The organism is Streptomyces sp. NPDC058289 (genome assembly GCF_042880975.1).
GTDB classification, from domain to species: Bacteria; Actinomycetota; Actinomycetes; order Streptomycetales; family Streptomycetaceae; genus Streptomyces; species Streptomyces stoeckheimensis.
Window position 1 is genome coordinate 56696 of record NZ_JBHVYI010000022.1, and the last position, 48607, is coordinate 105302.

38 protein-coding genes and 2 pseudogenes (1 of these 40 only partly in view) are annotated in these 48607 nt (G+C 71.8%); 19 read left to right on the forward strand and 21 right to left on the reverse strand.

The window, feature by feature from the left end; genetic code table 11:
• Together ACFVX6_RS14020 and ACFVX6_RS14025 are read right to left on the reverse strand one after the other, a co-directional pair.
• Positions 1 to 149, reverse strand: partial view of an SRPBCC family protein gene (locus ACFVX6_RS14020; protein WP_389691099.1) — the start only. The gene continues 352 nt to the left of window position 1, outside the view; 149 of the gene's 501 nt are visible here — the first part of the coding sequence; the start codon lies at positions 147 to 149; the stop codon falls past the left edge of the window.
• A 141-nt stretch (positions 150 to 290) separates the two neighbouring features.
• On the reverse strand, positions 291 to 584 hold the full coding sequence (locus ACFVX6_RS14025) for a hypothetical protein (protein ID WP_389691101.1): 294 nt from the start codon (positions 582 to 584) through the stop codon (positions 291 to 293).
• 7 nt (positions 585 to 591) lie between these two features.
• On the opposite strand from ACFVX6_RS14025, the gene ACFVX6_RS14030 reads away from it, so the two are divergent.
• From ACFVX6_RS14030 to ACFVX6_RS14045, 4 genes are all read left to right on the forward strand, one after another.
• Complete coding sequence (locus tag ACFVX6_RS14030) at positions 592 to 909, forward strand: winged helix-turn-helix transcriptional regulator (RefSeq protein WP_389691170.1); 318 nt, start codon at positions 592 to 594, stop codon at positions 907 to 909.
• Between the two features lie 149 nt (positions 910 to 1058).
• The gene (locus ACFVX6_RS14035) at positions 1059 to 3275 is read left to right on the forward strand and encodes an MMPL family transporter (protein ID WP_389691103.1); all 2217 of its coding nucleotides are present in this window, start codon (positions 1059 to 1061) and stop codon (positions 3273 to 3275) included.
• Between the two features lie 125 nt (positions 3276 to 3400).
• Positions 3401 to 8197 (forward strand): aminotransferase class I/II-fold pyridoxal phosphate-dependent enzyme, encoded by a 4797-nt coding sequence (locus ACFVX6_RS14040; protein WP_389691105.1) that lies wholly within the window; start codon positions 3401 to 3403, stop codon positions 8195 to 8197.
• Positions 8194 to 8901: a 4'-phosphopantetheinyl transferase family protein gene (locus tag ACFVX6_RS14045; RefSeq protein WP_389691107.1), complete on the forward strand. Its 708-nt coding sequence runs from the start codon at positions 8194 to 8196 to the stop codon at positions 8899 to 8901. The genes ACFVX6_RS14040 and ACFVX6_RS14045 overlap by 4 nt, the downstream gene beginning before the upstream one ends.
• Here the strand turns inward: ACFVX6_RS14045 and ACFVX6_RS14050 are convergent.
• Positions 8878 to 9054, reverse strand: coding sequence for an ArsR family transcriptional regulator (locus ACFVX6_RS14050; RefSeq protein ID WP_389691172.1), 177 nt, complete (start codon positions 9052 to 9054; stop codon positions 8878 to 8880). The two genes, ACFVX6_RS14045 and ACFVX6_RS14050, sit on opposite strands and share 24 nt — an antisense overlap.
• Before the next feature lie 22 nt (positions 9055 to 9076).
• Here ACFVX6_RS14050 and ACFVX6_RS14055 point away from each other — a divergent pair, with 22 nt between their 5' ends.
• Together ACFVX6_RS14055 and ACFVX6_RS14060 are read left to right on the forward strand one after the other, a co-directional pair.
• Positions 9077 to 9907 (forward strand): alpha/beta fold hydrolase, encoded by an 831-nt coding sequence (locus tag ACFVX6_RS14055; protein ID WP_389691109.1) that lies wholly within the window; start codon positions 9077 to 9079, stop codon positions 9905 to 9907.
• Between the two features lie 88 nt (positions 9908 to 9995).
• Positions 9996 to 10346: pseudogene (locus tag ACFVX6_RS14060) on the forward strand (zinc ribbon domain-containing protein); the annotation flags it as partial.
• A gap of 15 nt (positions 10347 to 10361) precedes the next feature.
• On the opposite strand, the gene ACFVX6_RS14065 reads toward ACFVX6_RS14060, so the two are convergent.
• Entirely contained in the window at positions 10362 to 10664 is a 303-nt protein-coding gene (locus ACFVX6_RS14065) for a hypothetical protein (RefSeq protein WP_389691111.1), read from the reverse strand.
• 283 nt (positions 10665 to 10947) lie between these two features.
• Between ACFVX6_RS14065 and ACFVX6_RS14070 the strand changes: the two genes are divergently transcribed.
• From ACFVX6_RS14070 to ACFVX6_RS14080, 3 genes are read left to right on the forward strand one after another with little or no spacing between them, the layout of a single operon-like run.
• Positions 10948 to 11139, forward strand: a complete 192-nt coding sequence (locus ACFVX6_RS14070; protein WP_389691113.1) for a winged helix-turn-helix domain-containing protein — start codon at positions 10948 to 10950, stop codon at positions 11137 to 11139.
• On the forward strand, positions 11130 to 11573 hold the full coding sequence (locus tag ACFVX6_RS14075) for a hypothetical protein (RefSeq protein ID WP_389691115.1): 444 nt from the start codon (positions 11130 to 11132) through the stop codon (positions 11571 to 11573). Before ACFVX6_RS14070 ends, ACFVX6_RS14075 begins: the two co-directional genes overlap by 10 nt.
• Positions 11570 to 12583, forward strand: coding sequence for an ATP-binding protein (locus tag ACFVX6_RS14080; RefSeq protein ID WP_389691117.1), 1014 nt, complete (start codon positions 11570 to 11572; stop codon positions 12581 to 12583). The genes ACFVX6_RS14075 and ACFVX6_RS14080 overlap by 4 nt, the downstream gene beginning before the upstream one ends.
• A gap of 16 nt (positions 12584 to 12599) precedes the next feature.
• Here ACFVX6_RS14080 and ACFVX6_RS14085 read toward each other — a convergent pair whose 3' ends face one another.
• Positions 12600 to 14936, reverse strand: coding sequence for a helix-turn-helix domain-containing protein (locus ACFVX6_RS14085; protein ID WP_389691119.1), 2337 nt, complete (start codon positions 14934 to 14936; stop codon positions 12600 to 12602).
• Between the two features lie 230 nt (positions 14937 to 15166).
• The gene (locus ACFVX6_RS14090) at positions 15167 to 16615 is read right to left on the reverse strand and encodes a hypothetical protein (RefSeq protein WP_389691121.1); all 1449 of its coding nucleotides are present in this window, start codon (positions 16613 to 16615) and stop codon (positions 15167 to 15169) included.
• A 651-nt stretch (positions 16616 to 17266) separates the two neighbouring features.
• On the opposite strand from ACFVX6_RS14090, the gene ACFVX6_RS14095 reads away from it, so the two are divergent.
• Positions 17267 to 18052, forward strand: coding sequence for a hypothetical protein (locus ACFVX6_RS14095; protein WP_389691123.1), 786 nt, complete (start codon positions 17267 to 17269; stop codon positions 18050 to 18052).
• A gap of 4 nt (positions 18053 to 18056) precedes the next feature.
• Here ACFVX6_RS14095 and ACFVX6_RS14100 read toward each other — a convergent pair whose 3' ends face one another.
• Together ACFVX6_RS14100 and ACFVX6_RS14105 are read right to left on the reverse strand one after the other, a co-directional pair.
• Positions 18057 to 19049 (reverse strand): ArsR/SmtB family transcription factor, encoded by a 993-nt coding sequence (locus ACFVX6_RS14100; protein WP_389691125.1) that lies wholly within the window; start codon positions 19047 to 19049, stop codon positions 18057 to 18059.
• A gap of 142 nt (positions 19050 to 19191) precedes the next feature.
• Positions 19192 to 23118 (reverse strand): DNA-binding protein, encoded by a 3927-nt coding sequence (locus tag ACFVX6_RS14105; RefSeq protein WP_389691127.1) that lies wholly within the window; start codon positions 23116 to 23118, stop codon positions 19192 to 19194.
• A 350-nt stretch (positions 23119 to 23468) separates the two neighbouring features.
• On the opposite strand from ACFVX6_RS14105, the gene ACFVX6_RS14110 reads away from it, so the two are divergent.
• The 5 genes from ACFVX6_RS14110 to ACFVX6_RS14130 all read left to right on the forward strand — a co-directional run bounded on the left by ACFVX6_RS14110 (position 23469) and on the right by ACFVX6_RS14130 (position 31030).
• Positions 23469 to 26840: a S8 family serine peptidase gene (locus tag ACFVX6_RS14110; RefSeq protein WP_389691128.1), complete on the forward strand. Its 3372-nt coding sequence runs from the start codon at positions 23469 to 23471 to the stop codon at positions 26838 to 26840.
• A 237-nt stretch (positions 26841 to 27077) separates the two neighbouring features.
• Positions 27078 to 27599, forward strand: a complete 522-nt coding sequence (locus tag ACFVX6_RS14115) for a hypothetical protein (protein WP_389691130.1) — start codon at positions 27078 to 27080, stop codon at positions 27597 to 27599.
• A 119-nt stretch (positions 27600 to 27718) separates the two neighbouring features.
• Positions 27719 to 28813, forward strand: coding sequence for a sensor histidine kinase (locus ACFVX6_RS14120; protein WP_389691132.1), 1095 nt, complete (start codon positions 27719 to 27721; stop codon positions 28811 to 28813).
• The gene (locus ACFVX6_RS14125; protein ID WP_389691134.1) at positions 28810 to 29484 is read left to right on the forward strand and encodes a response regulator; all 675 of its coding nucleotides are present in this window, start codon (positions 28810 to 28812) and stop codon (positions 29482 to 29484) included. The genes ACFVX6_RS14120 and ACFVX6_RS14125 overlap by 4 nt, the downstream gene beginning before the upstream one ends.
• A gap of 184 nt (positions 29485 to 29668) precedes the next feature.
• The gene (locus ACFVX6_RS14130) at positions 29669 to 31030 is read left to right on the forward strand and encodes a lipase family protein (RefSeq protein ID WP_389691136.1); all 1362 of its coding nucleotides are present in this window, start codon (positions 29669 to 29671) and stop codon (positions 31028 to 31030) included.
• A gap of 56 nt (positions 31031 to 31086) precedes the next feature.
• Here ACFVX6_RS14130 and ACFVX6_RS14135 read toward each other — a convergent pair whose 3' ends face one another.
• Entirely contained in the window at positions 31087 to 31560 is a 474-nt protein-coding gene (locus ACFVX6_RS14135; RefSeq protein WP_389691138.1) for a hypothetical protein, read from the reverse strand.
• Between ACFVX6_RS14135 and ACFVX6_RS14140 the strand changes: the two genes are divergently transcribed.
• Together ACFVX6_RS14140 and ACFVX6_RS14145 are read left to right on the forward strand one after the other, a co-directional pair.
• A complete protein-coding gene (locus tag ACFVX6_RS14140) occupies positions 31544 to 32311 on the forward strand; it encodes a transposase (RefSeq protein ID WP_389691140.1) in 768 nt (255 codons plus the stop codon). The two genes, ACFVX6_RS14135 and ACFVX6_RS14140, sit on opposite strands and share 17 nt — an antisense overlap.
• Before the next feature lie 332 nt (positions 32312 to 32643).
• Complete coding sequence (locus ACFVX6_RS14145) at positions 32644 to 34986, forward strand: collagenase (protein WP_389691142.1); 2343 nt, start codon at positions 32644 to 32646, stop codon at positions 34984 to 34986.
• 68 nt (positions 34987 to 35054) lie between these two features.
• Here the strand turns inward: ACFVX6_RS14145 and ACFVX6_RS14150 are convergent, their stop codons facing one another.
• From ACFVX6_RS14150 to ACFVX6_RS14200, 11 genes and pseudogenes are all read right to left on the reverse strand, one after another.
• On the reverse strand, positions 35055 to 35507 hold the full coding sequence (locus tag ACFVX6_RS14150) for a hypothetical protein (protein ID WP_389691144.1): 453 nt from the start codon (positions 35505 to 35507) through the stop codon (positions 35055 to 35057).
• Between the two features lie 219 nt (positions 35508 to 35726).
• Complete coding sequence (locus ACFVX6_RS14155; protein WP_389691146.1) at positions 35727 to 35942, reverse strand: DUF6243 family protein; 216 nt, start codon at positions 35940 to 35942, stop codon at positions 35727 to 35729.
• A 212-nt stretch (positions 35943 to 36154) separates the two neighbouring features.
• Positions 36155 to 37066: an SDR family oxidoreductase gene (locus ACFVX6_RS14160; RefSeq protein ID WP_389691148.1), complete on the reverse strand. Its 912-nt coding sequence runs from the start codon at positions 37064 to 37066 to the stop codon at positions 36155 to 36157.
• On the reverse strand, positions 37063 to 37686 hold the full coding sequence (locus tag ACFVX6_RS14165) for a TetR/AcrR family transcriptional regulator (protein WP_389691150.1): 624 nt from the start codon (positions 37684 to 37686) through the stop codon (positions 37063 to 37065). Before ACFVX6_RS14165 ends, ACFVX6_RS14160 begins: the two co-directional genes overlap by 4 nt.
• A gap of 114 nt (positions 37687 to 37800) precedes the next feature.
• The gene (locus ACFVX6_RS14170; RefSeq protein ID WP_389691152.1) at positions 37801 to 38241 is read right to left on the reverse strand and encodes a hypothetical protein; all 441 of its coding nucleotides are present in this window, start codon (positions 38239 to 38241) and stop codon (positions 37801 to 37803) included.
• A 79-nt stretch (positions 38242 to 38320) separates the two neighbouring features.
• Complete coding sequence (locus tag ACFVX6_RS14175; protein WP_389691154.1) at positions 38321 to 39196, reverse strand: oxygenase MpaB family protein; 876 nt, start codon at positions 39194 to 39196, stop codon at positions 38321 to 38323.
• Between the two features lie 103 nt (positions 39197 to 39299).
• Positions 39300 to 41408, reverse strand: coding sequence for an MMPL family transporter (locus ACFVX6_RS14180; protein WP_389691156.1), 2109 nt, complete (start codon positions 41406 to 41408; stop codon positions 39300 to 39302).
• Positions 41409 to 41577: 169 nt separating this feature from the next.
• Positions 41578 to 42075 (reverse strand): MarR family winged helix-turn-helix transcriptional regulator, encoded by a 498-nt coding sequence (locus tag ACFVX6_RS14185; RefSeq protein WP_389691174.1) that lies wholly within the window; start codon positions 42073 to 42075, stop codon positions 41578 to 41580.
• Positions 42076 to 42198: 123 nt separating this feature from the next.
• Positions 42199 to 42537, reverse strand: a pseudogene (locus ACFVX6_RS14190) (class I SAM-dependent methyltransferase); the annotation flags it as partial.
• A gap of 88 nt (positions 42538 to 42625) precedes the next feature.
• A complete protein-coding gene (locus ACFVX6_RS14195) occupies positions 42626 to 45283 on the reverse strand; it encodes a DUF6493 family protein (RefSeq protein WP_389691158.1) in 2658 nt (885 codons plus the stop codon).
• Entirely contained in the window at positions 45280 to 46713 is a 1434-nt protein-coding gene (locus ACFVX6_RS14200; RefSeq protein ID WP_389691160.1) for an SWIM zinc finger family protein, read from the reverse strand. The genes ACFVX6_RS14195 and ACFVX6_RS14200 overlap by 4 nt, the downstream gene beginning before the upstream one ends.
• On the opposite strand from ACFVX6_RS14200, the gene ACFVX6_RS14205 reads away from it, so the two are divergent.
• Entirely contained in the window at positions 46712 to 46864 is a 153-nt protein-coding gene (locus tag ACFVX6_RS14205) for a hypothetical protein (RefSeq protein ID WP_389691162.1), read from the forward strand. The genes ACFVX6_RS14200 and ACFVX6_RS14205 overlap by 2 nt on opposite strands.
• Positions 46865 to 46870: 6 nt before the next feature.
• Here ACFVX6_RS14205 and ACFVX6_RS14210 read toward each other — a convergent pair whose 3' ends face one another.
• Positions 46871 to 47332 (reverse strand): hypothetical protein, encoded by a 462-nt coding sequence (locus tag ACFVX6_RS14210; RefSeq protein WP_389691164.1) that lies wholly within the window; start codon positions 47330 to 47332, stop codon positions 46871 to 46873.
• A 274-nt stretch (positions 47333 to 47606) separates the two neighbouring features.
• On the opposite strand from ACFVX6_RS14210, the gene ACFVX6_RS14215 reads away from it, so the two are divergent.
• On the forward strand, positions 47607 to 48329 hold the full coding sequence (locus ACFVX6_RS14215; RefSeq protein ID WP_389691166.1) for an alpha/beta hydrolase: 723 nt from the start codon (positions 47607 to 47609) through the stop codon (positions 48327 to 48329).
• Positions 48330 to 48607 lie beyond the last annotated feature (278 nt).

Consider the following 48607-nt stretch of genomic DNA (forward strand, 5'->3'; position numbering starts at 1 on the left):
CTCGGTTCCCGGGCACCCCCGTGCACGGTGGCGCCGAGGTTCTCCGGGCTCCAGTCACCCATCAGGGCAGGATCGGACACGCGCCGGTAGACCTCTGCGGCACGGACATTGACGACGATGCTGTCGGACACCGTCAACGTACGAGGCATGGTTCTCCCTTCAACCTTCAAGAGGTCAGACGCTACCGCCCCGGCTCACCCCGTGGCTACCCTTCGGTAACTTCAAGGCGGGGCGGCGACCCTTCGGGCGCGTGCGGGTCCCGTCCTCCACCGACGGACGGGACCCGCTCCTCAGGCGTCGCCGACCGTCGCGGCCTCGGCGCGAACGGTCTCCGTGGCGGCGGCCGGTCGCGGCTTGCGGACGAGCGGGATCGTCGCGCACGCGGCGAGCAGGGACGCCGCGGCGACCGCGCACCAACCGTGCCGGAGGATGCCGGCCGCGAACAGGACGGTCCCCGCCATCGCGATGCGGCCCGCACCGAATCTGGCGACGACGGCGGGCCCGACCCGCAACGCGACCGGCGGCACCAGCAAGGGTCCCGGTGCGATGGCGAGGCCGGTGCGCAGCGCCGAGTAGCCCCACACGCCCTGGCTGGAAGAGGCGGGCGTGGTCGAGCGCCGCGCCTACAGCGAGCGCCCCTTGCGCTTCGAATACCACCTGACGGAGGCCGGCCGCGATCTCGCACCGGTGATGCGCGCGCTTCTGGCCTGGGGCGATCGCTGGGCGGTCGACACTCCCCCGGTCGCCTTCCGGCATCGCGGCGGGACCGGATCCGAGCACGACACCGAGCACGACCTCGATCTGACGTCGACGTGCCGGACCTGCGGCGAGGAGGTCGGGGCGGGAGGTCTCACGATCGACGTGCGAGCGCCCGGATGGGATCGGTCCGGGCCGATCGAACGCTCCTGAACTCAGCAGCGATCAGGTGACGACGCAAAGATGACTCCTGTCAAGTAACGAACAGCCGGGGCTACGGCCCCGTCCCCGACCGGGGCACGGTGGAAATCCACCGTCCTGCACCAGCGCAGGACGAACCTCCACCCGGATCGGAGACCCCGATGTCCCGTCGCGCAGGCGTCTTCGTGACCCGCCGTCCCGGGCTCGTGCTCTTCGCCGCCCTCGTGTTCCTCGCGCTGTCCGTCGTGTTCGGTGCGGAGGCCACCGGCCGGCTGAAGACGCAGGGGTACGACGATCCCCGGTCCCAGTCCAGCCGCGCCGCCCGCGTGGCCGCCGAGCGCCTGGGGGCCTCCCCCAACCTGGTCGTCGTCGCACAGGCCCGCGACGGTTCCGTCGACAGCCCGGCGGCCCGCAGCGAGGGCGAGGACCTGACCCGCCGGCTCGCCGCCCAGCCGCACGTGAGCGCCGTGACCTCGTACTGGACCGGCGGCGCGGCGGAGCTGCGCAGCCGGGTCGGCGACGCGGCCATGCTGGTCGCGCACGTTGCCGGGGAGGGCGAACAGCTCGGTGCGCGGGTCGCGCGACTGAGCGAGGAGCTGACCGCCTCCGGCGCCGACGGCGCTCCCGACGGGGCCCTAACCGTGCACGTGGGAGGGCCGGCGCTCACCGACGTCGAGCTCCAGGACATCGCGGAGTCCGACCTCAAGCGGGCCGAGGCCGTCGTGCTGCCGGGCACCCTGATCCTGCTGGTCCTGGCGTTCGGCAGCGTCGTGGCCGCCGCGCTGCCGCTGCTGATAGGAGTCCTCGCCATCGCCGGGACCCTGCTGGTCCTGAGCGTCCTCGGCTCCGTCACCGACGTGTCCGTGTTCGCGCTGAACCTCACCACGGCGCTCGGCCTGGGGCTGGGCATCGACTACGGGCTGCTGATCGTCTCGCGGTTCCGCGAGGAGCTCGCCGCCGGCTACCTGCCACGGACGGCCGCCATCCGGACCGTGCGCACCGCCGGCCACACGATCGCCTTCAGTGCCGCGACGGTCTCCGCCGCGCTCGCGACGCTGCTGGTGTTCCCGCCGTACTTCCTGCGTTCCTTCGCCTACGCGGGCATCGCCGTGGTGGCCATCGCCGCCGTGAGCGCCGTGACCGTCCTGCCCGCCCTGCTCGCACTGCTCGGCAAGCGCGTGAACGCCTGGCCCGTGCCGTGGCGCCGCCGGGCCCGCACGGGCTCCGGATCGCGCTTCTGGGAGGGGCTGGCGCGGATCGTCGTACGCCGCCCGCTGCTCGCGGCACTGCCGGTGATCGGCCTGCTCGTGGTCCTCGCCGCGCCGTTCGCGCACGCCGGTTTCGCCACCCCCGACGACCGGGCACTGCCGACGAGCGCGGCCAGCCGGCAGACCGGTGACCTGGTGCGCGACGCGTTCGACATGAAGGGCGCCGACGCGCTCACCGTCTCCGTCACGGGCACGGCGCCGCAGTCGGCGCAGGAGGACTACGTCCGCAGGCTGTCCGCGCTCCCCCAGGTCGCCCAGGTTTCCCCGGTCGCCGGGCCCGAGGGCGACGGTCCGGTCCAGCTCTCCGTGGTGCCGCGGGTCGACCCCCGCTCGCGGGCGGCCCAGCAGCTCGTGCACGACGTCCGCGAGACCCCCGCCCCGGCGGGCACCGAGGTCCTGGTCGGCGGACCGACCGCGGTCCTGGTCGACGCCAAGGACACGGTGGGCGACCGGATTCCGCTGGCGCTCGCCCTGATCACCGTCACCACGTTCCTGCTGCTCTTCGGCTTCACGCGCAGCCTGCTCCTGCCGCTCAAGGCCATCGCGCTGAACGCCCTGAGCCTGACGGCCGTCCTGGGAGCGATGGTGTGGATCTTCCAGACGGGCCATCTGAGCGGCCTGCTCGGTTTCACGCCCGGACCGCTCAGCACGACCATGCCGGTGCTGCTGTTCTGCATCCTCTTCGGTCTCTCGGTGGACTACGAGGTGTTCGTCCTGGCCCGGATCAAGGAGGCGCGCGACGGCGGGGAGAACAACACCGACTCGATCGTCACGGGCATCGCCCGGACGGGAGGCATCGTCACCACGGCCGGCGCCCTGCTCGCGTTCACCCTCCTGAGCTTCGGTACCTCCCAGGTCTCCCTCCTGCAGTTCTTCGGCATCGGCGCGGGTCTGGGCGTCCTCCTCGACGCCACGCTCGTGCGCGGCGTCCTCGTACCGGCGCTCATGCGCCTGGCGGGCAGCCTGAACTGGTGGGCACCGAAGGCGTTGAGGCCCAAGGTGCCGCAGCCGGCGACCCGGCCGCCACCCGCCCCCGCGAGGCGGTGCGCTCCGGGCCGTTGCTCCCCGAACCGCACCGTCGTCCGTACCCACGCCCACGCGCGCCGCTGACCACCAGGCGCTCCCCCTCTCCCATCCGATCCGGCCCCCGCTCCATCCCGACCCTCCAGCCCGACCCTCCAGCCCCTCCCAGCCCCGGCCGCCGTTCGTCCAGGGCGCTACGACAAGGAAGACCCATGACTGACATCGCCATCGTCGGACTCGGCTGCCGCTTTCCGGGCGCCCCCGACATCCGCACCTACTGGAAGCTCCTGATGGGCGCGGAGCGTCAGTTCTCCGCCGTCCCGCGGGAACGCTGGAACCACGGAACCTTCCACGAGCCGGGCAATCGTTCGGCACCCAACGCCTCGTACACCGACCAGGTCGCCTTCCTGGAGGACCTGGACCGCTTCGACGCGGCGCACTACGGCGTACCGCCCGCTCGAGCCCGGGCCATGGACCCGCAGCACCGGCTGATGCTCGACGTCACGCGCGAGGCGCTCGCCGACGCGGGTATGGGCCGCGGCGACTTCGACAGGGAGAACACCGGGGTGTTCTTCGGACTGTCGGTGTCCGACTACAAGGACCTCATGGCGGCCCCCCTCCGGGCCATCACCCTGGCCGAGGACGCGCACGCGGCGGACGACGGCGCCGAGGCCGCAGACGCCGCAGACGCCGCCGACGCCGCCGACGCCGCCAAGGAGCGGGCGCGGAAGCTCGGCACCATCGACGCCTTCACCCTGCCCGGGAGCCTCCTCAACATGGCGGCCGGAACCGTGAGCCGCCACTTCGACCTCGGCGGTCCCAGCTTCGCCGTCGACGCCGCCTGCTCCGGCTCGCTGGTCGCCCTCGACCAGGCGATCGCCCAGGTGCGATCCGGCAGCTGCCGGATCGCCCTCGTCGGCGGCGTGTACCTCAACCTCACCCCCGACAGCCTGGTCGGCTTCTCCAGACTCCGCGCCCTGTCCGCCGCCGGGGTGTGCCGCCCGTTCGACGCGGAGGCCGACGGGTTCGTCCTCGGCGAAGGGGCCGGTGTCGTCGTCATACGGCCGCTGGCCGACGCACTGGCCGAAGGCGACCGCGTCTACGCGGTGATCAAGGGCATCGGCTCGGCCAACGACGGCGCGTCCCCCGGACCGCTGGTCCCCACCTCCGAAGGCCAGCTGCGCGCCATGCGCCGGGCCTACGCGGACGCCGGGGTGGCGCCCTCCTCCGTGGGCTTCCTGGAGGCCCACGGCACCGGCACCGCAGCCGGTGACCGCGCCGAGGCCGAGGCCCTGCGCCGACTGCGCACCGAGTACCCCGACGACGACCCCGCCCTGTGCTACCTCGGCGCGGGCAAGGCCCTGATCGGACACTCGCTGTCCGCGGCGGGCATCGCGGGACTGATCAAGACGGCCCTCGTCGTCCACCACCGGACGATCGTGCCGCAGCCGCAGACCACCCCCCACCCGGACCTGGCCATCTCCGCCGCCGGCCTGCGCTTCGCCGCCGCCGCACTGCCCTTTCCGGACACCGACACACCGCGACGAGCCGCCGTCAGCTCGTTCGGCTTCGGCGGCACGAACGTCCACGTGGTACTGGAGGAGCGGCAGCCCGACACGGCCCCCGGTCACCTCCCGGACCGCACCGAAGGCTCCGGACCCCACCTCGTCCTCCTCTCGGCCGGCAACGCCGAACTGCTGGACCGGCACATCGGCGACGTACTCGACGCACTCGACACGGCGGACCGTGCCCCGCTGGCCGCTGTGGCCCACACCCTCGGCTCCCGGGAACCGCTGACGGCCCGGCTCGCGATCGTGGCCGCCGACACGGACGCGTTCGTCGAGCGGCTGCGCCACGCCCGTGAGCAGCTCTTGGCCGGCGCCCGCGGCGACCTCGGCGAGGGCGCCTTCGCCGCCGACGCCCCGCTGCCCGCCGCACAACGCCGCGTGGCCTTCCTCTTCCCCGGTCAGGGCAGTCAGCAGCCAGGCATGATGCGGGACCTCTACGCTCGGTTCCCCGCCTACCGCTCGGCCGTCTGCGTACTCAGCGCCGTGGCCCGGACCGACCTCGGCTTCGACCTGGCCGACCTGCTCTACGGCGATGAGGCCCGGTCCCACGGCGACACCGAGGAGCTCAGGAAGCGGCTCGCCGCCACCGAGGTGTGCCAGCCCCTGCTCGGTACCGTCCAGATCGCCGCCACCCGCCTCCTCGCCGACTGCGGCATCCGTCCCGACCTCGCTCTCGGGCACAGTGCCGGGGAGTTCGCCGCGGCCGCGGCCGCCGGAGCGCTCACCCACGTGGACACGATCCGGCTGCTGGTCCACCGGGGTGCGACCCTCCGGCAGGCCGAGTCCCGCTTCCCGGGCGGGATGCTCGCCGTGCAGACCGACGAGGAGACCTGCCGCCGGCTCACGAACGGGATCGACGGCGTCTGGCTCGCCTGCTTCAACCAGCCGCGACAGATCGTGGTCAGCGGTACGCCGCACGGGATCGCCGCCCTGCGCGAGGCCTGCGCGGAAGCCGGGGTCGTCACGGCGACGCTCGACGTGTCCAACGCCTTCCACTCGCCGCACCTGACCGCCGTCGAGGACACCATCCGCTCGGGCCTCACCGCCCGCCCGATCACCAGCCCCGACCTGCCGTTCGTCTCGTCCGTGAACGCCGAGGTCTGCACCGACCCCGAACGGCTGCGCGAGCTGTGGATCCGTCACGCGTCCGCGCCGGTCCTCTTCGGCGACGCGGTCCGCACCGCCTACGACCAGGGGGCCCGCATCTTCCTCCAGGTGACGGGCGGCAGCTCGCTCCTCACCTCGGTCCGCCGCAACCTCACCGACCCCGGCGACGTCCATGTGGTCCCCGTCGCGGGGGTGGCCGACGGCGGGCGCACCTTCGCCCTGGCCCTCGCCCGGCTCGCGGTCCTGGGCGTCCCGGTCGACCCGCGCGCCCTGATCGCCGAGGAGGACCGCCGCCTGCTGGACCTGCCCGTGGCCGGGCTCGCCACCCAGTCCTACTGGGTGCCGGCCAGGCGCGCCGCGAAGCAGGACCCCGCCGCCGCCGCCTCCCTCCCGCCGCAGCCCCTGCGGTCCGTCGAGCCCGTGGAACCCGTACAGCTTGAGGAGACCTCGATGAACGCCCCGACGTACGACCCGGCGAACACCCCGATGGACGAACTGCTCCGGCTGGTCCAGCAGCAGGCGGAGCTGCTCGCCCGTCTCATGGGGACGCTCCCCGCGCCGGTGCCCACCGCCCCGGCCGTACCCGCGGCCGCGGCCCCCGAGGAGTCCGAGGCCCCCGCCGCCGCCCCCGCCGACACGCCCGCCCCGCGCGCGGCGGCCGCCGAGGTCACCGACGAGATCACCGGCGAGGTCACCGAAGCCGTACTCGCGCAGGTGGCCCGGATCAGCGCCTTCCCGGTGGAGCAGCTGAGCAACGACCAGCTGCTGATCGACGACCTCGGATTCGACTCGCTGATGCTGACCGACCTGTTCACCTCCCTCTCCCGGCAGTGGCCGCAGTGGACCTTCGACGAGCGGGCCGCCGACCGGCCGACCGTCGCCCGGCTCGCCGCGCTGATCACGAGCGCCTGCCCGGACGCCACGGCGGCAACGGCCGTCCCCGGGCAGCGCATCGGACACGGTGACGGGAACCCGCCGGCGACGTCCGCCGACCTGACGCCGGTCGCGGTGGCTCCCGACCCGCCCGCGGCAGCGGACTCCCCCCGCCTGGGCGTGGTCCCGACGCCCCCGGACCAGCCGACGGACGACCCGGCCGCGCCGGAGGAGCACACGCGGATCGATCGCTTCCCGGAGGTCGCCGCCCACGGTGAGCGGATCGGTATGCTCGCCGGGCTGGGACTCGCCAATCCGTACTTCCTGGTCCACGAAGGCGGTATGACGGACACGACGGTCGTCGACGGCCGGGAACTCGTCTCCTTCTCCAGCTACAACTACCTGGGCATGGCGACCGACCCGAAGGTGAAGGCGGCCGCCAAGGAGGCGGTCGAGCGCTACGGCACGTCGGTGTCCGCCAGCCGGCTGCTGTCCGGCAGCCGTCCGCTCCACCTGGAACTCGAAACGGAACTCGCCGACCGGCTCGGATGCGAATCAGCGCTCACCTTGGCCAACGGACACGCCACCAACGTCACCGTGATCGGGCACCTCGTCGGCCCCGGGGACCTCGTCCTCCACGACTCCCTTGCCCACGACAGCATCCTGCAGGGCTGCAAGCTCTCCGGCGCGACCCGGCGGCCGTTCCCCCACAACGACGCGGCCGCACTCGACGCCGTGCTCGGCCAGGTCCGCGACCAGTACCGGCGGGTGCTCATCGTCATCGAGGGCGTCTACAGCATGGACGGCGACATCGCCGACCTGCCCGCGCTCGTCGAGGTCAAGCGGCGCCACGGCGCGCTGCTGATGATCGACGAGGCCCACAGCATCGGCACGATCGGCACGACGGGCATGGGCATCGGCGAGTACCACGACATCGAGCGCTCGGCCGTCGATCTGTGGTCGGGCACGCTGTCCAAGGCACTGGCCAGCTGCGGCGGCTACGTCGCCGGGAGCCGCGCGGTCGTCGAGTACCTCCGCTACACCGTGCCGGGCTTCGTCTACAGCGCCGGCATGACCCCGGCCGACACCGCCGCCTCGCTGGCGGCCCTGCGCCTCCTGCGCACCGAGCCGCAGCGCGTCACGCGTCTCGCGTACAACGCCTCGCTGTTCGTCCGGCTGGCGCGCGAGGCGGGGATCGACGTCGGGGACAGTCACGACACGCCGGTCGTCCCCTGCATCGTCGGGGACTCGCTGAAGACCCTCAAGCTCGCGGAGGCCCTCTTCCGGCAGGGCATCAGTGTCAACCCCATCCTCTACCCGGCCGTACCGGAGGAAATGGCCCGGCTGCGCTTCTTCGTCACCTGTGACCACACGCCCGACCAGATCCGGCAGGCCGTGACCGCGCTGGAGCGCGAACTGCGGCAGCTGGATGCGGACACGGCCGCCCCCGCCGCCGCGTGAGCCCCGTAGCCGTGCACACCGTCTTCCCGCCGATCGTGCCGGGCCAGGTCCACCGGTGGGGCGGGGCCGGGGTCCTCGTGTCCCGGCGCCCCGGCCTCCACCGGGCTGTGCCCCTCGCGCCCCTCTCACCGGCCGAGCGGCAGGTGGTCCGGGCCTTGCCGGGCTGGCGGCAGGCAGAGTGGGCGGCGGGACGGCTGCTCGCCAAGCGCCTGGTCGGCGAGTTCCTCGCCACCCCGGCGGCCGACGTGGAGATCCTTCCGCGCAACGACGGCAGCCCCCACGTCCTCGTCGGCGGCAGCCCGGTGCCCGCCTTGCACGTCTCCATCAGCCACACCGCCCACCACGTCGCCGCGGCCCTCGCACCGCAACCGGTCGGAGTGGACCTGTGCGAGACCGCCTCGGCCGACGCGGTACGGCGGGTCGCGGACCACGTGCTCTCCCCCGGGGAACTCGCCCTCGTCGGTACGGACCGGCCCGACGCGCTGGCCGGCGCCTGGGCGCTGAAGGAGGCTGCGGTCAAGGCCGACCGGACCGGGATCTTCGGGACCGCCGCGCGGGGCATCGCGATCCTGGGCCTACGGCCACCCGTCCTGGATGGACGGCGCCGCGCAATGGCGTGGCAGGCGGGAGACGCGGTGCTCGCCCTCGTCCTCGCGGCCCCGGCCGGGTCACGGGCAGGCTCACCGGCCGCGGCACCGGCGTGACGGCACTGCGGCCAGGCCGCGGTCCCGTAGACAAGTGAGCTGGTTCGACAGGCGCGTTCGGGAGATGCCGAGTGCAGCGGCGAGGTCGCAGGGGTGGGCATTCACGAGATCATGGACTCTTGTCTCCGGAGCGGGCATCCTTCCCTGACCCATCAGCACGGATCAGGGGGCGCGCGTGGAGTCGGTGGTCGTGGGCGGGGTGCGGATCGCGTACGAGCGAACCGGGCGGGGCCGTCCGGTGGTGCTGGCAGGCGGTACGGGGATGCCGCCGGTGGCATGGGAGCTGTGCGGGGTCCGCGAAGACCTGGTGCGGGCGGGCTTCGAGGTGATCACCTATGCCGCGCGCGGTGTCGCCCCTTCCGACGCCCCCGCGGCGGTGTGGTCGATGGCGGACCTGGCCGGAGACCTGGCAGGGCTGATGGACGCCCTCGGCCTGACCGGCGCCGCGGTGGTCGGGTACTCGTTGGGGAGCTTCACCGTCGAGCTGCTGGCCCGCACCCGGCCCGACCTGGTGGCCTCCGCGGTGCTCATGGCGGGCGCCGGACCGGTCACCGGGGTCCTCGACGCGATGCTGGACGCGGAGGCCGAGTTGATCGCTGCGACCGGTCGGCTGCCCGCCGCGTTCACACGCCTGCAGACCCTGCTCTCCAGCCTGCCGCCGGCAGTCCTGCGCGATGACGAGGAGCAGACCCGCACCTGGCTGGAGCTCCTCGGAGCCCAGGAAGACCTCTGGACCTCGTCCGACGGGGAGGTGGGCCAGGCCACCGCAGCCGAAGCGTGGCTACGCGACCCGCACCGCATGGCCGCGCTCGCCGACCTCACCATCCCCGTGCTGGTCCTGGGCTTCGAGCACGACCTCTACTTCCCGCCGCACGCATCCAAGGTCGCCGCCGACGCCCTGCCGCGAGGCGAGTTCACGGTCATCGCCGGCGCTGCGCACGGAGGGCTCCTCACCCACCCGAAGGAGACCGGCGCCGCACTCCGTGCGTTCCTGACCCGCCAGTGACCCGGCCCCCACCCGGGCCGGCGGCGACGCCTCGAGAACGCGTCGGCATCGGCACGGTCCAGGGGCTCATGCAGCGACGTCGGTTCCCGTCCACGACGCCGGATGGTCGGCGTTCCTGACGATGCCGGAATGCAAGGCCGCCCGGTATGGGCGCGGCTTCCACCTCATCGGACGCTTCGAGCCGGCCTCACAGGTCTGCTCACAGTGCGGCGTCAAGGACGGGCCCGAGCCCCTGCACATCCGCGAGTGGGCGTGCTCGGCGTGCGGGGCCGTCCTCGACCGGGACATCAACGCGGCGGTCAACATCGCCAAGGCTGCCGGACCGGCAGTGCCAGCCTGTCGAGCGCGGGTAAGACCGGGGCCTGCCCCGGCACAGCGCGAAGAAGCAGGAACCCGCCGAGACGGTCAGCCGACCGTCGTAGGAATCCCCTCCTTTTAGCGAGGGAAGCGGAAGTCAATCGATGAACAGGCTCATGCCGGGGGCGGGGCGGACGAGTTCACCCGGCAGGACGGCGCCCGTCACGTGCCCGTCGCAGTGGGGTCCCGACCACACGAAGGCGGTCTCGTCCGTGAAGTTTGCGACCTCCGAGGGCGCGAAGTCGCCCAACGGGTAGCAGCCGGACGGGTCATGCACCGGCGCCCGATCGATGAACAGCACCCCGTCCGCCGCCTGTGCCGTACCCGGCGCCGCCAGCGCCAGGGTCAGCGCCGCCGCGCACGCCCCCAGTACCCGCGCCACGCGTCGTGTCTCGCGCATCCCGGTCCACCTGCCTCTTTCGTTTTGCCCCAACCATTTCTGTCACCGAGGGTAGTGCATCCGATACTTGCTGTGAGGCAACGTGTGGAGGGGGTTGCGGCAGTACGCCTACGTCCTCATCGGGCGTTCACCTGCTCTGTGAGCTCGCCCTCGCGCAGGTCGAGGATTCGATCGGACTGCGCAGCCAGTTGCTGGGAGTGGGTGACCACGACCACGCACTTGCTCTCCTCGTGGGCGAGGCTTCGGAAACATCACCCTCGACGAGACGCATAACGAAGTGTCCGTGGACGGAATCCCGCTGGGACTCTCCCCGAAAGAGACCGCGGTCCTGCGCCTGCTGATGCGGGCCGGCGGAGCACCGGTGGCCCACGACGACATCGTCCGCGCCGTCTGGGACGAACACCTCGACACGCGCACCAGCCTCGTCCTGCACCACCATCAGCCGCCTGCGCGGCGAACTGGGCTGTGCGACTGAACTTCCGGGCACTGCCGAACCCTCGGGCCCTGCTGAGCAGGCTGCCCTTCCGCGTCCGCCTGGCCATGGCCTTCTCCGGGCGCTTCCTCCTCAGCGGCATCCTCCTCCTCGCCTTCGTCGTGCTGCTCGCACGCTACGGAACGGCTCAGCAGGTCCAGGGAATCTCGGTCACTTACGGGGACATGCCGAGTGGCCAGGCAACCCCCAGGGGCCCCGTGGAGCCCGTACACCCCACCCGGCCGGACGGCAGGCCCGAGCCTCCGAGCGATGTCGCCATGCTCCAGAAGATCGGCCGACCCGTGCAGGCCGTCCAGGACACCGCGCTGCGCCAAATGGTCCTCTGGTCCGCCGTCGACCTCCTCGTCATGGCCGTAATCGCCGGGCACTCGGCCGGTGGCCGGCCGGACGGGCACTGCGTCCCGTCGTCTCCGTGACCGAAGCCGCCCGCCGCATCAGCGAACAGAACCTGCACCAGCGCCTCGCACTCACCGGCCCCGACGACGAGCTCCACCGCCTCGCCGACCCCCTGCCCGGCGGCCTCACCGACGTCCGCGAGGACCTGTTCACGGCCAACCGGGAAGCGGAACAGCTCATCAACGCGCTCCTGCTACTCGCCCGCAGCGACCGCGGACTGGAGGAGACCGAGGCCGTGGACCTCACGGTCACCGCCCGGCTCGTGATCGCCGAGTTCGCCCCACTCGCAGCCGAGGCCGGCCTGCGCATCGACACCGGCGCCGGCACGCCCCTGGTGGTTCCCGGTGACCCCGTCCTGCTGCGGAACCTGCTGGCGAACCTGATCAGCAACGCAGTCCGGTACAACCACCCCGGCGGCCACGTCCTCGTACGAATCGGCGCCTCCACCATGACGGTGACCAACACCGGCTCCCGCATCCCCGACCACCGATCCTCTACAGATGTAGAGTACGACCCCATCAGGCCCTCTACATATGTAGAGGGTGATCCGGCACGTCCTCAAGGAGTCACGATGAGCGCGACCGCCCCCTCAGTCCTCAGACAGAAGCCCGAGCCGCTGCGACCCTTCACAGTGGGGGTCGGCGGCTTCTTGCTCCTGGGTACGGGACACCTCGCCCTTGCCGCTGCGGCGGCGTGGGGCAATCCGACCCCGCAGGAAGAAGCCTCGTCGGCGGCCATGCGGGCAACGAGCATGACGCTGCTGGGTCTGGAACGCACCACGCTCCAAGTCGTCCATGGCATGAGTTCCGTCATGGGCCTCTTCGTCATCACCTGCGCGCTCCTCGCCCTGTTCGCCGCCCGACACTCCCCGGCATTGGTCGAACGGCGCACCGCCTTCGGGTGGACGCTCCTCGCCGCCTCACTCGTCGGCCTGGCGATATCCGCCCTCTTCCTGCCCCCGCCGCCGATCATCGTCCTCACCGTCACCAGCTACGCCTTCGCCCTGTCCCTGCGCCGGGCAGCGCCCTGAGGGTCCGTTTGCCTCCTCAGCCGGTCCGGTCGGGTGCACCGTCGGAGGGCAGATGGAGGTGGTGGAGGTGGTCGGCGGCTTCGGATTTGCGGGGGTTGTTCAGCCGGACGAGCGCTTCGTGAGCGGCGGTCAGGACCGTGTGGGCTTCGTGGTGCCGGTTGAGATGGAGCAGGACGATGCCGAGGTCGAGGCGGGCCGGTTCGCTCCAGGCGGGCATCTGTGCCGCCTGGAAGTGGGTGAGGGCGTACCGCAGGAGGTGCTCTGCTTCGTTCCAGCGGTTGAGGGCGGCCAGGTCGTTGCCGATGTGCTGGCGGGTCACGGCGAGGTAGAGGCCGATCAGCTCCCGGGGCTTCCCCGGGACGCCGGTGTTGCAGATGGCTTCGCTGCGTCGGTGGATGGCCAGGGCTTCCTGGGCACGGCCGGTCTCTCGCAGTTGCTGGCCAAGGGAGTTGAGGGCGGTGAGTTCGGCGAGGCGGCTCTCCGGGGCGGTCTGCTTGCCGAGGTGGTCGGCGGCTTCCTGGAGCCAGATGATGGATTCGTCGGTTCGCCCGAGCCGGTGGAGTGCGCCGGCGGCGTAGCCCAGGGCCCAACCGATCTGGAGCTGGTCGCCGCTTTCGCGCGCTGCGGCCAGGGCGGCCTGTGCGGTGGTCAGGGCGGCGGTGTGGTCGTAGAGACACATGTTGTAGGCCCAGGCGAGGTAGTTGAGGTGAACGGCCTCGTCGCGTTTGCTGCCCAGGGCGCGGGCAGAGTCGACGGCCCACTGGAAGACCTGTGCCCATGCTTCCCAGTGCGGGGTGCGGTCGGAGAACCAGTGCATCGCCTCGGCGGTATCGATGACTTGTCGGTGCAGCCCCCGGGCTTGGGCGCGGCCCAGGGCGGCGAGCCACTGCGCCTTCTCGGCCTCCAGCCAGACCCGTGCCTGTTCGTGGTCGGCGGGTGCGGTGGCGGGATCGGGATCGGGGGCGGGGCTGGTGTCCGGGTGGGGTGCGGTGTCGAAGAGTTGGGCTGCGGCGGTCGCGCGGTGCAGGGTCCAGAGGTCGGCCCGGTTTTGGGCGCCGGCGGTGTGCGCGGGCTCGTCCTCTTCTGCCAGTTGTTCGGCGGCGAAGAGGTGGAGGAGGTCGTGGAAGCGGTAGCGGTCGGCGGTGGGGTGGGGTTGGAGCAGTCCGGCGTCGGTGAGGTCCTGTGCGCATCTGGCGGCTTGACGTAGGGGCAGCCCTGCCAGAAGGGCGGCGCTCTGGGGGCTGAAGTCGGGGCCGTCTGCGAGCGAGGCGCGACGGAAGACCGTGCGGGTGGGTGGGGGCAGTTGCCGGTAGGACAGGGTGAAGGCGGCTCGGACTTGTAGTGAGCCGGCTTGCAGGGTGTCCAGGCGTGTCGTGCTTTCGGCGAGCCTGGTTGCGAGTTTGGCGAGGTGTTCGCCCGGCCGGGCGGCGAGGCGCTGTGCGGCGATGCGTACGGCCAGGGGGAGGTGTCCGCACAGGTCGGCGAGGTCGCGGGCGGCCTGGCTCTCGCGGTTTACCCGTTCGGGTCCGATGACGCGGGTGAGGAGTTCGACGGCTTCCTCGCGGCGCAGCAGTGTGAGCTCGGGGCGGTGGACCGCTTCGAGCCCGGCCAGGGTGTTGCGGCTGGTGACGAGGGTGAGGGAGGGGCTGCGGCCGGGCAGCAGGGGGCGGACTTGGTTCTCGTCGGCGGCGTTGTCCAGAAGGAGGAGGATCCGGCGGTCGCGCAGCAAGGAGCGAAGGAGGCCGCTGCGGTCCTCGGTGGTGGTGGGGACGGCGTTGTCGGCGGTGCCGAGGGCGCGCAGGAGCCGGGCGAGTGCTTCGCGGGGCGGGGTGGGGCGGGGGTCCATGCCGCGCAGGTCGATGGCGTACTGGCCGTGCGGGAAGTGGGGAGTGAGGGTGTGCGCGGCGTGGACGGCGAAGGCGGTCTTGCCCAGGCCGGGCTGTCCGCTGACCACGGCCACGGGTGGGTGAGCGGGGTCGAGGTGTTCGGCCAGGGCGCGGAGCCGGTTCAGGGCAGGGCCGCGGGCGGTGAAGTCGCCCAGATCGCGTGGTAGCTGGAGCGGGTGGTGCGGGACGGGGCGTGCCTCCGGCCGGGTGGCGATCCCCGCTCCGCGGTGGGGGCGGGGGCGGCCGAGGCCGGCGGCGCGTTCCAGTTCGGCGGCGGCCGCACCGTCCAGGCGCAGGGCGGTGGCGAGGGCCTGTACGGTGCGGCGCTGCGGCCCCCGGGAGCGTCCTCGTTCCAGGTCCGATAGGGCCCGCACGCTCAACCCGGCGGCCTGAGCCAGTGCCTCCTGGCTGAGCCCTGCACCCGTTCGCAGGGCGTGCAGGCGCGCGGCGAACCCCCCGTTGTTCATGACTCGAATCCCCTGGTCAGCGTGGTCCCCCCGAGTCGGCGGGTCCTACCGGCAGAAGTATGCCAAGACGCCACTTCCACTTCTGCCGGTGGAAGTGAGCGGACCGTCCCCCGTCCGGGCGGGCCGGTCGGCCGCGCAGAAAGCACGACCGGCCCGGCCGATTGCTCGGCCGGGCCGCTTCGGGCGCCGGTATCGCGGACGTGACAGGTGCCCGGATCAGGTTCGGGGGGTCATCCGCGGCTCGGGCAGACGTCCTGCGTGACCTTGCCGGCCTTGCCGCCGATCGTCGCCGGGTCCAGGGTCAGGCACTTGCCGGTCCACCGGTTGATGAAGTAGAAGGCGCGCCTGCCGCCGTACTGCTCCGCCGGCATGACCTCCCAGAGCTGGTTGTCCGAGGCCCACCGGCTCTCGCACGGCCACCAGAACAACTGCATGCCGTTGCCGGGCGGCACGCCGAGGTTCCACGGGACGGTGAGGCAGTTGCCGTTGCCCGCCTTGATCCAGTAGTAGTTCTTGCTGTCATAGGGCGGCAGGGGAACCGTCCACTGCTGGCTGCTGGGCGCCGGGCTCGCGCAGGCCCGCTGCGTCATCACGCCGCCCGTCCCGTCGGGGAAGTTCTCACCGCGCACCATGCAGCGGTTCGGGGCGGTGGTCTCGTAGGTCTGCCCGATGAACTGCCTGTTCGAGGTGACGGTCCACAGCGCCGGGTGCGGCGCGAAGATGTGGGCGTTGCGGTTGAGTTCGTTGACCACGGACATCGGGGTGACGCCGCTGGTGTCGCTCTGCTCGTAGAAGTTCACCGCGACGTAGTTGGGGTTGTGGCCCGCGGCGGGACGGCAGTCCTTGTCGATGCGGTTCTTCAGGGCCGAGCCGTTGTCTCCCGGCGCCTTGGCCTCGGGGTTCAGCACGCTCGAGTCGAACTGGTTCATGGTGAACAGCGGCGTCAGGGCCGTGCCCGGCATGGGGTTCTGCCCCACCGGGTTGCTGTTGCGCGATGCGCAGCCGCTGGGCCGGCCGTCGTAGTCGTAGAGCGTCTCCACCGTACGGTTCCAGGTGTACATGAGGCGCCCGTATTCCTTGCTCCCGTCACTGGACTTGACCGGGACGTCCTCTCCCCACCTGTCCTGGAACACCACCAGGCGGCGGTTGTCGGAGACCATGTCGCGCAGCCGCGGCCAGTTCCGGTTGTCGATGTCGTACTGGTTGGGCGAGAACAGCAGGTTCTTCGCGTTCTCGGATTCCAGCACGTCCGTGACCGCCTGGGTGAGGGACGCGCGGCTGGCGTAGTTCTCCAGGAAGACCGTGACCACTTCGTCCGGGTGGGCCTTGAGGAAGTCCACCACCCTGCCGAGCCCGCTGCGAAAGGTCTCGTGGCAGGAGAACGTGGAGTGGCACAGCATCAAGTCGACGTTGCCCTCCTGGTCGTAGGCGATGTCGTACGTGTCGAGCATCAGCCCGCGCACGCCGTCGTCCAGCTGCCGGGAGATGTTGCGGGACTGGTTCCGCGGCGGCACGATCCCCGAGTCCGCGTAGGAGTTGTGGGTGGTCAGCGACGACCACTGGTCGAGGCGGGCGTCTCCGTACTTGCTCCCGGACGCCGCTACGGCGGCCGTGGGGGTGGGCAGCGTTGCGGCTAGGAAGAGCAGCGCCAGGACGGGTAGGGCCAGCCTTCGCAGCACGCGGAAGCCTCTTGCAAGCATGTCGTTCCCCAGGGTCAAGACGGTCGTCGGAACCGGAGCGGGCGTGCGGTACCGGTTGCCGGACGGCGGTGTGGGCGGCCCCGGGGCACCGTGATGCCCGGCGGCCCGGCTCCGCCGTCCGTTCCACGTCGAGCCAACACGGTGGACCGGGGGCCGGACCATGCGGTTCCACCGGCAGAAGTGGTCCCCGCCTACTTCTGCCGGGCGGGTCCCGGCCCGGGCCGTCGGTACGACCTGCCCCGCCCGTCAGGCCCGTAGACCGCCACCATGAGCCCCTGCACCGCGGCGCGAGGGGCTGCTGCGACTGACGGGCCGAGCGTGTCAAGTCCCGATTTTCCGTGCCGTGACCGCAGACCTTGCCCGGGGAGCGTGCTACCGCACGCCCTGCGTGGAGCTGGACTGCCTGCGCTGACAGGTAACACGACCCACTGGTAACCCTCCGCGTCTGCGAGGTCACCCCGGCGCTTCCGCGAACGTACGAGGCACGCAAATACGTACTGATGCACGGGCCCGCTCCCCTACGGTGTGGGTTGCGCAGCTGACGCGCCGCTCCGTTTTGGGGTGGAGGGCTCGGAGTGCTGCCGCTTTTCCGCTGACCTTTTCCTGTGGGGGAACTTCACCATGCGCGCCATGCACGTCCGCCGTACCGTTTTGACCGCCTCAGCCCTGTCCCTGGCCCTGTTCGTCTCCGCCTGCGGCGGCTCCGGCAGCGCCGAGGAGAAGGGCGGGGCGAAGGCCGATGCGCAGCCTTCGGCCTCGGCTTCCGCACCGACTCAGGCGGCCCCCGCCGCCAAGGGGAAGACGGATGCGGAGCTCGCGGGCATGATCCTGCTTCAGGCAGACCTGCCCGACCATCTCTTCAAGCCCGTCTCCGAGGAGGACGTGAAGGCCGGCGAGGGAGCCGTCAGTGACGTCCCCGAGTGTCTTCCGGTGCTGCGGGCGATGGCCACCGCGCCGATCGGCAGCCCGACGGGAGCGGCACGGACCGCGGTGGCCGCCAAGCCGAAACCGGTGGACAAGGACGCGAGCGACGAGGACAAGGAACTCGCCGCCCGCAACGCCCTCGGCACGACCGCGACCGTGGTCAGCCTGTACTCGTACGACGGCAAGGGCGCCGAGCAAGCCTTCCGCTCCCTCGTCGACGCCGGCCTGCCCTGTGAGCAGGGATTCACGCCGACCGTGGCCGGCGAGGAACTCGGGAACACCACGGTACGGCCGTTCACCAAGGTGGAAGTCGGTGATGAAACCCTGACCTACACCCTCGCCATGGCGGACGAAGAGATCGGACGCATCTCGACGGAACTCGTCGTCGTACGCAAAGCGAACACCCTCGCCGTCTTCCACGCACAGAGCATGAGCGGCACCGCGGACCACCCCAAGAACGTGGTCGAAGCCCAAGCCAAAAAGCTCGGCTGACGGCTCATCCGTGGCTTCCCAGGAGTTCGGCGCCCAGCGGGGTGACGGTGTGCACCACGGATTTGCCGCGTCGGCTCGTCGTGATCAGATTGGCGTTCCGCAGCACCGTCGCGTGCTCGCTTGCCGCTGCGATCGACACGTTAAGGCGCCGCGCCAGCTCGGTGGTGCTGCATCCTTCGGTGGCCACTTGCAGTGCGGCGGCCCGAGTGCGCCCCAGCAGTGCGCCCAGTGACTGGTCAGCGGCCTGCGCCGCAGACCACAACGCGGCGCCCACCTCTGCGTCACCGATGGTGGGAATGGCGAGGGTGGGCGCCGAGGTGTCGTCCTGCGAGTCCCACAACAGTGCCGGGTCACGCCACAGGAAGACCGTCGGCGCGATGACGAGACCGCGCCCCTTGAGGTGGACGTCGACGTGCCGGTGGTAGCGCACCTCCAGTACGGGCGACCGCCACCGCACCAGCGGGACGCACATCCCCTCCAGCAGGCGTTCGATCCCGCCGTCGAGCAGCATCCGTGCAAAGGTCGCCCGTACGCCCTCCACATGGGATCTCGCCCCGTTCCAATAGGGGGCGACGATCGCCTCGTTGCAAGCGGCGAGCCCTGCGGCGAAGTCCCTGCGGGCTTCGAGGTCGCCGGCCGCCAGCTCCCGAGCCCACGACAACTGCGAAGGGTCGAAGGCGATGTGCTCGAGCTCGGTCTGCAAACTGGCGGGCGATGCCCGCATCAGGTTGTCGATTCCCTCCTCGACGGACAGCGTGTCACCCATCAGCACCGTCAGGTCGATGTCCGGGCCGTCCACCGCCAGCAGGCTCGTGAACGGACGGGTCTGCGCACCCAGCCGCCCGCGGACCGCCGCCTGCCAGGGGCGGAAGGGCAGGGCCGCGGCGGCACAGTCGCGCAGCAGCCTCAGGCTGTACATCGTTTCCGCGGCCGCCCCGATCGTCGCGGCCACGCGGGTCCGAGCCAGATCCTCGGCGGTGAAATGAATGCGCAGCACCGAGCATCCCCCATCGCCGTACGCTCTGGCTCCACTTGATCGCCCACCGCAGTCTGTGCCCTGGCTGCGGCTCCGTCCAGAACGTGTTTCAGCCAAGACCCACGGTTCCGGGTTCGTGGGTCCGCGGGATGAACGCGATCGGTCAGCAGGTCTTTCGGTACGGGAGATCCGGGAGGTAGGTGTGCCAGTCGGACCGGGAGAGTTCGGCTCCCGCGCGGGTGCACACGGACTCCGCTACGCGGTCCGGGGCCACCTGGTGGGTGCGAACGGTGCTGTGTTCGCCTGCGCTGTGCAGGGTTTGGCCGTCGGGTGAGAAGGTGACGGCGACGATTCCGTCGCCGGGGGTCGGCAGCGGTGGTCCCAGGGGTTGGCCCGAGTTCACGTCCCAGAGCCGGAGCGTGCCGGAGGCACCCGCCACGGCCAGGGTTCGGCCGTCGGGGGAGAAGGCCAAGGCCGTTGCGGACTTTGCGGAGTCGAGGCCGATCTCGTCGAACCCGGCCGGGAGGGTGGCCAGTCGTCGCTCGGCCTCGCCGTCCCACAGGGTGACCCCGCCCGTCGTGTCACCGACCGCCAGGCGCGTGCCGTCGGGGCTGTAGGTCATCACCCCGCCCCGTTCCATGGTGAGGCCCCCTACGGTGCGTCGGCCGGTGGTGATGTCGAAGGTGTTCGAGGAGGTCGCGAGCAGTCGGCCGTCGGGGCGGACCGCGACCGGGGCGGCTCGGTCGCTCCCCCGGCTCACCACGGAGGACATCCGGTCCTTCGTGAGGTCCTGAGCCCGGGTCCGGCGTCCGCTCGCCACGTCCCGGACGTCCAGGGTGTCAACGCCCGCGCGCGTCGTGAGCAGGGACCGGCCGTCGGGGGAGACGGCCATTCCCGTGATGGGCATCCGGGCGGCGGACGACGGTTTCGGGTCTGCGGGGAGCGGGCGGGCCTTGTTCGCCGACACGTCCCACAGGCTCGGTTCCTGGGCGGTCTCCCGCTGCCCGTCCCCGGCGTCGGAGCCCGCGGCGGGATCGGTTCGGGCATGGGCGAGGGTTCGTCCGTCGGGGGTGAGCGCGAGGAGACCACGGCAGTCGTGTTCCGGGGGCGTTGCGCCGGATCCCGGTGCGGCTTTCGGGCAGTCGGCCGGTGGGGTACGGGCGGTGCGCCGGCCGTCGGCGACGGCGTAGGCCTCGAACCAGGTGCTCGAGCCCTGCCTGCGGTCCACCGCGACGGTCGTGGCGTCCGCGCTGAAGGTGCCCGTCGAGGCCGGGTCCGGGTTCCAGTCCGGTGTCGTGGCCGGTCCGTAGGAGATCGTGCGCACCACGGTGTCCCCGAGTCGGCGTTCGGTCAGGTACCTGATGACGCCGTCCTTCGGGTCGATCCGGAGCTGGGAGGCGGACCCGTTGGCGAGGGAGTAGCGGAAGACCGGTCGTTCGGGCGTGGCGAGGCGCCACATCAGGATCTCCCTGCCGTCGACGGCAGCGGCGAACCGACCGTCGGGGCTGGTGGTCGCCTCGGTCAGTCCGTGGTGGTCGATCCGGGCCGGTTCCCGGCCCGTGATGGGGTCCCACAGGCTCAGGCCGCCCGGTGCTCGGGTCATGAGGACGGCGCCGTCGCCGGTGAAACCGAAGGAGTCGACGGCGCACCCGCCGGGTCGGGTGGCGGGCAGCTCTGTGCCGCGGGTCACGTCCCACACCCTCATGGGCACGTCGGACCGTTCGAAGGGGCTCGCCGCATCCCCTCCCCGGGCGCACAGGGCCAGGTGGCGTCCGTCCGGGCTCAATGCCCACATCGGATGCCGCCCGGTCGGCACCTCCAGCAGGGTGCGGCCGCTGCCTGCGTCCCGGAGCGAAAGCCGGCCGACGGCACCGTCCATGTCCTGGTTGGCGACGACCTGTTCGGCGGCCGTCCAGGCAACCGAAGCGCCCACCGGCCGGGGTACGGCGTCGAGCGGCGTCCCGGACGCCAGGTCCAGTCGACGCGCCCCGCTCCCGGAACCGGGTTCCTTCTCCTCCCGGGACCCCTGCACCAGGGCGGTGCGGCCGTCCGGGGAGATCCCGCGGAACAGAGTGCCCTGGTCGAGGGTCGTCTCCGGGCCGACCGCCGTCCTCTTCGTGACGTCCCAGGCGCGTACGGAGTCCACGTCGACGGTGACCGCGATCCGGCCGTCCGCGCTCAGCCGGACCGGGAGCGCGGGGTAGGAGTGCCAGGGGCCCGCCTCGTCCGGTACGTCGTAGGCGTCGGACTCGGCCTGGACGGACGCCGCCAGCAGCGCCGACCGGGTCTCGGCGGTCTCGGCGACCCGCCAGGCGGCCACGCTCAGCCGCATCGCCAACGCGGGGTCGGAGCTCCGTAGGCCCTGGGCCACGGCTGCCAGCTGACCGGCGGCCAGTTCCGCCCCCTTGGCCTTCCGGATCTCGGCGGCGACCCGCTGCCGGACGTTGTCGCGGCCCTGCTGCCAGGCGGTCGTGCTCGCCACCGTGAGGAGGACGAGGAGGAGGGCGACGACGGAGGTGACGCCGCGACGTATTCGACGCGTGCGGGCGCGGAACGCGAGACCGGCACGCAGGAACTCCCGCTCCGCCGGGATCAGCTCGGCGGAGCGGCCCGCGACCTCGGCGAACGTGGCCTCGGCTTCGGCCAGTTCGCCTCCGCGCAGGAGCGCCCCGGTGTCGCGTCGGCGGGTCAGCCAGTTCTGGGTGGCCTGGGTCAACCGGCGGTGGCGTCGCAGCCGTTCGCGGTCGGTGTCGATCCAGCCGCGCAGCCGCGGCCAGGCGGTGATCAGGGCCTCGTGCGCCAGGTCCACGACGTCCCGGTCCAGCGTGACGAGCCGGGCCCGGGCCAGCCGGTCGAGCACGGCGCCCGCCTCGGCGGCGTCCGGCGAGTCCGGGGGCACGAGGGTGTCGCGGGGTACGGGCCGCCGGGTGTCGGGGGCTCCGTCGCCGGGGGTGATCAAGTTCAGCAGGAGGCGACGCGCGACGGGGGCGCGGTCGGGCCCGAGTGCCGCGTACACCTCCTCGGCGGTCTGGGCCAGGGCTCCGCGCAGACCACCGGCCGCCTCGTGTCCGGCCAGGGTCAGCGTGCGCCCGCGGCGGCGCCGCCAGGTCTCCAACAGGGCGTGGGAGAGCAGCGGCAGGCTGCCGGGTTCGCGGGTGACCTCTTCCACGAGCCGGGCCGTGAGGGCGCGTTCGACGGTGAGGCCGGCCGCCGCCGCGGGGCGCACGATCGCGCCGCGCATCTCCTCGGCGGTCAGCGGGCCCACGGGGAGGGTCGCGGCTCGGGCGGCCTCGGCCAGGGCGGGGTGGGCCAGGCAGTTCGCGTAGAAGTCGGCGCGCACGGCGAGCACCACGCGGATCCGGCTTCCGGGGTGGCGGGCGGCGAGGAGGGCCGCGAGGAACTCCCGTCGTTCGTCGGGGTCAGTGCAGAGGGTGAAGACCTCCTCGAACTGGTCCACGATCAGCCAGGTCTCGCCGTCTCCGGCGGCGGGGGTGAGAACCGGCGCGTGGGTCCGCATCGGGTGTTCGCCGGGGGTGAGGACGCGCAGGGCCGCGGCGGGCGGCAGCGGCGGTGCGGAGCGGCGCAGTCGCGGGATGAGACCGGCCCGCAGCAGGGAGGACTTGCCGCTGCCGGAGGGGCCGAGGACGACGGCGAAGCGGTGTTCGGCGACCAGGGCCGTCAGTTGGTCGGTCAGTTGTTCGCGGCCGAAGAACACCGACTCGTCCTCGGGTTCGAAGCGTGTCAGGCCCCGGTAGGGCGGGGTGCCTCCGCTGTCGGCGGCGTCGAGCTCGAGGGAGGCCAGCGCTTCGGTCGCGGCTTCGGCTTCGGCCTCGCGCCACCGTCGTTCCCATTCCGTCCGGGCGCCGCCGCAGACCTCGGCGTAGGCCAGCGTCACGGGCAGGCTCGGGAGCCGGTTCCCGGCGGCGGCCTGGGAGAGCGCCGTCACCGAATAGCCGGCCCGCGCGGCCAGTTCCCTGTAGGGGACGGAGCCGGCCGCACGGCGCAGTGCGCGGAGCTCACCGGCGAACCGGGCGGTTGGACCGGCCTGTGGATCGAGCGCCTTCTCCGGCCTTCCCGCACCAGTTCCCACGCCGCTCCCCTCCCCCGGGATCAAGATCGTTCCCACCGTAGGCGGGGGCACCAGCAGCCACAAGAGCCTCTTCGGCCACGGAAAACAATTGTTCAGCCGCCCGGATCGAGGCTGCTGAACAATCCGCGAGCCGGTGGACTGCTGCCGTACCCCGGTCGCCGCACGGCCCGGACGGCTCGCTCTCCCCACCCCCGCCTCTCCCCCTAGGGGTCGGTGGGACACGGGCCGACCGGGCCGCGGCGACCGGCGTCACCACACCGCCACGCACACACCGCGTACGCCACGTGCGCCACACGACGGGGCGCGCGCCACGGCTCCGGCCGCCGTGCGCGCCTTCCACAGGAGCAGAGTTGTTCACACGGACCCACAGGCCTCGACAAGCCGCGGGGGCCCTCGCCCTCGCCACCGCGGTCGTCGCCCTCAGCACGGGGCTGACCGGCCCCGCGGGGGCGGCACCCGCCGCCTCCCCCACCAGGAGCACCACGGGCACCCCCGTGACCGTCACGCTGATCACCGGCGACCGCGTCACCGTGAACGGCAGCGGCGCGGTCGTGCGCTTCGAGCCCGGCCAGGGCCGCGAGCGCGTACCGGTCGAGATCGAACGCGCCGACGGCCACACCCTGGTCCTGCCCGCCGACGCCCGGGCCCTGCTGGCCGCCGGCAAGCTGGACCGGCGCCTCTTCGACGTCACCACGCTCGCCGACCCGACCCTGCGCGCACTGCACCGCGGCGGACTCGGCCTGATCGTCCAGTACGAGGGCTCCGCCGGGGCGGCGCGCGCCGAGCTGCGGTCCGCCGCCGGCAGCGGGGCGGGGCGCGCCCTTCAAACGGTCAACGCCGAAGCCGTCAAGGCATCGCCCGCTGACGCCACGAAGGTCTGGGAGGCTCTGACGGAGCCCACTGCGCGCGGCCTCCGCGCCACCGGCGCCGGGATCGACAAGGTCTGGCTGGACGGCGTGCGCAAGGCGAGCCTGGACAAGAGCACGAAGCAGATCGGCGCCGACCGGGCCTGGCAGGCCGGGTTCGACGGCACGGGCGTGAAGATCGCCGTCCTGGACACCGGTGTCGACAAGACCCACGAGGACCTGAAGAGCCAGGTCGTCGCGGAGAAGAACTTCTCCGACTCCCCCGACACCACCGACCGCGTCGGCCACGGCACCCACGTGGCCTCCATCGCGGCCGGAACCGGTGCCGCGTCCGGCGGGGCACTGAAGGGTGTCGCGCCCGGTGCCAAGGTGATCAGCGGCAAGGTCCTCGACGACCGGGGCTACGGCTCCGATTCCGCGGTCATCGCGGGCATGGAGTGGGCCGTCGCCGAAGGCGCAGCCGTCGTCAACCTCAGCCTCGGAAGCCGCGACTTCCCGGGCGTGGACCCGGTCGAGGCCACCGTCGACCGGCTGTCGGCGGAGAAGGGCGTCCTGTTCGCCATCGCCGCGGGCAACGACGGTGCCGGCGAGTCCACGGTCGGCTCGCCCGGCAGCGCCGACGCCGCCCTGACCGTCGGCGCCGTCGACTCCAAGGACGTCCTGGCGGACTTCTCCAGCCGGGGCCCGCGCGTCGGCGACGGCGCGGTCAAGCCCGACCTCACCGCGCCCGGCGTGGGCATCACCGCCGCGGCGGCCCCGGGGAGCAAGCTCGACACCGACCCCGGGGCCCAGCACCCCGCCCCGGGCTACCTGCAGCTCAACGGCACCTCCATGGCCACCCCTCACGTGGCCGGAGCCGCAGCGCTGCTGAAGCAGAAGAACCCCGGCTGGACCGGGACCGAGCTCAAGGGCGCGCTGACCGCGTCCACGAAGGACGGCGCGGTCGGCGTCCAGCAGCAGGGCACCGGCCGCGTCCAAGTGGACAAGGCCCTCGCCCAGACGGTGATCACCGAGCAGCCGTCGGTGTCCCTCGGCACGGCCCAGTGGCCGCACACCGACGATGCGCCGCTCACCAAGAAGATCGCCTACCGCAATCTCGGCACCACCGACATCACCCTCGACCTCACGGTGACCGGCACCGATGCCCGGGGCAAGGCCGCCCCCGCCGGGTTCTTCGCGCTCGGAGCCGACAAGGTGACCGTGCCCGCAGGGGGCCGGGCCGAGGTCGACCTGGCCGCCGACACCCGGCTCGGCGATGTCGACGGCGCGTTCTCCGCCTACGTCACCGCCACCGGCGGCGGCCAGTCGGTGCGTACGGGCGCGGCGGCCGTCCGTGAGGCCGAGGCGTACGACGTCACCATCACGACCGTCGACCGCGACGGCGGCCCTGCCCGCGAGTTCTCCCACTCCCTGTTCGGAATCGGCGGCGCCGCCGACGGCATATGGACGGGCGTCAGCAACGAGTCCGGCACCGGCACCCTGCGTCTGCCCAAGGGCACCTACGCCCTCCACGGCGCCGTGTACCAGGACGGCGCGGACCTCACCAAGGGCGTCGACTGGCTGGTCCAGCCGCGGCTGGAGGTCTCCGGGACCACCACCGTCACGGTCGACGCGCGCACCGCGAAGCCGGTGGACATCACCGTGCCCGGTCTGGCCACGGCCGACTTCGCCCTGCCGTACTACCAGCAGGCGGTCGGCGAAGGCCACCTCGGCAACGGCTGGGTCCTCCCCAAGGGGTACACCGGGTTCCGCTCCGCCCACATGGGGCCGGCGGTGACCGACGGCTCGCTCACGCAGAGCTGGCTGGCGACCTTCCTCAAGGACCCGGCCACCCAGTACTCCGTTGCCCTCGGCGGCGTGACGAACCGTCTCGCCACCGGGTACACGCGGCACGTGAAGGCGACCCAGCTGGCGAAGCTCTCCGTGGACATGGGCGCGCCCGCCCCCGGCAAGTCCGGCTACGCCTACGCCGCCCCCACCCTGCCCGGCATGGCTCAGGGTGACTTCTACGGAGCCGTCCAACCCGCCCCCGGCACCCGTACGCTCCTGCTCTCCGCCCTCGACGGCGCGACCTGGCGGAGCGGGTTCTGGCAGCTCGGCGCCCCCGACCAGGACGGCAACCAGCGCATCGAGGCGGACCAGGCCTCCCTGGAGCCGAAGCGCTACCCGGCGGGCTCGTCCCACCGCGAGACCTTCAACACCGGAGTCTTCTCACCGCTCCTGGGCAAGGGCCTGGGCGTGTCCCGCACCGCGCCCGACCCGGAGACGGGCCTGCAGACCATCACCGCCTCGGTGCCCCTCTTCGCCGACGGCGCGGGACACACAGGCTCCTCGTCCCTCACCAAGACCGCCACCACCCTGTACCGCAACGGGATCAAGGTCGCCGAGAACGAGGACCCGCTGAGCGGTTGGGAGCCGTTCACGGTCGACGGCGCCGACGCCGAGTACCGACTGACCACCTCCGTCGAGCGGTCCCCGGACATCTCCTCCGTCTCCACCCGCATCGACACGAGCTTCACCTTCCGCTCGCGCCAGGTCGCCGCCCAGACCTCGCTCCCGGTCTCCACGGTGCGCTTCCAGCCCTCGCTGGACACGGCCTCCCGCGCCCCGGCGGGCAAGGTCACCCGGATCCCCGTGACCGTGCAGGGCTCGGCTTCCGGGAAGAACCTCAAGTCGCTGACGATCTCCGTGAGCGAAGACGGCGGGACGACCTGGAAGCCGGTCACGGTCACCGACGGCGCGTTCTCCGTCCGGAACCCCGCAAAGGACCGGGGGATCTCCTTCCGGGCCCAGGTCACCGACAAGCAGGGCAACGTCTCCGAGGTCACGATCATCAACGCCTACCTGGGCAAGTGATCTCGCTTCCTTGAGCCGACGGCGGGAGGGGAGGCCGACCCTCGACCTCCCCCGAACCGCCCCGCCCCGCCCCGCCCCGCCGCGAAACACGGCGGGGCGGGGCGGTGGCGCTGCCGGATCACGGCTGCCTTATGCCCGCTGCCGGCCGCCGGTGGAGATGAGGAGAGCCCGAACTCCACCCCCTTTTCCACCCCTGGGTCCAGGTGTCACGGGCCGCCCGATAGCAGCCTTGAGGGCATGACAACGACCGAGTGGATCACCGACATCGCCCTCATCCTGATCGTCTTCCGGCAGCTTCGGGAAGGACGGCTCGACCTCAAGTCCTTCCTGCTCCCGCTGGGGATCGTGGCCTTCGTGGCCTGGTCCTACCTGGACACCATCCCCACCGCGGGCAATGACCTGGCGCTGATCGCGGTCCTGGTGGGCGCGGGCGCCGCGCTCGGCATCGCGGGCGGCGTCTACACCCGGATCCGGACCGTCGACGGACACGTCCTGATCAAGGCCGGAGTGGTGTCGGCGGTCCTGTGGGTCGTGGGCATGGGGGCGCGGATGGGCTTCCAGCTGTGGGTCGAGCACGGCGGCGGCGCCGATGTGGCCCGGTTCAGCGTCACCCACCAGATCACCGGCGACAAGGCCTGGGTGGCGGCGTTCGTCCTCATGGCCCTCACCGAGGTGGTCACACGGCTGGCGACGATCTTCATCCGGAGCCGCACCCACACGGTGGCCCGCCCCGTGCCGGTGCTCGACCGTACGGCCTGACCGTGCAGTATGTTCTGCGCATGCCCCCGCACGAGAGCCCTCCGCCCCCCGGGACGGCAGCCTCCCCGGAGGCCGGACCGGGTCCGGTTCCGGGACAGGATCCGCGGGCCCTGTGGGCAATGAACCTGGCGGTCGTCGTCGTCGGAGTCGTGACGATCCGGCCCATGGGCTTCAGCGGCCAGGGCTTGGCCGTCCTCGTCCTCTTCGTGCTCAACACGGCAGCGCTGCTGGCCCGGGGCCTGCCCGAGAACGCCGTGACCCAGCGGTTCGCGCCCGCCTGGCTGGCTGCCGGCGTCCTCGCGGCGGCCGCTCTGATCGGTGTCAGCAGCAGTGGAACGGGTTACCTCTTCGCCTTCTTCCTCACCGGTCACATCGGCCACCGGCTGGAGCCCCGGTGGGCCCTGGCCCTCGCAGGACTCTGCAGCGCGCTCTGCGCCGGCGTCCTGTACCTCCACCTCGGGCCGGGAGACCAGCAGCTGCCCTGGGCACTCGGCCTCGCCACCGGCGCACCCGTCCTGGTCGGCATCCTCAACCGCAGCCGGCGCCAGGCCGTACGGGCGGCGATCGCAGCGTCCGAGTCGGCCGAACGCGCCGCCCGGGCCGAGGCCCGGACGGCCGTGCTGAGCGAACGCGGCCGGATCGCGCGGGACGTGCACGACGTACTGGCGCACTCGCTGGCCGGGATCAACATGCAGCTGGAACTGACCGACGCGCTGATCGACACCGGCGACCTCGAGAAGGTCCGGGAGGCCAACTCCAAGGCCCACGCCCTGGTCAAGGAGAGCCTGAAGCAGGCGCAGTGGACCGTGCACGCGCTGCGCGAAGACGCCCTGCCGCTCGTGGAGAGCCTGGCCGCGATGGTCGAATCCTCCGGTCACCACGACGCCCTCACCGTCATCGGTGCGGCCCGCGAGCTCCCGGCCCGAGTGACCCAGAACCTGCTGCGGATCGCCCAGGAGGCGCTGACCAACGCCGCCCGGCACGCGCCCGGAGGAGACGTCGGCGTGGAGCTGACGTTCGCAGCGGTGTCGACGACGCTGAAGATCCGCAACCGCCCCGGCACCCGCGAGGTGCACGCGGGGCCCGGCAGCGGCATGGGGCTGATCGGAATGCGCGAACGCGTCGCGCTCCTGAACGGAACCGTCACGGCGGGACCGGTCACCGAAGGGCCGGACCGGGGCGGCTGGCACGTGGAGGCAGTGATTCCGGGATGAGCGAACCGACCGAGGAGCAGCAGAAGTTGAGGGTGGTCGTCGCCGACGACCAGGCCGCCGTCCGGGAGCCGCTCGCCGCGGTGCTCGGCCTGTCCGGGGACATCGACGTCGTCGCAGCCGCCGCGGACGGAACCGAGGTGCTGACGGCGGTCGCCGCCGGACCCGTGGACGTCGTCCTGATGGACCTGAGGATGCCGGTCATGGACGGGATCGAAACGACCCGCCGCCTGACCGAACAGTACCCGCAGGTGGCCGTGGTCGTGCTCACGACGTTCGCCGACGACGACTCGATCCTTGGCGCACTGGGCGCGGGAGCCCGCGGGTACCTGACCAAGAACGCGGGACGCCAGGACATCACCCGGGCCATTCGGGCCGCTGCCGCCGGTCAGTCCGTGCTCGACCGCGAAGTGCAGGACCGGCTGCTCGCCACCGCCAGGGCCACGACCGCGAAGACCTCCGGGCCGGGACCCGCCCTGCCCGAGGACCTCACCCCCCGCGAGCGCGAGGTGCTCGCGCTGATCGGCCAGGGCCTGCCCAACCGGGGGATCGCCGAGAGGCTCTTCATCAGCGAGGCCACCGTCAAGACCCACATCAACAACCTGTTCGCCAAGGCGGGCATCCGCGACCGGGCTGCCGCCGTCCGGCGCGCCATCGAGGCGGGTCTGGCCTGACGCCGTCGCGTCCCTCCTTCCCGCGACGTCGTCGGGCGGCATGCCGGTGGAAGCGCGCTCGAAGCCCGCTGGAAGGCGTGCCGCAACCCTGTTCACACCCCTTACCTACTGGTAACTTGCGGCGCGGTTACCACTGGTAACGCATTTCTCCCCCTGTGATCCACCAAGCGAATCCGAGGGACTCATGCACCGCATCGCCATGGGGAAGCTGGCAACCGCACTGGCCACCGCGCTGACCGTCACCGCCGTCACGGCCTCCACGGCCTCCACGGCCGAGGCCGCCCCCGCCGCCCCGCCGACAGCAGCGGCCTCGGCGGCGGACGACTCGTTCTACACCTACGACGGCAGCACGCCCTTGTCCTCGTACGCACCCGGCACCGTGCTCAAGACGCGGACGCTGCAGTACCACGTCGTCGGCATCCCGACGCCGGTCAAGGCGATCCAGCTGCTCTTCCGCACCGTGGACGCCCAGGGTCGCCCGTCCGCCGGGGTGACCTCGGTCGTGCGCAGCCTCACCGGGGACGGCGGCAGAGCCGTGTCGTACCAGTCGTTCTACGATTCCCTCAACCCCGCGGACTCACCGTCCCGGGCCATCGCGGGCGACGTCTCGCTCGGGGGCCTGATCGCGAACGGCGAGTCCCTCCTCCTGGTGCCCCTGCTGCTGTCGGGCTACAGCGTCATCATCCCGGACACCGAGGGACAGACCGCCGACTTCGCGGCCGGCCCGGAATACGGAACCACCACCCTGGACTCGATCCGGGCCGCGAGCCAGTCCCCGGAGACCGGCCTGAACTCCGGCACCCGGATCGGCCTGGCCGGCTATTCGGGCGGAGCCATCGCCACCCACTGGGCGGCCGCTCTGGCGCCGGGCTACGCGCCGGACGTCGACAAGAGGCTCGTGGGCTACGCCGAGGGCGGGCTGCTCGTCGCCCCCGCGCACAACCTCAAGTACGTCAGCGGCAGCTCCGTCTGGGCCGGCGTCGCACCCATGGCCGTCCTCGGGGCCGCGCGCTCGTACGACATCGACTTCGCGCCCTACCTGAACAGCTACGGCCAGCAGGTGTTCAAGGAGCTCGAACGCGGGTCGATCATCAACGCCCTCGGCCAGTACCCGGGACTGACCTGGAAGAAGATGGTGAAGCCGCAGTACGCGAACCCGAACTCGGTGCCCGCCTTCGTCGAGGCGGTGAACAAGCTCAACCTCGGCTCGGCCCCCACCCCCAACGCCCCCGGGTTCATCGTGCAGGGCGGCGGAGGCGTCCTGGAGGGCACCTTCAGCAACCTCCCGGGCATCGGAAGGGGTGACGGGGTCATGGTCGCAGGAGACGTGCGCGCGCTGGCCCGGCAGTACTGCGACAAGGGCAACACCTCCCTCAAGTACCAGCAGTACGACCTGCTCAGCCACGTCGGCGCCGCCGTGCCGTGGGCACCTTCCGCTCTGGGCTGGCTGAACGACAGGTTCGCGGGCAAGACGGCCCCGTCCGACTGCGGCCGGATCCCTGCGGGTAACTCGCTCGCGCCCGAGGTGCCCACAACGGCGTCCTAAGGGCTGTCCCGTAACCGCGGGCGAGCACGGCAGTGGGCGTCCTGGGCCACTGCGCATCAGAGGAAGTGGAGCTCGACGTCTTTCTCGATACAGAGCCGGAGGACGACGGTCAGCCGTCGGGCGTCATCAATGTGCTGCTGAAGGAGCGGGCCGCCGACCTCTTCCTGCCATTGGCTGATGATCGTCTCCAGGCGGGGCAGGATGGCGGCGCACTGGGTGGCTGAGAGGGCACCTGCGCCGTCGTCCGGGTGATCAAGGAGCGGCTCCAAGGTGGTGGAGACGTCGCTCCAGGGGCGCTTTCCGCCGAAGCCCCTCATCGCCGAAAGGGGGAACCCCTCCGCCTGCGCCAGCCGTCGCCGGAAGGCGGCGAAGCCGGTGTACGACCAGGCGACGTCTGGACTGCTGGTGTCTCCGTCTCCCGGAAAAAGGATCAGTCCCACCCCGTCCTCCTCACTCATCGAGTCCACAGGATCGGCCAGAAGGATCGATGCCGGCAACTGAGATGATCTCAACGTGGCTGGTGTGATCACGGCGTCGGAGCCGTCTTGGATAGCCCCGTTCACCGGGCTGAGCCCGCGCCAGTTCAGGAAGCTGGTGACCGTGCTGCGGCGCGAGGGTGCGGACGCGGTCCGCAGGGGCCGGCCGTGGAGCCTGCCGCTGGAGGACCGGGCCCTGCTGGTCGCGGCGTACTGGCGCACGAACTTGACGATGCGCCAACTCGGCCCGCTGTTCGGGGTGTCCAAGTCGGCGGCGGACCGCATCATCGACCACCTCGGGCCGATGCTCGCCCTCCAGCCCCGCAAACGGTTCGCCAAAGACACCGTGCTGATCGTTGACGGCACCCTGGTGCCGACCCGCGACCACACCATCGCCGCGCAGTCCAAGAACTACAGGTACTCCACCAACCACCAAGTCGTCATCGACGCCGACACCCGCCTGGTCGTCGTGGTCGGCCGGCCGCTGGCCGGGAACCGCAACGATTGCAAGGCATGGGAGGAATCCGGCACCAAAGCCGCCGTCGGCAGAACCATGACGATCGCCGACGGCGGCTACCCGGGCACCGGACTCGTCATCCCCCACCGACGCCACAAAGGCGAAGACCTGCCCGACTGGAAGCAGGCGCACAACAAGTCCCACAAGCAGGTCCGCGCCCGCGTCGAGCACGTCTTCGCCCGCATGAAGACCTGGAAGATCCTCCGCGACTGCCGCCTCAAAGGCGACGGCGTCCACCACGCCATGCTCGGCATCGCCCGCATGCACAACCTCGCCCTCGCCGGATAGACAAGCGGCCCCACCCTCACCGCCCCGGCCCCGACGACTCAAAGATCATTTACGGGACAGCCCTTAGGGCCTGTCTCCTCCCGCAGACAGCGGGAGGGGACGACGACCCGAGAGACGGTCCGTCACCCCTCCCGCGGAGACAGCCCGTCGGCGGGCGGCCGAAGAGAGCACCGCTCCACGGCGACCTCCGGTCGGCAACATTTCCATCGCGCCAGGAGCCAATCTGGCCAAAAGACTTCCGACGTGATGCGACATGTGAAATTTTACATGTCACACATCATCCGCCCGTGTATCCCAGCACGCGGCCACAACGGCCCCGGAGGCCCCCGCAGATGCATCCCTTCCGGATATCGAAGGCCAATACGCGCAGACTTCCCGCTCTGGGCGCAGCCGTCTTCATTGCGCTCGGCCTGTTCGCGCCACAGAGCCAGGCCGCCTCCGCCGGCGCCACGCCCCCGGCCGGTGCGTACGCACGGGGAACCGCGGCCCCGGCACCGCGGTCGATCCCGGTCCCCAAGTCGCCCGACGCGATGAGCAACGGCTCCCGCTTCCGGATCTCCTCGCAGGACAGTACCGAGGAGTCCGCCACCGCCCCCGCCCCGACCGTCAAGCCCGTACAGCCTGCCAAGTCCGGCAAGGACGGCCAGCGGTCCTCGGCCGCCGCCGGGGACGAGTGCGGTGACCTCTCCGGCGTGATCAACGCGACCGGCAGCACCCTGGTCCAGCAGCTCAAGGCGCTCCCCCGGATCACCTGTACGTACCCGCTGTTCGACCTCACCGGGGAGAACGCGCGCAAGGCCTTCAACGAAGCCCAGATGGTGACCGTCGCCAACGCGCTGCGCGACGCCTCCGCGACCTATTCGGGCAGCAACAGCGCCGCCGTCGGGCAGCTCGTGCTGTTCCTGCGGGCCGGCTACTACGTGCAGGACAACAACGGGGACGTCGTCGGCCCCTACGGCACGGCGCTCGACGGTGCCGCGCGCGGCGCGCTGGACGCCTTCTTCGCCTCCCCGCGCAGCAAGGACGTCACGGACGCGAACGGTGAGATCCTGGGCGAGGTCGTCACCCTGATCGACAGCACCCACGAGGCCGGCCGCTACGCGGGCGTCGTCAAGTGGATGCTCGGCAGCTACGACGGCACGTGGCCCGGCCAGATGAACCTCGCGATGCAGCACGTCGAGTGGGTCGTCGAGAACGGCTTCAAGGCCAAGAACGACGACCGCGGCTGGCGGGCCGCCCTCAAGGCCGACCCCGCCATCCTCGACACCTGGGCCGGATTCATCACGCGCAACAGCGCGCAGCTCAACCGCTTGGACGTCGTCAGCAACGTCGGCCGCTTCCTGGGCCACGCCCTCGACGTCCCCGAGCTCAAGGAGCGGGTCCGCCCGCTGCTGAAGGACCTGATCAACCGCTACCCGAACGTCGGCCCCACCGCGCCGATCACCATGAACCTGGGCTGGTACACGCGCCAGTACGACAGGAACAACTGCGCGGCCTACGCCATCTGCGACCTGGGCGAGCGCGTGCTCCCGGCCATCCTGCCGATCCAGCACACGTGCACCCCGGGCCTGAAGATCCGCGCCCAGGACATGTCCCCCGGGCAGTTGGCGAGCACCTGCACCAGCCTGGTCAACCAGGACGCCTACTTCCACCGGGTCATCGGCGACAAGGGCGCGATCCCCGGTGACGTGAACACCAACCTCGAGGTCGTCGTCTTCGACGACTACACCAACTACTCGCTGTACGCCTGGGCCATCTACAACATCGACGTCGACAACGGCGGCATGTACGAGGAGGGCAACCCGGCCGCCGCCGGCAACCAGGCCCGCTTCATCGCCCACGAAGCCCACTGGCTGCGCCCGGACTTCCAGATCTGGAACCTCAACCACGAGTACACCCACTACCTCGACGGCCGCTACAACATGGCCGGCGACTTCGAGGCCGGCATCGTGACGCCGACCATCTGGTGGGTCGAGGGCATCGCCGAGAACATCTCGTTCGGTTACCGGGGCGAGCGCAATGCCGACGCGATCGCCGAGGCCGGCAAGAAGACGTACAAGCTCAGCGACCTGTTCGACACCGTCTACGGCCAGGACGCGGACCCCGAGGTCAACTCGAACCGGGTCTACCGCTGGGGCTTCCTCGCGGTCCGCTACATGCTCCAGGCGCACCCCGCCGACGTCGAGACCGTGCTGGGCAAGTACCGCGCCGGTGACTGGAACGGCGCCCGCACCTTCCTGAAGCAGACCATCGGCACCACCTACGACGCCGGTTTCGCCACCTGGCTGACGACCGCCTGCGCGACCAACGACTGCGGCCCCCTGCCGGAGGCCCCGTCCACCCCGCTGTGCACCCTCGGCGACCCCCGCCAGTTCGACAAGAACTGCCGCCGGGACAACCTCGCGGCCGGCGCCGGGAACTACAGCTACCACTTCGTGTACCTGCCGGCCGGGGTCAAGCAGCTGACCATCACCAGCAGCGGTGGCGCCGGCAATGCCGACCTGTACTACGGCGGCAGCAGCTGGGCCACCACGAGCAGCTACCAGGCGAAGTCCACCAACGCCGGCAACGGCGAGACCCTGACGGTGGACAACCCGCCTTCCGGCTGGGTGTACTTCAGCCTCGCCGCAGCGCAGGACTTCAGCGGGGTGAGCGTCTCCACGCAGTCCAAGTGAGCCGGTCCGGGCCGGCCGAAGCCCCAGGTCGACGACCTGGGGCTTCTTCGCCCTGCGGGCGGGAGGTCTCAGCAGGTGAGCGTGACCTCGTGGACCACCGGGGCGGCCGCGCGGGGGAACGCGGCCACACCGAAGGTGCCACGGACGGTCGAACCGCACGGTGCGGTTCCGGCGGCAGCGCGTACCTCGAGGGTGGCGCCGGTGAAGAGGAGCGGCTTGACCTGCGTCTGCGGTGGGGCGGCTCCGACGACCTCCACGGACAGGGTGGTGAGCAACTCCTTGGCCGCGGGTTGCGCGTTGCCCGGGGAAGGCGGGCCGGCAAGTCCGACCTTCCCGTAGAAGGTGATGGTCGTACCGGTGACCTCCGCGCACACCCGTGTGGCCAGTCCGGCCTGGAGGCCGGAGTTCCCGCAGGAGGCGACCGTCTCGATCGGGTCCGCCGACGGGGCGGCGGCGGCCGGGGTGATCGTGCAGAGGGTCAGACCCATGGCAGTGGCTGCGAGCAGGGCTAAGCGGTTCATCGCGGTTCGTTCTCCTTGTCAGGGAGCACCGTTCAAGGGTTCTCGGCCGGTGCTTATGACATGTGATATTGCACATGTCATTGAAACGGAACATGTTCGCGATCTGAACTCCGCGAGGCCGCATCACGACACTCTCGACGGCCGGGATACGGCAGCAGGGCCCGGGCCGCGCATCGCGGTCCGGGCCCCCTTGCGGTGGCGCCTTGCGGCGGCAGTGCGTCAGCTCTGTGCGGTGGCGTCGTCCGCCGACCCGGCGCCCTCGGCTTCGCCCGCCTTCTCGCGCATCTTGCGCACCAGCTCGGCCTTCTGGTCGGCCGCACCCTGGCGGTCGAGGTTGCGGTGCGGCCCGTTGTTCTGCCGTTCGGCGCGGGACTGCCTCTTGCGCTGGCCGCCACCCTGGCCGACAGGGTTGTTGATGTTCTTGCTCACGGTCACGGGTTCTCCAGGTAATGGTGTGAAGTGATCTACGGATTCATCGGTGAGGGACGGGCGGCGACGTCGAAGAACGTCAGCAGAGGCCCATCACGCTCTCACTCGTAAATCGGCGTCTGGAAGAACATGACAACGTTACCCGCTTCCGTCGGCCCCGCGCACCAGCCCCTGACCAGCACCCGTCGGTGGTCTCCGCCCTCCTGGGGCGCGCAGGGTTACAGCGGGTCGCCGAGGGGTCCGTACTGCTCTTGGAGGTTCTCGGCCCAGTGGGCGGCGAAGTCCGGCTGTGTGCCGTCGGCATCGGTGAAGCCGTACTCCTCGTACAGGCCCCAGGTGGCCAGGGCCCGTCCGGTCTTGGCCATGATGTCGGGGTCGGCGGCCAGTGCGGCGACGGCCCGGCCGAGGTACGCCGGGGTCTCGGAGTGGGCGAAGTTCGGGTCCTGGGCCGCGCCGTCGCGCCAGTTGGCCTCGGTGACGCCGAAGTGCTCCAGCAGGGCTTCGGAGCGCAGGAAGCCGGGCGTGATGGCCACGGCCGCGACGCCGTGGGGCTTGAGCTCGGCGGCCTGGGCGACGGCGAGGCGGATGACCGCGGACTTCGCCAGGTCGTAGAAGAACGTGCCGCGGTAGCGGGCGGTGTTGCCGTCGGTGACCTCCACGACCAGGCCGCTCTTGCGTGCGACCATGAGGGGCAGCGCGAACCGGCTGGTGATCACGTGGGTCTCCACCGCCTGCCGCAGCAGCCGTAGACCGGTGTCCAGGTCCTGCTCCCACAAGGGGTGTTCCCAGTCGGTCAGCGGGTCTCCGCCCCATACGGAGTTCACCAGGACGTCGAGCCGTCCGTCCTGTTCGGCGGCGATCTTCTCGACGAGGGCCCGGACCTCGTCGGGACGGCTGTGGTCGGTTCGTACGGGAATGCCCAGGCCGCCTGCCGCGGTGACCGTCTCGGCGGTCTGCTCGATGGTTTCCGGGCGGTCCAGGTCGGAGCGCCCACCCGTACTGCTGCGGCCGGTGACGTACACCGTGGCGCCGACGGCTCCGAGCTCGACGGCGATGCCCCGCCCGCCGCCGCGGGTGCCGCCGGAAACCAGGGCCACCTTGCCGGCCAGCGGGAGTGCGTCCTTCTTCATGATTCCTCCGGGTCTCGGGCGTTTCGGGCGTCTCGGAGCGGAAGGTGAGGGGACAGCGCGGCGTCGAGCTCTTGTCGGAGCCGTTCTTCGAGGGTGCCTTCGCGTTCGAGCGCCCACGTCAGGCCCGCGCCGGCGATGACCGCCTGTACGGTGCGGGCCAGCGCCGCCGCATCGGTTTCGGGGCGGAGCTCGCCCGTACCGGTCGCCTCCGTCAGCAGTTCCTCGATCGCGCGCCGGTGAGTGCGGTGGATGGCCAGTGCACGCTCGTAGAGCTGCGGATCGGCAAGATCCATGCACAGGAACGCCAGATGATGGGCGAAGCTCTCCGGCGTGGCCATCACGGCCGCCGACTCCACCGTCAGCGCCGCCAAGGCCCCGAGCGCCGAGTCGTGCGACCGGCGCACTCGCCCGGCCGTGTCGGTCGCGTCCTTCTCGGACTGGTCGGCGAGGGCCAGGAGCAGACCGCGCTTGGAACCGAATCGCTGCACCAGGGTCCCCGGCACCAACCCGACTTCGCCGGCCACGGCGGCCAACGTGAGACCCGCCGGACCCACCCGCCCCATGACCTGCGCCGCCGCGCGCAGGATGACCACGTCCTCGACCCCTCGGGGACGTCCCACCACCGCCACCTCCGTAAGTAAATGCACGTTCATTTATTAAATCACGCAGGTTCTTCCCACGGCTACGGCGTGGGAAGAGGTGTCGGATTCCGGAAGGGACTTGCCCCCGCCCGGTCAGCGGCGGCCGGTGGCCAGGACGATGAGGAACTGGCCGCCACCGGCCTGGATGTCGGCGGTCACCGGCATCCCCGGTACCAGTCGGGAGAACCGGTCCACCAGCCAATCCGCCGCCTCCTGGGCGTCCTTCTTGGTCGGACAACGGCCCACCATCTCGCGGCCCCCCTTGCGCTCCAGCCTCTCGGCCACGGCGATCAGCGGCGCGGGTTCGACGACGTACAGGCGCTCGGGCCAGGCGATGACCACCTTGACGGCGCCCTTGCGGGTGTTGCACCCGCGGTGCGCGAGCCGCTCGGCGACCTTCGCCTTCCGGTCGGCCGTCCGGCTGTCGACACTGGGCCCCCGCGGGTCGTTCACCGATTCGTCGGGGTCGACCGGTTCGTCACACACCCAGCACCGCCAGCCGTCACGTTCGGCCACATCATCAAGGAGACTCATCCGAGCAAAGTACCTGCCCGGCCGCCACCCCGCGCACCAGGGCCCCGGCCCTGAGGGGAGGCGGAGGGGGCGCGACGGCTCAGGTCGGCGGCCGGGGTGGTGGGGTCATCGCCCATCGGATCGACCGCGTGAGGGCCTGGCCGGACAGGCGTACGCAAGTGTCCACCGGGGCGGTTGCGGAGCGCAGGCCGAGCATGCCCGGCGCCCACGGGGGCAACAGGGCGATCGCGTTCGCGGCGAGCAGCGCGTACGGAGCCCGGGCCGGCCAGGGCAGCGGTGGGTGACGGAGGAGGAAGCGCGCTGCTTCGAGCGCTTCGGGCGTGGCCCGCAACTCCGGCCGGTATGCGGCCAGAAGGGCCAGGAGCGAGGACCGGTCGCGGGGTGGGTCCACCACGCCGAGAGCTGCTGCCACCCTCGCGGTGTCCGCGACGTAGGCGTCGTATCCGGCTGCGTCCCACGGGTGCGCACCGAAGCGTTCGTGTGCGCGGAGGAAGCTGTCGACCTCCGCCGCGTGCACCCAGCCCAGCAGGTGGGGATCGGCTGCGCAGTAGGGCTCGCCCTCCGGCGTGGTGCCCCGCACCCGCTCGTGGACCGCTCGGACGCCGTCGACGGCGAGCTGCGCGTCCTGCGCCGTGCCGTAGGTGGTGACGGCGAGGAAGGTGCTGGTGCGCTGGAGCCTGCCCCAGGGGTCGCCGCGGAAGCCGGAGTGCGCCGCCACGGCGGTCATGGCGAGGGGGTGCAGGGACTGCAGCAGGAGGGCGCTGAGGCCTCCGATGAACATCGAGGCGTCGCCGTGGACCGTGCGGATGGGGCGGTCGGGGCCGAACCAGCGGGGGCCGGGTGTGGTGTGGATCCGTGCGCGGTTGACGGGGCCCGACGGTCCCGCCACCCGACTGAACAGCGTCGAGCCGAGTCGGCCCCGTAGGGTCCGGTCGCCGGCAGAGGACTTGTCCATGGTGGTGTCCTGCCCGCCCGGACCCCGGTTCAATGCTTCGGCCGGGTCCGGGCGGAACGCCTCGGGAGGAACCACTCGGAGGGGAACGCCTCCGGTGGATGGGTCAGTGGTGTTCGTCCTTGTCCGTGGCGCGGCTGAGCGCGCCGGGCCACCATGCGGCCGGGCCGATGTCCCGGACGAGGGCCGGTACCAGGAGGGACCGGACGACGAGCGTGTCGAGGAGTACGCCGAAGGCCACGATGAAGGCGATCTGGAGCATGAAGGCCAGCGGGATGACGCCGAGCGCGGCGAACGTGGCGGCGAGGACGACACCCGCGGAGGTGATCACGCCGCCGGTGGCCACCAGCCCTCGCAGTACTCCCCGACGGGTGCCGTGCAGAAGGGACTCCTCGCGGACACGGGTCATCAGGAAGATGTTGTAGTCGACCCCGAGGGCCACGAGGAAGACGAAGCCGTAGAGCGGTACGGAGGAGTCGGTCCCGCTGAAGCCGAGGAGCTGCTGGAACACGACCGCGGAGATGCCCAGGGTCGCGACGAAGCTGAGGGCGACGGTGGCGACCAGGAGGAGGGGCATCAGCACCGAACGCAGCAGCCCTACGAGGATGATCAGGATGATCACCAGGACGACGGGGATGATGAGCGTACGGTCCTGCTCGGCGGTGCGCTGGGTGTCGTACTGCTGCGCGCTGTATCCGCCGACGATCGCGTCCGCGTCCGGTACGGCGTGGAGTGCCTGACGCAGTCGGACGACGGTCTGCTGCGCCGCCCTGTTGTCCGAGGCTGCTTCGAGCGTGGCGTCGAGGCGGACCCTCCCGTCCGCCACGAGCGGTGCGCCGCCCGCCGGCCCCGGTGCGGTGAAGGGGGTGACCGCGGCGACGCCTTCGGTACGCTCGGCGGCCCGTGTGACCTGGTCGAGCCGGTCGGCGTCCGCGATCACGACGGCCGGATTGCCCGATCCGCCGGGGAAGTGCTCGCTCAGGGTCTGCTGGGCGGCCACCGACGGGGCGTCGTTCACGAAGATTTCGTCCAGTGGCACGCCCTTGGCGTTGAGCGTGGGGGCGAAGGCTGCGCAGGCCAGGAGGACGGCGAGGCTGAGGGCCCAGACCTTGCGCGGGACACGGTCCACCACGGCCGCCACCGTCGTCCAGATTCCGTGGCCGGCACCGTCCTCGGCGGTGTGGCCGATCTTGGCGGGCCAGTAGGCGGCGCGGCCCAGCAGGACGAGGACGGCGGGCAGGAAGGTGAGGGTGCTCAGCACCGCGCACACGATGCCGATCGCCCCCACCGGGCCGAGGGCGCGGTTGTTGGTGAGGTCGCTCAGCAGCAGGGCGAGCAGGCCGAGGGCGACGGTGCCCGCGCTCGCCGTGATGGGGCCGACCGACCGGCGCAGGGCGGCCCGTACGGCGGCGAACCGGTCCGCGCGGGCCTGGAGCTCCTCGCGGAAGCGTGCCGTGAGCAGAAGGGCGTAGTCCGTGGCCGCGCCGATCACGAGGATCGAGAGGATGCCCTGCACCTGCCCGTCGACGCGGACGATTCCGCGGTCGGCCAGCACGTAGACGATCGCGCAGGCGAGTCCCAGGGCGAACACGGCCCCGACGATGATCACCACGGGGAGCAGCAGGCTGCGGTAGACCAGCAGGAGGATCAGCAGGACGGCGATGAGGGCAACGGCCAGCAGGAGTCCGTCGATTCCGGCGAAGGCATCGGCAAGATCGGCCTGGCTCGCCGCGGGACCGGCCAACTGCGCAACGGTGCCCGGGACCTTCGCCGCGGCCGCCGCGATCTCCTCCAGGGTGCGGGGCAGCTCCTCCCCGAGGTCGGGTTCGAGCTGTACGACGCCTTGCAGGGCCCGGCCGTCGGCGGAGAGGACGGCGGCGGAGGCGGCCGGGGCAGGGCCCGGCGGCAGGCCGGCGCCGCTCAGACCGGCCAGGGCCCGCGTGGCGTCCTCCTGCTGCCGGGGTCCCAGCTTCGCGCCCGGTGTCTTCGCCGTCCACACGACGATCACCGGCAGGCTCTCGTCCTGCCGGAAGGCCTTCTGCGCCTCGACGACCCGGGTGGACTCGGCGCTGCGGGGCAGGAAGGCGGTCTGGTCGTTGGTGGCCACCTCGCCGAGCTTCCCCGCGTACGGGCCCAGCCCGCCTCCGACGAGCAGCCATGCGACGACGAGGACGACAGGAATCAGCCATCGGGTGAACCGTGGTGAGGCAGACATGGCGCTCCCGGGTATCGATCTATCTCGACAGTTAACAATCTCAATGATTGAGATAGATTAGACGACCGGCGCTACTGCGTCAGCCAGGAGGGGCGTGGCCGGCGGTGTTGCTCGTACACCCCTGTTGTTCGCCGGGAAGGGCCGGTACGGATGCGGACCGGCGGAGAAATCAGCGCCCCGGAGCTCGCAGGTCGCCGAGTTCCTCGTTCATGGCGGCGAGGAACCGCAGGGCGACCGCGAGTTCCTCCTCGCTGAATCGCTGTCGTGCGCTGTCCGTGGCGTCGGCCAGGGGCATGAACGACGAACGTGCCGCAGCCCTGCCTTGCTCCGCGTAGCGGATGTGGATGACGCGGCGGTCCTCGCTCTCCCTGGAGCGGGTGATGTGCCCGGCGCGCTCCAGTCTGTCGAGGCAGGCCGTGACGGCGCCCGAGGTGAGGCCGAGGTGCTCGCGCAGCCGGCCGGGGGTGAGGGGCTCGGCGCTGTCGAGGATGACGGACAGGGCCTGGACGTCCGTCGGGTGCAGCCCCTGGCCATGCGCGAACCCGTGGACCAGCCGGTTGATCTCGCCGTTCAACCGTCTCAATTGCACGGCGAACGCATGGAGACTCACCTCGCCGTTCCCTTCCGGGACACCTCCGCTGGAATTTCGCACATCCGTATTGGCCACCGGGTCAGCGTATAGAAGGAGGGCCGCAGCGCTCGTCACGACCGTGGACGCAACGCCCACGAGCCCCGCCATGTCGCCCTCCCCCGCACTCGGCGTGACCGGTGAATCGGGCAGGCGATAGAGGGGGCCCAGCAGCAGCACCGCGTCGAACGACGCGTCTTCATGGTCCAACTGCCGAGCGTCCCCGATGAATGCCTTCAGCCCTAGGTCGCGGGCGTGGCGGACGTGCTTCTCCACGGGGTCGATCACGGTGACCAGGTAGCCGTCGTCCGTGAGCCACCGGGCGTGCACGCCCGGGCCACCGCCGACGTCCAAGACGTCCGCCGGCGGGGCCGGAGGGTGACGACGCAACAACTCCTGGGTCCGGACCACCTCGAGCGTCCCGATCGTGCGGCCCGAAGTGAGACGGGCGGCCTCGTCGCCGCCGCCGTAGAAGGCGGTGATCTCCGCAAGCAGCGCCACGTCGACCTCCCGCGGGACGAGCCGGCCATCCCTCCGAGAATGCCACCGCCTGCTGCAGGACCGCCACCCGCGGCGTCCGGCGGCCCCGCTACTGGCGTCCCGCAGCCGGTCCTTGTGCGTAGGGCCGCAGGGCGTCGCGGAGGCGGGAGGCCTGGGTGACCAGGCGGGAGCGGCCGGGTCGGGAGGCCGCCTCGGCCAGGCCCACGGGCTCGGGCGACGCCGCTCCCGACTGCTCCACGCAGTCGGCTGCCGTCGCGAGGAGGTCCCCGGCGCCCCTCGGGTCGGCCGTGCCGGTGAGCAGCACGGGGAGCACGGCGGCCAGGACGGCCCAGGTGGTCGCGCAGGCGCCGGTCGCGGCGGCGGTGCGCAGCGAGTCGGCTAGCCGGTTGGGTTTGACCGTGCCCAGGTTCAGGAGTTCGCCCAGGTCGCTGCCCAGGCGCCCTGCGTCCAGTTCCTCCCGGGCCGCGAGGGTGAGCAGCGCGTCCACGGCCCGGAGCCGGTCCTCCGGGTGGCGGGCGCCGAGGCCGGTGGCCACGGCGAGGTGCAGGGCCGGCCCGGCGGGTCCGCCGGCCGCGGCGAGCCCCGGGAGCGCGGCGAGGCCGCCGCGTCCTTCGTGGACGGCGCAGGCCGTGACCTCGGGGAGCCACCAGGCGGCCAGGGTTTCCCGGTCCTCGGGCCAGGCCGCGATCAGCAGGGCGTCGTCCGCTCCGTCCCAGCACCGGTCGGTGGCCTTGCGGGCTTGCGCCAGTTCGCGGAACGCGGCCGGGAACTCCCGCAGCAGGATCGTGCGTTCCGCCGTGTCGAGCACGAGGTGCGCGGGGGTTTCGCCGTACGCGTACGGCACGGCCGACGCGGTGCGGCGGGTGATGGCCGCGGGCTCTCCGGCCTCTCCGAGCCAGGCCGCCAGCCTGTCCCCCTCCGGTGTGCCCAGGTCGACTGCGGCAGGAGCGGCGGCGGGGTCACGGCGTACCCGGAGCAGGGCCTGCGCGAAGTCCACCGGGGCGGGCTGCTCACCGAGGCCCCGGTACTCGGCGAGGCGTTCGACGAGCACCCCGGGCTCCAGGGTGCCGGTCTGCCCGGTGGGCGTGGCGAGCAGGAAGGGCAGCGGCCGGGTCGTGATGTGCCGGGCCGCCTCGACCAGGCGGGCGTGGCGGGCGACGGTGAACGCCGTGTGGTGGCAGTCGCTGCGCCAGCTCGCGAGCGCCTCCGGCTCCTCCCCCGTCGGATGGGCGTCCAGGACGGCCGCGGCGACGTGCGCGAGTCCGGCCAGGTCGCCGCCGTACCGGCGGGACCGGCCGGGGTCGAGCCACCACTGGTCGGCGAGCGCCGGGCGCAGCGCTTCGGCGAGGGCCGCGCGGTCGCGGTGCGCGTGGCGGACCAGGCCGTCCAGGGCTCGCTCGAACTCCTCGACGCTCGTGGTACGGGAGTTGACGACGGCAGCGACGAGTTCCGCGGTCTCCTCGACCGTCCCGGGAACCGGGGCGAGCGGGACGGCAGCCGGGGGCGGCGGCAGGATCTCCCGGTAGGGAGCGGTCTCCTCGGCGGGCGCGGCCGCGTCCTGCCCGAGGAGTTCCACGGCACGGGCCCGGTGTGCCGGGCTCAGCGACAGGGCCTGCTCGGCGAGTTCGGCGCGCAGGGCGGGATCGTCGGTGAGGTGAACGCCGGTCAGCTTGAGCGCCCGCTCCTGGATGTCGGTGTCGGGGTGCCCGAAGGCTTCGCCGAGCACCGGCAGCAGCTCGGGGGCGGCCGCCGGGTCACGGCGCAGCTCCTTGCCGATCAGCACCAGTTGGGCGCGGACGAGCTTCTTCTCGGGACGGAAGAGGACGGCTGCCGACATCTCGGCCAGCAGTCCGGGGGTGAGGTGGCCGGCCGCGGCGAGCCGGGCGAGTATCTGCTGGGCGTACCCGGCCACCGGGGACGGGGCGTCGGCGGTCAGCGCGATCCAGTCGGCGGCACGCTCGCGCTCTTCCTCCTCGGTCGGACGGAGCGCCTGCCAGATGGCCTGGTAGGGCTTGAGCTGGTTGTACTTGCCGCCGCGCAGCAGGCGGGCCGTACATCCGTCGAGGAGGACGGTACGGTCCACGATGCCGTCCGCCGCCAGGCCGGCCAGGGCTGCCGGCCAGTGGTGGGGATCGTCCGGGTCGCAGCGCCAGCCGAGGAAACGGACCGGCTCGGCGGTCTCGAAGAGGCACGGCACGAGGGTGCTGACGTGGGGGTCGCGGCGCAAGGCGAGGGCGAGCGGGGTGCGGGAGGTGCCCACGGCCGCCGCCCAGCCCTCGACGCAGCCGTCGGTGGTGGGCATCGGACAGCCGGCGAGCCGGACGAGTTCGCTGATCAGCGGGTAGTCCTGCTCGACGGTGGAGGCCCGGGCGGCCAGCCGGTGGGCGAGGTCGCCGAGCCATTGCGCGTCCCGGTCGGCCAGGACGTCGAGCATGACGCCGACGGGCACCTGCTGCCAGCGGCGCATGTCCCGGGCGCCGATCCAGGCGGCGGCTGCTGCCGCACCGGTGTGGCAGCCGGCTCCGGCGACCACCAGGGCCGGACTCATCAGATCCCGCTGCTGCCAGCCGTCCCAGCCCTGGGCTCGCAGTTCACCGCGCAACTCCTTCAGACCGACGAGCAGCTCCCGGCGCTGCGCAGGGTCCAACAGCTTGAGCCGGCCGGGCAGTTCGGCAGTACGGCCCTTTCGTACCGCCTCGAGGGCGCCGTCGGCGTAAGCCTGTTCGGGGGCGGAGGTGAGGTTCATCGTGCGGCTCCGGTGGAAGCGGTGCTGGTGGAAGCGGTGCCGGTGGCATGGGCGGCAGTGGGGGCGGTGGCGGCTCGGAGAGCCATCCGGGTGGCGAGGGCATGCTTGCAAGGGCCGCGGCGGCCCCGATGGTCGGCCCACCACTGGCAGGTGCAACTGAGGGCGCCTCCGGACTCCCGTACCTGGTAGCGGCGTTCACCGGAGGCCACGACGGAGATGCCGCAGCCGTCCAGGGTGACCGCGCCGGCCGTGAGCAGCGCGCGGGCGGCGACGAGGCGCGGGTTGTGGCGCTCGGCTCGCCGGGCGTCGTAGGGCAGCTCCCGGTGGAAGTAGGCGGCTTCGGCGATGTCATAGCCGACCCTTCCGGCGGTGCCGAGGCGGGTGAGTGCGGCTCGGACCCGTTCGACCGGGAGGCCCGACTGGTCGGCGAGGTCGGCCGGGTCGATGCGCGGTTCCCAGGCGAGCAGGACGGAGATCAGCTCGGCGTCCTCGGCCGCCGCATCGGTCGCGAGGGCCTCCAGGACGGCGCCTTCGCCGGAGAATCCGCGGTCTGCCTCCGGGGAGAGGGTGAGGGTGAGCCGCATGCCGGGCAGGCCTATCTCCCACGCGGAGGCGGTGGGGTTGGCGCCGTCCACCGCGGGACCGTACACGCGCAGGCCGGTGGCCTGTCGCAGTACCCGCTGGAGGGCGGCGAGGCGCTCGGGGCCGGGCAGGCAGACCGCGCCGGGGACGGGCCGGGTGGTGGGGCGCAGGGTACGGCCCGCGGGGACCACCCACAGCGGGCCGCCCGCGGCTCCGCCGCCCGCCGGGGTGCGCGGGAGGGAGCGCAGGAATCGGGCCGTCTCGGTGGGGCCCAGTTCGGCACGCAGGTCGAACCCGGTGGTGATGGCCTGGGACTCGGCGAAGCCGCGCAGCCAGCGGTCGGGCAGCGGCACCTTCTTCTCGACGACCGCGCCGTGCAGGGTGGTGACGGCCATCTCGTCGGGGCCGACCCGCAGGTGCAGCGGATCGTCTCCGGTGAGCCGGGACAGCGCCTCGCGCAGCGGGTTGTTGACGTCGACGTTGGTGGTGCCGTGGCCGGTGTCGGCGCCGCGCAGGCCCTCGGGCAGCACGTCGAGCCGGGCGTACACACCACAGCAACCGGAGAAGGATTCGAAGCGCAACCGGTCGCCGTTGCCGGTGACCACCGGATCGAGCGAGGCCCGCAGGGTGCGGCGGTAGTAGCGGGCCGCGGCCACGTCCGCGACGGCAAGCAGCGCACGTGCGGCCGCCTGAGGGGCACTCAGGAACCCGGCGAAGAACTGCGGGTGGGCCTCGGCCCCGGCCGGGGTCAGACCGCCCGCGGTCTCCAGGCCGAGAGACCGGCCCGTCCCTGCGGAGGCCAGCGAGGAGGGGCGCGCGTAGGCGAAGGTGTGTGCGGTTCGCGTCATGAACGGGACGTTAGGCGGAGCCACTGACAACGCCGCCGAGGCAGTGGACAACGCGGGCGCCGCAGCGCCCGCACGTCAGCTGCATGGCGTCCTCAACGCGGGCGGCCGCGCCGAGTTGGAGGCCGGAGACCGCCCCGGCCGCCGCCTATAAGGGCTCCTATACGAGCTCCTCGTACAGCTCGATCTCGAAGGGCCCGCGACCACCTACCAGTTCGAGACGCTTCTCCATGGCGGCGAACCACTGGTCCAGGTCCGCATCGGAGTCGTGAAAGAACCAAGAGTCGAAGCTTCCCGCAGCATCCAGGGCGGGTTCGGGCTCGAAGCGGAGTTCGCAGTGGACCTGTACGTAGTGGTCGTGCTCGCCGTCGTCATCGTTGACGCCGAACTGCCGGGTGAGGTCCAGCGTGAACATCGGTCGCCCGGTGAAGGCGTACGTACCGTACTGGAAGAGCAAGCCGTCGGACTCGGGGGTCGGCACTGCGCCGAAGCGGAGCTGCGCGAATCGCACCCAGGCCAGCCATGCAGCTCGAGTGGTCGACTCGGCCGTCGTCGCTCGGCCCACAACCAGCTCGCCACGCAGCAGGGCGAGGGCGTCCTCTCGCCGTTGTTTCTTGGGCACGCCGGCTCTCCTCGCATCGTGAATCAGCACCTTAGCGTCGTGGAGATGGTCCACATCCCGCTCTGGTCACGGAGGCGCCCGCCAAAGGGTGGGCGGCGCGAGAATTCGCTTGGCGGGCCGGGGCGAGCGCTGATAGCTTCCCGGAGACCGTGCAAGAGAACGAGGAGGTGGTACCCGTGAACGCAGTATCGACATGGGTGCTCCCCTCCGGGGTCACGGTCGGACGCTAGGTCGTCCGGGAGCGCCACTCTGTGCACTCCCGAAAGGCGCGACCATGGAATTCACTTCTGCGCAGCGTCTTGACGACGGCGTCCTCGAGCGCGATTTCACGCTCGGCGAGATCCCCGGCACCCTGTGGACGCCTGAATCCGCCGTACCGGTCCCGCTGATCCTGATGGCCCACAACAACGGCCTGCCGCGGAACCAATCCCGGCTGGTGGTCCGGGCCCGGCACTCCGCGGCGTCCGGCTACGCGGTGGCCACCATCGACGCCGCCGGGTGCGGTGACCGGCCCCGTTCCGCCGCCGACGAGCAGGCTCGCGACGACCTTCGCCGGGCGATGCAGGCCGGCGAGCCGGTCGACGAGATCTTCGAGTCCCTGGTCGGCTCGCTGGTCGAGAAGGCGGTCCCGGAATGGCGGACCACCCTGGACGCCGTCCTGGCGCTGCCCGAGATCGGCGGCCCGGTCGGGTACTCGGGATGGACCGCCGTCGGCATCCGCCTGGCGGCGGTCGAGCCGCGCATCGCCGCCGCCGGCTTCTTCGCCGGGGGTTTCGTGCCCCGCGCGCAGCGCGAGGAGGCCCGGCAGGTCACCGTTCCGCTGCTCTTGCTGCTGCAGTGGGACGACGAGGGGAACCCCCGGCAGCGGGCCCTGGACCTGTTCGACGCATTCGGCAGCAAGGAGAAGACGCTGCACGCCAATCTGGGCGGGCACACCGGCACCCCGTGGTTCGAGGTGGAGGACGGCAACCGGTTCTTCGACCGGCACCTGAAGTGACACCGGGCCGCCAAACCGGCGCCACACGGTAGCCGGCTCCGCCCGGCAAACGCAGAGCCGCCCCGACCGCGACGACACCACCCTTCGGCGGTACCGGCCGGTCGGGGCGGGGCCGATCGTTTCCTCTGCCCCGCACGGGGATGTTCCCCCGCCCCCGGAGAGGCAATGCCCGAACACGTGCGAAGTGACGCCCGTCGGTGCGTACGGCCGTCCGAATCCGTGCGGCGGGCTAGGGCCTGTCGTCAAACTCCCGTCGTCGCCCGAAGGGCGGCCTCGGG

Coding starts and splice junctions, on each gene's coding strand:
- ACFVX6_RS14130 (WP_389691136.1), top strand. CDS start 29,669: ATGCACCGCATCGCCATGGGGAAGCTGGCAACCGCACTGGCCACCGCG.
- ACFVX6_RS14215 (WP_389691166.1), top strand. CDS start 47,607: ATGGAATTCACTTCTGCGCAGCGTCTTGACGACGGCGTCCTCGAGCGC.
- ACFVX6_RS14050 (WP_389691172.1), bottom strand. CDS start 9,054: ATGGGTCAGGGAAGGATGCCCGCTCCGGAGACAAGAGTCCATGATCTC.
- ACFVX6_RS14040 (WP_389691105.1), top strand. CDS start 3,401: ATGACTGACATCGCCATCGTCGGACTCGGCTGCCGCTTTCCGGGCGCC.
- ACFVX6_RS14195 (WP_389691158.1), bottom strand. CDS start 45,283: ATGAACCTCACCTCCGCCCCCGAACAGGCTTACGCCGACGGCGCCCTC.
- ACFVX6_RS14205 (WP_389691162.1), top strand. CDS start 46,712: ATGAACGGGACGTTAGGCGGAGCCACTGACAACGCCGCCGAGGCAGTG.
- ACFVX6_RS14120 (WP_389691132.1), top strand. CDS start 27,719: ATGAACCTGGCGGTCGTCGTCGTCGGAGTCGTGACGATCCGGCCCATG.
- ACFVX6_RS14125 (WP_389691134.1), top strand. CDS start 28,810: ATGAGCGAACCGACCGAGGAGCAGCAGAAGTTGAGGGTGGTCGTCGCC.
- ACFVX6_RS14115 (WP_389691130.1), top strand. CDS start 27,078: ATGACAACGACCGAGTGGATCACCGACATCGCCCTCATCCTGATCGTC.
- ACFVX6_RS14180 (WP_389691156.1), bottom strand. CDS start 41,408: ATGTCTGCCTCACCACGGTTCACCCGATGGCTGATTCCTGTCGTCCTC.
- ACFVX6_RS14145 (WP_389691142.1), top strand. CDS start 32,644: ATGCATCCCTTCCGGATATCGAAGGCCAATACGCGCAGACTTCCCGCT.
- ACFVX6_RS14150 (WP_389691144.1), bottom strand. CDS start 35,507: ATGAACCGCTTAGCCCTGCTCGCAGCCACTGCCATGGGTCTGACCCTC.
- ACFVX6_RS14085 (WP_389691119.1), bottom strand. CDS start 14,936: ATGAACAACGGGGGGTTCGCCGCGCGCCTGCACGCCCTGCGAACGGGT.
- ACFVX6_RS14175 (WP_389691154.1), bottom strand. CDS start 39,196: ATGGACAAGTCCTCTGCCGGCGACCGGACCCTACGGGGCCGACTCGGC.
- ACFVX6_RS14095 (WP_389691123.1), top strand. CDS start 17,267: ATGCACGTCCGCCGTACCGTTTTGACCGCCTCAGCCCTGTCCCTGGCC.
- ACFVX6_RS14170 (WP_389691152.1), bottom strand. CDS start 38,241: ATGAGTCTCCTTGATGATGTGGCCGAACGTGACGGCTGGCGGTGCTGG.
- ACFVX6_RS14035 (WP_389691103.1), top strand. CDS start 1,059: ATGTCCCGTCGCGCAGGCGTCTTCGTGACCCGCCGTCCCGGGCTCGTG.
- ACFVX6_RS14160 (WP_389691148.1), bottom strand. CDS start 37,066: ATGAAGAAGGACGCACTCCCGCTGGCCGGCAAGGTGGCCCTGGTTTCC.
- ACFVX6_RS14065 (WP_389691111.1), bottom strand. CDS start 10,664: ATGCGCGAGACACGACGCGTGGCGCGGGTACTGGGGGCGTGCGCGGCG.
- ACFVX6_RS14200 (WP_389691160.1), bottom strand. CDS start 46,713: ATGACGCGAACCGCACACACCTTCGCCTACGCGCGCCCCTCCTCGCTG.